We start from the raw sequence: 57,671 nt of genomic DNA, 5'->3' as shown, positions 1-57,671 counted from the left end.
CCGGATTTGTCGGAGGTTTCACTCGTTCGATACTGGGGTGCTTGTCCAGTTCGGTGAGCAAACGGGAGACGGAACCGACTTCTCCCTGATAGACGCATTCTTCAATCACATCTTGAGTCGTCAGCTCGTCCAGCAGTTGTGCCAGTGTTTCGCATTCGATGGCCACCGCCAGGTCTTCGTATTGTCGCGCTGCGCGATGCAGGGCCTCGGCCGCAACTTTTTCATCCCCGTCCCAGGCTCGGCAGAGACCGGCGGAGTGCCAGAATTCGGGGCGGGAGGAATTGTCATTCGCCAGCGTCGTGAATACGTCGGCCGCGGTGCTCCAGCAACCGACCGCCGCGTACTTCTGTGCCTTTCGCACTTCTTTCTGGACTTCGAGGTCAAGTCCCGGAATGTTGGGCAGTAAATGTGAGCCTCGCATGGGATAGCTGAGGCCGTTTTCGCCGTCCAGTTCCAGCAATTGAACGAACAGTTCCTGCCGACGTTCTTCCGGGGTCAGACGCAGAGCCAGAGCCAGGTGTTCGCGAGCGGCCATCATCTGGCCACGTTGTGCGTAATCGATGGCCATCGCGTTGGCCAGGTCGCTCACGAGTCCCGGGAATTTCTTGGCACTTTTCTGGAAAGCACGGTGCACAGCTCGCTTTCCGGCGCTCAAGCCTTCCATGCGAACCATTGCCGCAGCGAACAGAGCGATCGCCAGTTCGTTGTCTGGTTGAGCGTTCAGAAGCTGCTTCAGCACGTCACGTGCGCCAGCGGGATCGTTGAGGTCCAGAAGGACCATGGCCCGTGTCGTTCCGACCCACGGGTTGTTGGGCACCTTCTTTTCGAGTGCTTCCAGTTGTTGAAGTCCGACTCGCGGCTGGTTCCCTTCAATCAACCGGCCAATACGATCCATTTCTTCGGAGATGGCGCTACAGCAAAACTTAAATTTCTTCCCGCTTCCGCATGGACACGGTGCATAAATATCGACGGACATGATCAATGTCCCTTCCACAAATGAGCGATGGTATTTCCAAAAGTCGACGCCTGTCGGGGCGTAGAATCTTCCGAAACCGCGGGCGCGGTTAAATCGGCTGCAAAGCGAGCCGAATGGGTTACGAAATCAGGTCGACGTGCGCAAGAATCCGACACATCGAAGAAGGCGAGTCTACCAAATTTGTCCTGCTTTGACAGGGGACGAAAGACGTTTGAAGGTCTCTGTGCGCAAATTGGAAGTGGCTTTGGCTGCAAGATGAAACAGACGGTTCCTCGTTGCCCGTTCCACTCGATTTCCACTCGCGAATTCCCTTTAACGGAGCTGGGGGATCGTTGCGTCCGTCCAGTTGGCAGAATGCTGCAGAGCACGATCTGAGGTCGGTGTGGTCTCGGCAGATTCCTCGGACTCATCCACGTCCGATTCCTCTTCCTCGTCGTCCGAATCCCATCCACCGACGGGAGGCAGCATCTCGTCCGACTCGTCCACGGTTCGAACCAGCCTTGGCTGCGACTGACTGCCAACCCTGCGAGCCGTCTGGGATGCAGGGACCACCTTCACAATCTGTGACACTTCAAGCTGACGGTCGTCGGCTGTACTGAAATTCAAGTGCAGTACCAGACTGTTGTGCTTTGGCCGAGTCTGAAGCGGCAAGGTGAACTGGTACCCCGAACTTGTGAGACCTCGGGTCCAGTGTTCACGACATTCGTCAGCAGAAAAGTTCCAATACCCAATTTCCTGTTGGGAAGAGGGCGCCTGGGGATCAGAGAGTCGAAATTCGACATCGCCGGGAACTTTAAGAATGTCACCCTCGGCGTCGACAGGAACGAACTGAATGACAACGGCGTCGTCACCCGGTTGATCGTCCTTATTCAACCCGCCACTTGCCAGCGAATGAATATGGACTCGATCTATTCTGGCAGCGAGTGAGGTCAGGGGCTTCGTATCCCCGTCCTTAGGAGTGAGCTCGGCCTGGAGCCGCTCCGATTCCAACAGAGCTCGCTTTAACTCCGCCCGCGTACGGGCGATTTCGTTCTCCGATTCCGCCAACTGAATTGCCTGCTCGCGGATGCGAGCCTGCAGCAGGTCAGTGTCCACTTTGCCCGCACAGCCGCAAGAGGCCAGGCAAGCGAATATCAATGCCAGCATTCCGCGTTTCATTTCGCCATCCATGGCAAATCGGTCTGACGGCGAGCCACACGGCCCGCACGCGAGCGAGAAGCTATCGGCAATCGCAAAATCTGACAACGGCAGGTTTTGCCTGTCGAACGGCAATCACGACAATTCCATGAAGTCCTGGTCGATAGTTCGTCACCAATCAGGAAACGCTTAAGAGAATTCCTGATGTATCGGAGCGACAGAACATTCTTTTAATAGTCATTACCGGTCGTTACCGGGTCGTTGAGGCGCCTGTCGTAGCAGATGGGCATCGTCGGTCGGGAGATTTTGTGTGGAGCAGGCCGCATCAAGAAGTTCGTCACCGCGAGCATGCGACAGAGATGCACTCGATCGAAGCTGAGTCGATTCGACCAGAGCGGCTATTGAGAAAAACGACGGTTCAGCGTTCTGAGCATGGCCTGCTCAAGATCTTCGTCACGCCCTTTGTTGATCCATCCAGAGGGGGTTGCCTGTCCCACGACCGGATTCAGGTCACGCTGCAGTGCACTGTTGTCGAGAAAAGTCGCACCCCCGGCGAAATTGGCTGCCTTTGATACGTCTTCCAGTTCCTTGACCGCCTCAATGCCGACCAGATACCCACCAGGCGCGGGGGTAAAACGGACAAAGGCTTTACGGCGAATCGACTGCAGGCTGCTTTCCCATCGGTTTTCTGCCCCGACAGTGTCCGGATGCCACGGTTCCAGCATGCTGGCACCAGTCTTGTAACGGGTCTCGATGACGCCCCCCAGCTTATTTTCCCGTTCAATTTCGAAAAGATAGTCGTGGACGACATCCACCGTCCGTTCCCACGCCTCTTCCGGATTGTTCGCCCGCACAAAAACGGGGTTCGCGATTGGCGGACCTTTTGCGTCAAGCGACACACAACCGCAAAGGGCAGTGGTCGCCAAAGCAATCAATCCGACAGGAATCAGTCGCTTTAACATTCGAACACGGTTACTGGGTTGATGATTTGGCATCGTGAGGGGGCTGCGCGAGGAATGTGGCAGGAAATCCATTTTTGCTCAAGACCGGTTTCAACTGGCATTGACTCGAGGAAACCCTCAACAATTGATAATCCATGTTCCGGGACGCGGTATTACGACAAACTGACGAGCCTGGGGGGAGTGCGAGGTTTTTGAATCAAAGTTTCTCTGCCAAAAGTTTCCCGGTTATCGCATCGTATTTTCCCCACGTGTGACAAATCACATGCGAATTCTCGAAATGTCTTCGCTGAGGGGATCGCATCCGCGGAGACTCCCTGTTTGGGGAAGAGTTCCGAATTGTTCCCATCCTGATTCTTACGGAGGCTGTTCCGATTACGAACAATCTGTGCCAACCCACACGGACTCGTCAGGGGCGAGTTCGTGGGCAAATTGCCGTTACTTGTTAAACTATATCGGCACACGAAACTCTCATTTTAAAGCTACTCGATCACTATGCGCCAATTTCGACTTGCTGTTGGGACACGCTGTTTTGCTGAACCGCTTCTTGAATCGATCAAGACGGCGGCCGAGTTGAATGTGAAAGGGGTGCAGTTCGATCTCCGCTACGAGCTGCGAGCATCCGAAATTACGTCAACCGGACGCCGTGATCTGCTGCATCAGATCAGCGAATACGGTCTTATCGTGTCCGGGGCCGTCTTTCCCCTGAATTATCCCCTGTTTGAACAGGACAAGCTCGACGTTCGAATTGCAGCAATCCGCGATGCAATGAAATTTGCTTATTCATTGAATTCGACTGTGCTCTGTTTGCGTGTCGGGCGAATTCCGGAAGAGGCGGAATCGAAAGATCGACAACTTCTGGTTGAAGTGCTGAGTGATCTGGCCCGCCATTCAACTCATATTGGCACCACCCTTGCCATCACACCGACGAACGATTCGGCAGAGACCCTGCTGAAGTTGGTGCAAGAGATCAAGACGGGATTGATCGGCATCGATTTCGACCCCGCTCACTTTGCCATGACTCGTCGTCCGGTTGCAGAATCGCTGCGCATTCTGCACGAACACGTCGTTCATGTGCAGCTGCGGGACGGAGATTCCGGAATGCGCGGGGGTGAAGAACGGGCTGTCGGGCGGGGGAACGTTGACTGGATTGAAGTCTTTGCGTTGCTGAGTGAAATGGACTATCGAGGTTGGTTGACCGCCATCCGAACCGAGGGGGACGATCGCGCCTCTGACATCCGTCGCGGCCTGGGGCTTATCCGACAGAGTCTGCTGGGTGGCTAAGACTGGTTCCGATTGAGAAAATGACCTCATCGCCTTTGCGTTGAAAGTAACTATGTCGAAGCTTTACATCATGACGGTGGTTGCTGCAAATCGGACTGGCATCCTTGCAGCCCTGGCGAACGCACTTGATGAGCTGGGCGGCAACTTGCGTGACGTCAGTCAGGCGGTCATCCAGAAATTCTTTGCCATGATCATGGCGGCTGAGTTTGCCGACGACCAGGACCCCGAGGTGATTGTTGAGCACATACGTGCGGTCTGTCGGGCGTTCGGTGCTGATGTGACTCTGCGCGATCCTGAAAAGGACATGGGCTTCGACGGAGCTACCGAGCCAACGCCAAAGGAACGCTACGTTTTAACCCTTGCCGGGCCTGATCGGCCAGGTGTCCTGCGGTTTCTGGCACATCGGCTCGCCCTGGATGGAATTGATCTGGTCGATCTGCAGGGGCGGCTGGAATGTCGTGACAAAGAATCACAAGCCAAAATGTTCCTGGCAGCGATGGAACTGTCGGTACCTCCAGGTGTTGACGCGCTGCAATTATGTGAAGAGCTCCGCAATGAATTTCAGGCGGATGGTATCACTGTTTCATTACAGCATCGTCGAGTGATCGCCGCACTGGCGCATCCAGAACCAGTTGGCTTCAACACGGTCGTTTCCAACGCGGTCGTCCCGTGACGTTCGCCCACGATGTTCGGATGGGAAACGTTTCCCGAATTCGTCACCAACTCAATCCTCTCCGCAGAGTTCCACTATGGATCAATTAACAGGGTTCTTTTCAGCCCTGCAACAGTTGCGACAGTTGCCGCTGGATGTGCGCACGGTCACACTGGGTATCAATATCTCGGATTGCGCGGATCGCAATTTCCATAAGCTGTGCGAAGGGATCTATCATCGGATCATTTCAAAAGCAGGGCGGCTGAATGCCGTCTGCTCGGAAGTCGCCGCGCTGACCGGGGTTCCGGTCCTGCAGCGTCGATTGTGTGTCACCCCGATCGACCGGGTTGCGCAGGGATTTAATGCGTCGGACTTCGTCAACATCGCCAAGACACTGGATGGCGCCGCGGCCAACGTTCACGCTGATCGAATCGGGGGATATGCCGCGGATGTCCAGCACGGGATGACGCAGAGTGCCCGGCAGTTGATTACAAGCCTGCCGGAAGCACTGACCCACACCGAGCGTTTGCGTGCAGCCGTTCATGTCGGCTCGACCGAGAATGGCGTGAACATGGACGCGATCTCGCTGGTGGCCGAGACTCTGCTGCAAGCCGCAGAGGCGACGCGGGATCGTAATGGTGACGCAGCCGCAAAACTTGCGGTGCTCGCGAACGACTCGACGGGGCACCCTCATCTGACAGGAGCCTGCCTCGGCGACGGCTGGGGTGACCTGGTCGTCCATGTCGGAGTCGGGGCCGCGGCGATCATCCGTCATGCTTTGGAGCAGCGGCTGCTTGAGAATCCGAATTCCCGGCTGGATGAGTTTGCTTCGGTCATTCAGACGGCCGTGTTTCAGGCGACCCGAACGGCGGAACTCGTTGGCCGTGAGATTGCCAGCCGGCTGGGGGCGGATTTCGGCAGTATCGACGTCACATTAGCGCCCACTCACCGTCCCGGAGACAGCGTTGTCGATTTACTGCCTCTGCTGGGAATCAAACGCGTCGGTGCTCCTGGGACGGCCACAGCCCTTTCGATGATTCTCAGCGCCATGCGTGCAGGTTCGGCTTTCGCTTCCTGTTCTGCAGGGTCTTATTCCAGAATCATGCTGTCTGTCCTGGAAGACGAATCGCTGGCTGCCGCAACTCAGTCAGGAACGCTGACTTTCGACCAGTTGTGCATGGCCGCCAATTCCGGCGCCAACGGCCTGGACCTGATTTGTCTTCCGGGAGATACCGACGTTGCCACACTGGCGGCGATTATCTCGGATCAGGTCTCCTTTGCTGTGCTTAACAGGCGTCCTGCAGCGGTACGGCTAATCGTCGTTCCTGGGAAGGAAGCCGGTGAACTGGTTTCCTACAATCGAATGAAGGGAAGCACCGTGATTCTGCCGGTTCGAGGAGCGGGGCTGTCCCATCGATTCATCGAACATGGTGGGCGGTTGCCCCCGATCCGCTGACGCTTCAAAACTTTGCTTTCTATCCCGCTGAGGGATTGGGAAACGCGTCGGCGTCACTACAATCCCATGACGATCAGTTCCGCCGGCGGGTTGGCTGCGACGAGAATTCATTGCCGTTGCCAACCCTGTTGCCTTCCAGCACGATCCGGCGTTTCGAACACGCCATGACCCATTACTGAAATTGAGACTGCAATATGCCTTTCCGTGACATGCTCGAGACTTTCCCCAATCCCTACCCGACGCGGGACTACTCCATCGAGACGATCTGTCCCGAATTCACCTCGCTGTGTCCCAAGACCGGACAACCAGACTTCGGCGTGCTGACTTTAACGTACGTACCGGACCAGCTCTGTTACGAACTGAAGTCGCTAAAGCTCTATCTCCAGCAGTTTCGCAATCACGGGGCGTTCTATGAAGCGGTGACAAACGAGATTCTGGACGATCTGGTCGCCGTGACAAAACCTCGATCCATGACGCTGGTGGGGGCTTATACTCCCCGCGGCGGAATTCGCACCAACGTCACGGTGACCTACAAGGCTCCCGGGAACAAATAACCCGATTCAGTTGCTTGCCGGCGAACTCGCAATTACCGTAACGGCCGTTACTGGAACCTGGTCCTGTTTCCATCAGACTCGAGAGGCTTCTATGAATCGCCGAAATACATGGTTTCGCGTCGTTTGCTTGACCGGTGTTGCTCTTACGGCCTTTGCGCTGGGGGGATTTGCCAATCAGAAGGGGCAGCGAGATTCGAACTTCGCCAGCCAGACGATTGATCTGGGGATGGTGGTCAGTGACCTCGATAAGTCGCTGAAGTTCTACAAGGATGTTCTCGGTTTCACTGAAGTCCCTGGCTTCAAGGTTCCCGGCGCGTTTGGACTCGATACTGGCCTGTCGAATAACATTGATCTGGACGTCCATGTGCTGGTGCTGGGCGAGGGGGAAACAGCGACGAAATTGAAGCTGATGCAGTTCAAGTCGACGCCAGGGGCCCGCGTGGACAACACGTTTATTCACTCGTCGTACGGTTTCCGCTACCTGACAATCCCCGTCAAGAATCTTAATCTGGCTGTGGAGAATGCCGCCAAGGGTGGCGGCAAGCCGATTGCAAAATGCCCGGTACCCCTTCCTCAAGGCTTCCCCGCAGGTTTGGCGCTGGCCAACTATCGTGATCCCGACGGGAATCTGGTCGAACTGGTCGGTCCCTGGTCTAAGAAGTAATCCGGCCTGACGCAAATGCCCGCTCTGGTGTGAGCATCGAGCCGTCGACGATCCGAACATCGTTCAAATCGTTGTGCTGGTCTGGTCTTCGGGAAAATTACTTCAACCGCAAGTCAGATAGGATGCCTGCTGCTCAGTCATGGGTAGCAGGCATTTTTCATGACGGCGATCAGTTCCCTTTCCAATTCCAGTTCATCAGGAACGATAACGCGCCGGCACTTATTGAAGCCGTCTGTTGAATGTGCAAACATCTCATTGCGCCGGAGTTTTGTCGTTCCTGCGGGCAGCGAAAGCCACCACATGTTGCTTCACCTGGTCAGGTCCGTCGTCACTACGGGCTCGACTGGTTCGACCGCTGCATCAGTTCGGCACAATGCGCTGATTACAGTCAGAATCATTCGCGCCGAGTGATGCACGAGAGCCCTCTGAACTTCGCTGCCGGTTCTCCGTTTCAGTTAGCAACAGGAACCGGAAAGGCCCGCAGCCGCTCGCTGACGATTGTCGGATTGGGACGCAACGACCCGATCACACTGGCGAGCGCCCCCTTCACGTCCGGGTTTTCCGTGTTCTTCCAACCTGCGTGGACATTGATAACTTCATCTTTGGTGAGCATCAGGCCGAACTGCTGGATGTGGTAGGCCAGTTGGTTCGCCGCCGTCTGCCGCACGCCGTCAATCATCTGTGGGTTGACGGCAATGTCTGCAAGGCGTCGCTGCGCAGAGGGGGTTCTGACTCCAGCCAGCCCGATCAGAGCATTGGTGGCGATCGCAGGATTTTCGGTCGCGAGGACCAACTCGTTTTCCACTTGTGACAAATCGAAAATTTTCGAGAGGCTGCCGCTGCCGATCGTTGCCAGCCAGTAGGCCGCGGTACTCATCTGCAGGTCACGCTCTTGTGGCGTCAGCGGATCTGACTTGACGGACTTGATGAACGGGAAGAACTGATCCAGGAAGTCAGACACGGTAGCGGATTCGGCGATGTAGGTTGCAGGTGCCGAGCGAGTGACCAACCGGGTCAGGTCATCCGTCAGGTCGCCGGGCCCGTAAAGGACGATCGGCAACTGAGACGTCCTGGCATCCGCGCGAAAGTTTGACAACGTCTGGGTTAAGTCCCATCGCTGAACATTGACATGGATCAAGACAACTTCGACACCGGTAAGAGTGGAAGCCAATTCAAAGCCCTGACGTCCGGATGCGGCCATATCAGCGGCATATCCACCGCTCGACATGTAGCCCATCACCGCACTGGCACGGTGAACGTCCGAATCGATGACAATGGCTCGAGGTTGATTCACATCCGTCAGAGCCCGGGCGAGGATCCCGACAATTCGATTGGAGCCCGAAAAGCCATGTTTCGGATCGAGCTTCAGGATGGTCGTAGCAGCTGTGAACTGCACCCGTGGATCGGGAGAGTTCAATGCAGCCAGTACGGGCGACTTCGTCCCGTTTCGCGATATCAGTTGCTCTCTCGTCCCCAGTTGTCCCAGGATCTCGAGTGCAGGCACCGCCGTGGATGGACGTTTTGCGTCGAGCGCCTCGGCAAGCACCTGTGCCATCGTCTCTTCACCCGCTGTCAGGCCCAGATACATGGCCGTGCCGGGAGTACTCACTCGTGGTGTATCCCAGCCCTGACGCAAAACTTCGAGCCCCAGGAGTGCGGCAAGATACTGGCGCTGTGGTTCGGGTTGTTCGGGTGACAATGCCAGAGATTGACGTGCGAATCGGGTCGCCACGTAGAGTGATGCCAATTGTGGTGAAATCGCCTTATCGACCACCGTCCCGACAGCGTCACTCCACGTCCACAGATGGACATTGCCGTCATCATCGACGGGAAGAGCCTGAGGAGTGCGGTAATAGAGTCGTGCCAGACGCCGCAGTTCGTTGGCTGCCGTCACCGACGAAAACTGCAGTCCCAATTTCGGGTATGACTTCAGCAACTTCGACAGTGCATTCTTCGCGGAAGTCTGCACGCCTGCGGGTTGCTGTTCATCAAATGCGGGAAACCAGAGATAGGGGATGGCTTCGGGCGATTTGAGATATCCTAATGCGTCGATAATGGCAGCCCGGACTCGTTCGTCCGGGGTATCCATGGCCCCAGTCAAGGCAGGGACGACCTGTGGTCCCATCCGCACCAGTGCCAGCAGCAGCGTGTCCTGCTGATCGACCATCTCCTGAAGCGACATCTGCCGCAAAATCTCGGGAACAACTTGGATTCCCGCATTTCGGAGTTCCGCTGTGGCGAGTGCACGTTCGGTTTCATTAACCGATAATCGCTTGATGAGGGTATCAACAAACGCCGGGTCAGCCGCCTGAAGTCGCGCAGCGGCGTTGAGACGATCGAGCAAGTTCTGTGAGTTCGGCTGCAACTCTTTAAAAAGGGAAAGCTTCACGAAATCACTCGTACCGTACTTGTCACGCAGTTGGATCAGCGTTTCGTTATCGGGTTCAGTGGCTTCAAATTGCTCAAGATAGAGTCGAGCAAGATCAAGCCGGGCCAGATCGGCCGTGAGAACTGCTGCGGCGAACATCTCTTCCGGAGTCGTCGGTTCTTTTAACAGCGGCGAACGTTCGATGGCTGGCTTTGGGGGCGAAGGCTGGGCCCAAAGAGTTGACGCACCGGATAGTACAAAGACCATCCAGGCGACGAGAATTGGTAACATAATCCGAATTCGGGCCATTTGGCAGACTCCGCTTGGGCACTTCGTTTCCGGGCCCAATCCGTTGGGCGTCATTCGCAGTGCTCTCTCTCAAAAGAGACCCTGATCTCATTTACCGAACGTGATCGATTGAGGATGGCCTCGCGATGACGAATCGGATGTATCACGAAACAGAGTAGTCTCGCAATCGAATCGACATCCCGGCAACCACTGCATCGGGAATAAGCGGTACGACTGCTTCCAAATAGCGAGTCGGTGTCTCGTTGTAACCAACACTCCAACTGGAGGAACTTTGACGGTTACATCGTTCTTGACGTGTATACTGATTTTGTCAGTTTAGAGTTCAGTGTACGGTGATCTCTGCCGAACCTGATGTCGATCAAGGGGACGGCACCGCGAAAGATGGTTTCAACGTTTGAGCGTGCACCGGGTGGGGAATCCGGGATGAACAGAGGGACGCGGCACGGCGGTTCAGGAGCATCGGAGAGGCACAGTATGGCGCCGTTTGTCAGCACTTTGGAGAGGACCACATATAACCGTCACATCACATCCTTCACATCGCGTATCTGGAACCGATTGCGGTGCCTGATATGATCGAGGCCGCTATCCGAACAATCGAACAGCATTTTGCAGGTGAGCGTTTCATGTCACACCGCGACTACTGGAATTTCTACTCGGCCGGGCGCATCGTTTTTGGATCAGGAATTGTTCGCCGGCTGGCTCAGTTCCTCGAACCCTGGAAGCCAAAACGAATACTGCTTGTTTCGGATGCCATTCTCGCGAAGTTTCAAATTGTCGATCAGGTCAAAGCTCCCCTGGAAGCAGCCGGGATCTCCGTGACGATCTTCGATGGGGGGGAACCTGAGCCCTCATTCAAGACTGCGGATGCGGCGATTGAAGTGGCGCGCGGGGCCAAACCCGATGTGATCGTGGGTGTCGGTGGAGGAAGCAATCTGGATCTCGCCAAAATCGTCGCGACCGTGCTCACGCACGGCGGAAGCTACCGCGACTATTTTGGTTTTGGAAAAGTCCCCGGCCCGATCATTCCGCTGGTCTGCATTCCGACGACAGCAGGGACGGGGAGTGAAGTTTCCCACGCCGCAGTACTGACCGATACTGAGGATCAGACCAAGATCAGTTCGCTCAGCCACTATCTCCGTCCGGTCTTGGCAGTCGTCGATCCAAAGCTGACGTTAACTTGTCCTCCCCGTGCTTCAGCCGATAGCGGTATCGATGCCCTGACGCATGCGATCGAAGCTTACACGGCAGTCCACTATCATGAACTGGATGTCCCGGCAGACGAACCCTTTCCCTACGACGGAAAACAGCCCATTGGTGATTGCCTGGCGGAACGGGCGATTGAACTGGTCGGAAAGCATCTGGTTACCGCCGTCAACGAACCACAAAATCTGGCAGCGCGAGAAGGTATGGCTCTCGCGGCGACATTGGCGGGGCTCGCCTTCTCGAATAACGCTGTGGCTCTCGTCCATGCACTGGAATATCCGATTGGCGGAGCTCTGCATTGTTCTCATGGCGCGGGAAATGGTCTGCTGCTCCCTTACGTGATGCGGTTCAACCTCCCCTCCCGCTTACCTGAATTTGCGCGGATTGCGGAACTCCTGGGGGCGGATACCAAGGGGCTTTCGACGGAAGCGGCAGCGGAACTGGCAATCACTCAAGTGGAAGCGCTGCGAAGTCCCATTGGTATTCCACCCCGGATTCGCGACTTGGGCGGGACGCGCGATCAACTTCCTGTTTTTGCCCGGAAATCGTTTGGAATCAAGCGACTCATGCTGCTGAATGGACGCTGCCCAACAGAACAGGACCTGCTCGAGATTCTTGAGGCCGCTTACTGAGAAACTACGCACGGATTGCCGATCGAACTGCCTCGCCCCGCATTCGCAACATTTCCTTCACGGCGACAGGGTCCGAACCCTCGGCAAAGACAGTGCAAATCGGCCAACCTGCATCGATCGTTAATGGAACTTGGGGGATATCTGTCACGATGGGGATCTGCCACGGGTCAATTGACCGAAAGGAGTGGCGAAGATCCGGGGCGGATATCGACTCTACAGCGTACAAAATCTGTTTCGCGACGATCCTTCGTTGATGGTTTTCGTTCGTACCGTGGTCTCGACCTGACTCAACCCGACCTGATACAGCTTGACACGACACAGGCTGCGGTGACAGCAGCGAACGCCCCGACGCAAGTTCAAGCACTTCCACCGATGCTGTGTAACGTGGGTTGATCTCTAACAGCCAGGCCTGCTGAGGATCCTCGATGAAGTCAAAGCCGACCAGGCCATTCAGACCTGAGGTCTGACTGACAATCGTCGTGACAATTTCGGTGATCGACCGCACGATGTGATCGGGAAGATCGGTCACGGGGCCGGTCGAGCCGCAGTAGGAAAATGGAGTCGGGGCGGGCAGGGGATTCGCCCAGCGAAGTGCGCGAGTCGCTCCCAGCCAGGCGGGCGGTTTCCCCTCATCACAACGAAACAAGACAGACAGTTCGCTGCCGGAAACTCGACGCTGGAAGTAGTGAGGCTCCACGAACGGGCTACGTTCCGCCACCTCGTCCCATACCCGAATTTGACGCCCACCCGCGCTCGAAAGTGGCTTTTGCAGCCAGCAGCCATCGGGAGGAGGTGGCGCCGATTGGCTGGCCACGTCCAGACAGGGAAGTCCCGCTGCACGCAAAACTGAGGAAATCCAGGACGGATTTCGGACATGAGCCAACGTTTCCGGGTGAGTTCCGATCAGAGGGCCGAGATTCCGGTTTTCTTCGAGGAGGCGCGCGAGAATTTGCGGCTCGTTTTCGAGAGCTCCGCAGTACATCCAGCCGTCGGCACGAATGTGGGCCAGGTCGTCTGGCAGGCTTTCCGGGTAGCGACGGACGGGAATTGTTTGGGCCGTCTGCTGCAGGTCCCAGTCGACAAAAAAGTCGGCACAGATCGGTCGCCAACCAGCTCGTCTTACCGAATCGGCGGCCGCTCGAGTGCTGCCACCGATGATCAGGATCTGACGAGATGACATGGTTGAATGGCTTTCTTGGGACAGGAAAGAAAAGAGTCGCACGCGTGTCGTTGATCCTGCCCGAGCACGATCAGGTTACCCGTGCAAGGTGCCGTTTCGCGGTTGAAGCGGGCAAGGGAGTGACTCCGTCGGGATGGCTTGGGCCGAGCACGATCAAGTCGCCAAGTAGCTGGAAAATCATGGTATGGATGTGGTATCACAACGGCCAATTCTCCGGCATCGTGCCGCAGGATTCCGGTCTTGGGATCGGCTCGCCTCTGCGACTGCGAGGTTCTGAGTCGTCGACCAGAAATTACTTTGAATGAGGATTACAGCATGTCGTTCTATGTTGGTGAAGCCCTGTCCGGTGACGGTAATGAAATTGCTCACATCGATCTGCTGATCGGCGACAAGTCGGGGCCCGTCGGCGTTGCCTTCGCCAACGCTCTGGCCAATCAGAGCTCAGGTCACAGCAATCTGCTGGCCGTGTTGGAACCAAACCTGGCTGTCAAGCCAGCCACCGTCATGATCACAAAGGTCACGATCAAGGGTGCAAAACAAGCCGTCCAGATGTTCGGCCCTGCTCAGTACGCTGTCGCGAAGGCCGTTGCCGACTCCGTCGCTGAAGGCGTGATCCCCAAGGATCAGGCTGAAAAGCTCTGTATCGTTTGTGGCGTCTTCATTCACTGGGAAGCTGCCGACGACAAGAAGATCTTCCAGTACAACTACGATGCAACCAAGCTCTCGATCGCTCGTGCCATGAAGAGCGAGCCAAGCGCTGACGAAATGGTCGCCAAGAAAGAAACCGCAAAGCATCCATTCTCGGGTGTGTGAGTTTAAACGCTGGCGATTCTGCTAAGTGATGCGCAGGCCCGTGGAATCTCGTTCCACGGGCTTGTCTTTCTTTCGAGCCTGACGGACGTCCGAGGTTGTTGCTTATTTCCGGGGTAGGGTATGGCCATGAAAAAGATCCTGATTCAACTCGATACTGATTCCTTGCCCAGCAGTTTCGACAGAGTTGTCGCCGTCGATGCGGGGGTGGATGAACTCTTCAGCTATGGTGGTGTGACGCCGGACAATGTCGAGACCCTTGTCCACGGAGCCATTTTCACGCGTAAGCCGTCCGATCTGGTCAATACAGCCATCTTCGTCGGAGGAAGCAATGTGGCTGCCGGTGAGGCGCTCCTCAAAGCCGTCACGAAGTCTTTGTTCGGTCCATTCAAGGTCTCGGTCATGATGGACTCGAACGGTTCCAATACGACGGCCGCGGCAACCGTTCTTGCTGCGTCCCGACATCTGGACTTGTCCAAAACGACCGCTGTCGTGCTGGGAGGAACCGGGCCTGTCGGTTCCCGGGTTGCTCAGTTGCTGCTGCAGCAGGGAGCCACCGTGCGACTCGCCTCCCGATCTCTGGAGCGCTCAACCGCCACCTGCGCAGGGCTGAAAGAGATCGCTGACGTGAGTAAGCTGAGTCCGCACGAATCTCAGTCCGACGCCGGACTCGCTGCTGCCTGTGAGGGTGTCGATTTGGTTGTCGCTGCGGGAGCGGCCAAAACGCGTCTGATCAACGCCGAACAACTCAGCAAAATCTCAACCCTGAAAGTGGCGATCGACTTGAACGCGGTCGCCCCCGCCGGAATCGAAGGGATTGAGGTCATGGACAAGGCCCGCGAAGCCGGACAAACAATTCTTTATGGCGCGGTCGGGGTCGGGGGAACAAAAATGAAAATCCACTATGCTGCCGTCCGGAAACTGTTCACATCAAACACCTTAGTGCTTGATACGGCTGCAATCTACGACTTGGGAGCGTCTCTTTCCTGAGGCCTTTTGCCTCCGCAATGATCAATTCATCACCCTCGCAAGTTGCCAGCTCGACGTAACTTGACTCCGTTCCTGCCTGAATTCCGGATGAGCGAAAAACGACTTGTTGACGGACTCATGTTTGGCCGAGAGAATAAATATGTTGCGAAATTCCGTGTCTCGGATTCGCAGCGTGATCGGCGAACGTTGCCGAAAGGGATTCCCGCATGCGTCCACTCATCCTTTTTTCTGTGCTGTTTCTGGGGACTCTGATTAGCCCTCTCCCATTGCACGCGCAGTTCGGCGGCGGTGGTAGCGGAGGGGGTGGTTTCGGAGGAGGCCGGGGTGGTGGCGCGGGGGGGGGAGGATTTGGCGGTGGCGGTGCTGGCGGCGGCCTCGGCGGAGGGGGACTTGGTGCTTCGGGCATGAGTGCCGGTGGCATGGGCGGCGGGGGACTCGGTGGTGCTGGCGGACTTGGCGGAGGTCCGGGGGGCGGTGCCGGCGGGGGCTTCGGCGGTGCGGGGGCGTTCGGCCAGGGGAATATGAACAACGGCATGAATGCCATGGGCCAGCAGGGACAAGGGTTCCTGGGGGTCAATACTAACCCGAACAACTTTCTGGGACGCAACGTTCAGGGGCAGGGCCAGAACGGAATGATGAATCAGAATATGGGTGGCAATCGTCGCGGTGGTGGCAACCGCGGTAACCCGAATGGCGGGATGTTCAATAATCAGCAGCAGCAGGGAGGTATGGGCGTTGGCTTCGGCGGCGCACAGAGGCAGGCTCCGCCGATCCGGCCACGTCAGAAAGTCGCCTTCGAGCATACCCCCGCTCACTTGCCCACTGTTTCGACAAAGCTTGAAACAAAGCTCAACAAAATGACATCGTTGAAATCCAGCAATGTCAAACTGAGTGTCAGCCCCGAAGGGGAAGTGGTCCTCCGCGGTCAAGTTGCTTCCGCCGAACGGGCGAAGGTGGCGGAAATCATTGCTCGTCAGGAACCCGGCGTCCGGAAAGTTCGTAACGAGCTGACTTATCCGGATACGACGCAGACTCCCTGATTGCAGTTTCTGAAGTGCCTGAGATCCTCAAGGACTTTCTTACAGACATTGCCCGGCCAGATTTAATTGCCATTCAATTGTTACGGACGGCCGTTGCCGGTCCAGGAAACAATGATGCCGTCTCGAGTCAGATCGACTGGTTCGGATGATACGTCGCCACTTCAGGGTACCGCCACGCTCATGCGTTCTGCAGGATCTCTGTCACGACGCGTCCACTGACATCAGTCAAGCGGAAATCACGGCCGTTGTACCGATACGTTAACCGCTCATGGTGAAGACCTAACTGGTGAAGAATCGTCGCGTGCAGGTCGTTGATACTGACCCGGTCGATGAGTGCTTTGTAGCCGATCTCATCCGTTTCACCGAACAGGGTTCCCCCTTTAACGCCTCCCCCGGCGAACCAGGTGGTAAAGGCGTGCGGATTGTGGTCTCGACCGGTTCCACCCTTCTGTACGAGCGGCAGGCGACCAAATTCACCCCCCCAGACGACCAGGGTTTCGTCGAGCATTCCACGCTCGGCCAAGTCCGTCAGCAATGCTGCGATCGGCTGATCTGTTTCCGCGGCAAAGCCGGTATGGTTGCCTGCGATATTCGCGTGACCGTCCCAACTCCGTTCGTTCTCCATTCCGCCGGAGTAAATCTGCACAAAGCGAACGCCCCGTTCGACGAGCCGTCGAGCCGTCAAACACTGCTTCGAGAAGTGAGCGCACTTGGGGTTGTCGAGTCCGTACAGCTTCTGTGTCGCTTCTGATTCACTCGCAAGATCCAGTGCTTCGGGGGCGGCCATCTGCATGCGGTAAGCCAGCTCGAAGGATTCAATCCGCGCCGCCAGTTCTGACTCGGCCGCATGTCGATCCAGGTGAGTCCGGTTCAGCGTGGCCAGAAGATCGAGTTGCGATCTCTGCTGCTGGTCAGACATCCCCTGTGCCCGTTTCAGATTTTCGATCGGATCGCCTTGAGGTTTGAGTGCAGTTCCCTGAAAGACGCTGGGTAAGAAGCCGGCACCCCAGTTTTGAGCATGTCCTTTGGGAATTCCCCGTCCCAGTGTGTCGTACATGACGACGAAAGCGGGCAAGTTCTGGCTTTCACTCCCCAGACCGTATGTGACCCAGGAACCGACGCAGGGAAAGCCCTGCCGGGACATCCCGGTATTGATACGAAACAGAGCAGGGGAGTGGTTATTGGAATCAGTCCAGCAGGAGTAGACGAAGGCCATCTTGTCGACGTGGCGAGCCATCTGCGGAAAGATTTCGCTGACCCAGGCACCACATTCTCCATGCTGTCCAAACTTGAAGGGGGATTTCATCAGGGGGCCCCCCTGACCAGCGAAGAAACCCGTGGTCTGATCGAATCCGACAAGCTCAGTGCCGTCCCGCTTCTGCAGTTCTGGTTTGTAGTCCCAGGTGTCGACCTGGGACGGTCCCCCATTCATGAAGAGCCAGATAACCGATTTCGCCTTGCCAGGGAAATGGCCGGGACAGGAGGCGAGCGGATTCACTCCCGAAGACGTCGCAGCATGTCCCAACCCCCCTTCCTGGGCCAGCAGACTTGCCAGCGCGAGGGAACCGAATCCATTCCCAGCCTTCGCGAGGAATTGTCGACGTGTCGAACCCCACGGCAGCGGAGCAGTTGGAATGTGTGTCGACATGGGATCTCTCGCGAGCTTTTTGAGGAGATTCAACTGGCGTGACTACACGATTCTATACCGAATCAAAACGTCCGACGTCCAATCTGCGAATGTCAGTGATACGTGCCGAAGAACGTGGATGCCGACTCGCGAGAGCATTTCAGGAGAAGCCGATCTGGATGTTGATGCAAAGGAGAACAGGGAGCAGCGCGGCACTGCTCCCTGTTCTGAATGTGATTCGCAGAAGGCGAACTGATCGCGGCGATCGTCGTCTCGATGTCCTTCCTCACGACTTTTCATTGATGACGGGGGGCTCTGCGGGCTTCGGAGCGTGCGGTGCCGCGTGGGGCGTGAAATAGGCGACGGTCACAATGCAAACCGCCATTCCCATGATCCCCAGCCAGAGACGTGGGTCGGCCTGGGTCTTGGTTGTCAGCACCGCGACGATGGCGCTGACGGACACAGCCGTCCCGAACACGATGGGCATCACGACTTGAGGCATCGCGGTTCCTCCAGTGAACATGGCCAGCGTCAGCGTCAAAGCTCCCCATGCTCCCAGCGTACCCGCGGCAAATCCCCAGATCGTCCCTTGCCGGGTGAACGTAAAGGCGTCTCCTTTGGCAAACATGCCGACCAGCCCACCGATGATTCCCCAGAGCAGGTATGCCACGCCGATCATGACGTACGGTTTGAAGGGGCTCTTCTCGAATGCACGCGCCTGACCAAGCACGGGGCCATACGTTCCCCAGAACAAGCCAGTCAAAAGCGCGAATACAACAGGCAGAAGACTTTTCATTTCACGGGTCTCGAATTCGTCAAATTGTCCGGACGGTTGGTTGCAAATGCAGGGCAATCTTAACGGAGAACCACGGATTCTGCACGTCCCGTAGAGGCGACTCATCGACCTTCACGCGATTCAACCTGGTCATGTTAAGTGGGGTTGAGACGCTGCTTTACCCGCACCGCTACGGCTGCGGGGCTGGCACGTAAACGCAGAATGCCCCCCAACCGGGGGGCACTTGAATGAATCACATTGTTGACGGTGAACCGCGAGGCCCGGTCAGTCACCGTCTTCTCATCGGGTCGAGCGGCCTGCCACTGGAAATCGGGAGCCGCGCTGATCGGGGGCGAACCTGAGCGAGATTCTGACGGGCTCCGCTTTAATCAGCTCTTCAAGTCCAGCTTGAGCGGCGAGGGGGCAGATGTCCCCACGCTCACTTTGAAGCCTGATGTTGTCGGTGAGTTGTACTTTTTCGGGATCAGGGACTTTGCCTGACCCATCTTCATCGTCTGCGCCATCGCATCTTCCGGCTTCAGATCCGCCGAGACGTTACGTTTCTCGACTTTGGTGACGGCGACACCATACTCACCAGTCATCGCGCCGGGGATCTGATTTCTCGGGTCGAAGTACGTCTTAACAGTAAAACGGCCTTCTGCATCGGTCACGCCTCCTGCAGATCGTAACTTCGGGTCGCTCGGGACCAGGACCACATCGGCTCCTTCCAGCGGCTTGTCATTCAACGTCACGACTCCGGTGACAGCATATGTTTTAGGAAGCTTGCTTCCTCCACAGCCGATGACCAGCAAGGCCATCAAGAGTACCAACAAAGAAAAAATGCGCACGACGGTCCTTTCTTTTCAGAAGGATTTAACCAAAACCAGGTCGACTGCAGGCGAGGTGAGCGAGCGCTTCTCCAGGCCTCCGACTGCATCATAAGGGGAGTGTTAAATTTTCCTCTGCCGTACGAAGCGTTAGCGACATTGAGTTGAAAGCGTTTCTGATCAGGTCCTGGCCACTCTGAATTGATGATTCCAGGATGGACGATGCTGCCAGATTTGCCCCGGTGAAATGTACCGCACGCACCAGCAGGACATACCGCTGGTGATTAGAAATCGCCGATCACGCCCCCATCTGCCTTGTCTCCGAGGCGGGCGTAGGTCAGCCGATCGATATTCTGTCCGATAAAGCGAACGGAGCCGTCGCCCAACAGAAACTGGGCGCCACCGACATGCTTTGACTTGAATCCGAATGTCGCATTCCAGTTGTTGCCATTGTTCGAAAAACAGGGGTTCGACTCGTAGCCCGGTTGTCCCGGGCAGGTGGGAAAGTTGATCGGGGCTGTTGTGGCGTACCACAGTGATTCAGGCCAGGCCCATCCCCACGGAGAGTACAAATTACATTCCATGAGAATTTCACCCATGAGAATCGTATTCGAGGTTCCATCGGAGAGCTGACTGAACTTCGCTCCGTACGGCGAAAAGTATCCCCGTCCGAACGGTCCGGAGATTTGCCCGCCGTTCCCATAATCGGAACGAACATTTCCGCGATTGAATGGATCTTCTCCGTCACCGTCGTTGTCGAGTCCCATTCCCGCCGGATAGGTTCCGGCCCATGTCGCCAGATTACAGCCTGCATTCGACTGAATCTGTTGGGCCCCGATACTCGGAGCATAACTGCAGCGGGCAGCGCCTGTGCTCGGATCTTTATCGCCCCCTCCCGTATCGCTTGGGCAGATATAGCTGGTAATGAGGTGGTCACAGACTCGCTTGCCGTTTACAGGTTCAAGAGTCAGGTTGGCCGATAAGAAATTAATTCCATTATATAGCGGTGCCTGATCGATGTAGGGAAGAATGCCGATTAGAACACAGAGATTGTTTCCCCGATATCCATCAGTATAGCCCGCATCATACTTATTGATCGGGAGCATATTGAATGTGTCGTGATAGTTGTGCATAGCGAGACCCAGTTGCTTTAGATTGTTCTTGCACTGGGTTCGTCGAGCCGCCTCTCGCGCCTGCTGCACCGCGGGAAGAAGCAGGGCGATCAGCACTGCAATAATCGCAATCACGACTAAGAGTTCAATAAGGGTAAACGCTTTGCGTAAGGATCGGAAAGACATACGCAGTCACCTCCAGAAAAAAAGGAAAACGGAGAGCATGACAGACGTTGGCCGTGTGAAGAGAATTATCCGGCATCAGGTACTTGATGCAATTCGGATGAGTGGGAGTAACGGCGGCCAAAACTCAAAAACCGTGATGGTGCAGATGAACAGTATTGCATTCCCCCGAATGGGGACTCTCACACGAAGATTAATAGAATCTTAAATAGCAAAAACCGGGTAGCAGCTTGCAAGAATCGATGGGCAGGTCAACGGGCACGTGGCGTCATGACGGCGTATAACGGTGGATGGTTTCATCTACGCCTGGAAATATGACGGGGCTTGCTTCTTTGGACACGTCAGTGAGACGAAGAATCAAATGTCCGTCAGACCTGCGGCGGGGGCGGACAGTCGCCAGGAGGATCTGTTACGCGGGCAGACCTCTGCCATAAGCGGTTACCTGTCCTGCCTCCAATAAGTTGAATCCGATGCATGTTGGCGAGCCGATCTCGGGCCGGCCCGTCGGAACCAAGATCGTCGAGGCCCGTGTTGGGTGGCAGATCGAGTAGCGGAAGCATCGCGCAATAGGGGCTCTGCCACACCGAGCGACTGCTCAGATCACGACGGTGAAACAAGAGTCAGCGATCTCACCCTTTTGAGGACGCATGCAGGGTGAGATCAGATTGGCGGTTGCCGATCCATAGGCTGAAGAGGCGAGCCGAATCTCGTAAACCTCAAGAAATCGGTCGATTTTACTCTGTTTCTTTGTTTCGAGAGGGCCACATCTTTTTCGCTCTGCATGAGAAGGGCAACCTTGTTCGGCTGAGGGGGGAGAACTAGAATTGTCGATCTTGGTCTGGCGAAGGTTTGTGGCGGGTCATCTCTTTGAAAATGGACTCGCTGTCCGTTAGGACACGCTTCAGCCAGGCAATTCAGGCAAACATCTCAGGAGAAGTATTGTGACGGTGAAGGTCGCGATTAATGGATTCGGCCGTATCGGACGTTTGGTCTTCCGGGCGATGGTTGAACAAGGCCTTGTCGGCAAAGATCTACAGGTCGTCGCCGTGGGTGATCTAGTCCCCGCTGATAACCTTGCCTACTTGTTGAAGTACGACACGACGCAAGGCCGTTTTGCTGGTGAAGTCAGCTCGAAGAAGTCGAGCCCTGACAAAGCGGAAGACGACATTCTGGTTGTCAACGGACACGACATTCACGTGGTCAGTGCCAAGTCCCCTGCAGAATTGCCCTGGAAGCAGTTCGGCGTTGATATCGTGATCGAATCGACCGGCCTGTTCACCGAAGCAGAAAAGGCCAAAGGCCACATCACCGCTGGCGCCAAGAAGGTCATCATTTCGGCTCCTGCCAAGGGTGAGGACCTAACTGTTGTGATGGGCGTCAATTGCGACAAGTACGACGCGAAATCGCATCACATCATTTCCAACGCGTCCTGTACGACGAACTGTCTTGCACCCGTTGTTCACGTTCTGCTGAAGGAAGGTTTTGGCATCGAGGAAGGTCTGATGACCACCGTCCATGCCTACACCGCCACGCAGAAGACGGTCGACGGTCCCAGCAAGAAGGACTGGAAGGGTGGCCGTGCCGCCGCTCAGAACATCATCCCCAGCACCACCGGCGCTGCCAAGGCCGTGGCATTGGTTTGCCCCGAAGTCAAAGGCAAGCTGACCGGTATGGCGCTTCGCGTCCCCGTGCCAACGGTTTCGGTTGTTGACTTGACTGTAAAAACCGTTAAGGAAACAAGTTACGCAGAAATCTCTGCCGCCATGAAGAAGGCCAGCGAGACCTATCTGAAGGGTGTGCTCGAATACACCGAAGACGAAGTGGTCAGCAGCGACTTCATTCACAGCAAGTCGTCATCGGTCTTCGACAAAGGTAGCGGTATCGAGCTCAACAACCGCTTCTTCAAGCTGGTCAGCTGGTACGACAACGAGTGGGGTTACAGCAACCGCGTTGGCGATCTGGTGAAGCTGGTCATCTCGAAGGGTCTTTAGTCGATTGAGTCGGTCGCGATCTGGACAGCCCGTTCGCGGTCGGATTCAAGAAACTTGAGAAACAGTGTGCGCGTGCCGCACTTCAAGTCCGAAAGGTCCATCGAATACGGTTCCGGCACTGAATGAATATGGCATCCCGAATGGCTCAGAGCCATTCGGGATGTTTTCTTTCCCGTCTTCATGATTCACTCCCGTTTTGCCTTCTTTATCAGCGGAGAACTCGCTGATCGTGATGAGAATGCCTCCGCATGTGCGTCCGAGGCAGAGGATTTTTCATTGCAAACCCCGCACTTTCGTTTGGAGTTTGGGGCCTCTCTCGCCGTCTTGCTGATTTCCGAGCCCTGTGTGAGTCTGTAGGTCCGGTGGCCCGAATGGGGTGGTCCGCCGGGAGACGTTCACCACAGACCTCCGCTGCTGTTGGTCTTTGTCGATACTTTCCAACGCGTGGAGCATGCGATGGGGAGGGCGGGGAATGGGTATCAGGTGTCTCTCTTATCCGTGCGAACTCTGAGTGATTCGACGTACGGAGGCGATTCCGCCAGCGAGAGGAAAGGCGGAAAGCTCTCCTGCCAGAGCGGCGACGACATTCGTCTTGCGGCAAAACTCGCCGATGAAGTAAAACCCCGGCGCAAACGGGGCAAGATTTTCCGGCCTTACTGTTTACACATGCAGTCACCTCTCTGACCTGGACGATTCGAACAGCGTCTTAAACTCATCCGCCGACGGAACCTTTCTGACGAATGGACTATCACCTTAAACCACTGGGTAAAAACTGTGCTGCGACGGGTAAACCGCTCGTCCCCGGCTCGGTGTGCCACTCGGTATTGGTTGAACGTGAGAATGGACTCGTTCGTCTGGACTTTTCCGACGAGGGGTGGACTGGTCCACCAGCGGGGCACTTTGGCTGCTGGACCGTCGAAGTCCCCGCGGCAATCGATCCCAAACTGACCAGGATCGACCCCGAAGTCGCGATGCGGTACTTCGAGCAACTGAGTGAAGAGGCAAGTCCGGTTCACGAGCGAACCCGTTATGGGCTGGCGCTCGTGCTGCTGCAGCAGCGGAAACTGAGGTTGGAGAATGTTCGTTATGAAGACGACCGCGAGTTCCTGGAACTGAGTGGTGTTCATGGCGAAGGGACGTTTGAGGTCTTCAACTACCATCTTGGTGATGCGGAATCGCAGCAGCTGATTTCAGAACTGAAAACCCAACTTTCAGCGGAGTGGCAGGGATGACCCGATTTACAACCCTGTCACTACCCCTCCGCAGTCCGCAAAACGTCGGCTCGGGTGTGGCGATTGCATGCGCCGTGAGACGACATTCAGAACAAGCAGGTCGCCCACGAGCACTTGCTCTCCGACTGATGTCGCTGTCTTTGCTGTTGTTCGTCGCTGGTTCGCTTTCGGGCTGCGTCTCAGGCCGTGGAATTATCTGGAAGCGGGCGCGTGACCCGATGGCCGGGGCACCTTGTCTGAAGAACGTCAGCAACCCTTCCATCGAAGAAGTGGTCGCACACCTGAATCAGAACACGGATCGCATCCATAGTTGGCAGGCGAAGAAGGTGAAAATCCGTGTCGACAAGTATTCGTTCAATGGAATGCTGGCCGTCGAAAAAGACCGGAAATTCCGCCTTCAGGTGATGTCGATGCGAGGAAAGGAGGTCGATCTTGGTTCCAACAGCGATCGCTTCTGGGTCTGGGCTCGCGAGATGGATCCAGGATTTGTGACCTGTCGGCACGAAAACATGGACGCCGCTCGCCATCAGATTGGTATTCCTTTCGAACCTGACTGGTTGCTGCAAACGTTGGGCGTTGCGCCGCTGCCGACGACCGGAGTCACTATTGAAACTGACCCGGAATACGAGCAAGCCCGGCTGATCGAGCAGATCGTCACTGCCCACGGGCTGCCACTGCGACGTGTGGTGCTGGTCGATCTCAAGAAGGGGATCGTGATCGAGCATAGTCTCTACAGCAATGACGCCACGCGCCTCGCCCAGGCCAAACTCGATGATCATCGACTCGACCCCGCCTCTGGGGCCGTACTCGCCCACCAGATTCGGTTGGACTGGCCGCAGACGAAGATGACTTTGACGATGGATCTGGGAGAAGTACAAATTAATCCCACCTCCATTCCGGTGGATTGCTGGGACTTACCCGAGTTCCCGCATACTCAGGTGGTGCACCTGGATGCCAAAATGCAGCGTCCATCCATCGCGGGGGAGCAGAGCAGTCCGTCTACAGATCGCCTTGTCCCCGTAGAAACGTTCCGTTCTCATGAGTCACATAATTTTCTTCGCGGAGACGATTACCTGAACGAAGAAGATGTCGAAGTGGTCGACGATGACGTGACTGACGATTCCTTTCAGACGATGGAAGCCGATTCAGAAGAAGAAGAAAAAGAGGAGCGGTTCCGAGAATTTCGTGATATCGCGCGGGAATCGGACGCGTCGCCCTATTGACCCCGTCTATGCCGGATAACCGCGGCGGGCACTTCTTCAGACGATTTAGAGGCTCAGACGGTACCACTTCACCAATCGAAACCTGCTTGATTTTGACTGCACGCCTGAACAAAAACATCGCCCACAGGAGCGGTTTCAGGTCCCTCATCCTGTGGACGATGCACGTCAGAGAGGCGGCAGCATCGATCAAGCGTCTTCATTCGTCGCAGGTCTAACGCAAAACGGGACGAGCTGCCCGGTTATCGCGGAAATAAACCTCGGCGGGAAAATCGTACGGTGTACCTGTCAGCTCATTCCACCCGTCGAGTTGTGCCGGCTCGAGGACCGACCGCAGACCCTCGTTGAACTCGGCACGGCCCTGATTGTATCGCTTGAGCACCTGGTCAGGATTGGTTGAGTAGTCGCGACGCCACGTCGTCATACGGCTATCCCAGTCTTGCTCCAGCTTCCGCAAACGTTCCAGTTGGGTATCGTTCAGCCGGATACGGGATCGGACATCCTCATCATTGAACGCGCTGATTCCGCGATGCTGCCAGTAGAGCTGATTGTATCTTCGCCGCAGGGCAGGGTCTGAGATGGCCGTCGATGTAGATTGATGAACTCGTCGATTAAAGTCCGCCCGAAGCTCGTCTCGAATCTTTGCGCGTTCAATGTCTGTGGCAGCAGGATCGATCTTACTCATTCCCTGCTGGTATCGTTCGAGTGCCTTCTGGTAGTTGGCTTCCAGCTTCTCGTATCGGCGGTCGTCGAGGTCCAGTTCACGGCGGATTGCAGGATCGCTGAACCAGGGTTGATCGGGGACCGACCAGTCCGTGCTGGGTTCGACCACAGTACGCGTATTGAGCGGCTGATCCGTTGGCTCGACCTGTCCAGTACAGATCTGTGCCAACTTCAATGACCATAATCCAACCATTAATCCGTATCGGAGTACTCGTAAGCTCATGGCATCCTCGCATCTGCTAGTAATCGGGAACTTAAGATGTGCCATACTAAGAATGATGGCACCTGATTAGTGGGGCGAGGTGCAAAGAATGTGCCCCCTAACATAGCTGAAGGTTGTCGCTCAGGATCTCCGGGAAGTGATCGGGAGCATTGAGTGACGTGGGGGCTCGCCATTGAGGAGATGCGAGGCTTGCACTCGGCGGCGTGGCCTGTTGGATCTGTAAGCCCGAGGAACTCCCGCAAAACGGGGCATGGAATATGCGACACGCTTTGCCTGACGACGCATGGTTTCGCTCAATCGACGCGTGCGGATACGGCGAGGGAGCGAGTCCAGTCAGACCGAATTACATTTGAAGTGTTGATCAAACCACGGGATGCAAGCCGAATGGTGCGCCGTTCCGGCCGCTACAAGAGGGGGTGCAATCCCGTTTTGCGGTCGAGTACGGAGAAGTGATTATTTGCTGAGTGATCTCTGAGTCTGTGTTATTCTTCCCTGCTGTTGTCCAATCGAGGATTGGATGGATTCGGCACCGAGATCGCAATGGAGGGCGGTCGAATGGGAGGGATTTCCTTGGACGGTCGGGATGGTGAGTTTATTAAATCCGTTTCGGAGATGCTCTTCCGATTCAGTGGCGAGGTGTTTCCGAAGCTGGGGGAGTGGGAACGTCGTCTGAAAGGAGACCCGCTGAGTCTGGAAGCCCTTGAGTTGGAAGTCCAGCGGGAGTTCGCGCGGGGTGCGGGGATGGTCGTGGCGGGCTTGGCATCAGTCGTGATGCAGACACCGGAATTTGCCGCTGCCGCCGAGCAGACGCGACAAGACTATTCGATTCCGCTATCCAAGGGGCGTGATCGAAAGATGTCGGTTCGGCTTCTGGGGGGCGTGGTCATGTGGATCACGTCGCTTTACTGTGAAGCGAGTCGTCGTCGCGGGAATGGTCTGCAGAAGGAAGAATCAGTCTCGGGCCTACAGATTGAACAGGTGCAATTCGGGCTGGGAAAGAAAGTCTCTCCCGGGCTGGAGAGTACGGTCTCTCGGCAGTCGGCTCTGTGTCCCTCGTTTGAACTGGCTTGTGAGGAACTGGAGCGTCAGGGACTGTCGCTCAATCTCAAAACGGTGCGGCGGATTTCTCAGCAGTGCGGTGAGAAACTGCTGAAGCTACGAACGGCAGAATTGGCCTCCTGGCGTGCTGGAACTTTGGCATCGACAAACGAACTGTCGGGGAAGCGTGTGTCGATCCAGATCGACGGCGGCCGGACGAAACTCCGTGGAAAACTGCGAGCGGCAACGCCTCATGCAGAACAACTCAACGAAGACGGTTTGATTATCAGTGATGCGCCGGGACGCTCTAAGCGCCTCGCAAAACGGACGTTCGATGGCGAATGGCGCGAACCCAAGTTGATGACGATCTTCATTCATGATGAGCAGGGGCGCCTGGAGAAGAAGTCACGCATGACAATGGATGGGACGTTTGCGGGACCTGACGCTATGGCGGAACTGGTTGCCATGCACTTGCATCGCCTGGGAGCAGCCAAGGCACTGAGCCTGACCTTTGTCAGTGATGGAGCGGTCTGGATCTGGGACCGCGTCGATCAAATCGTGGCTCAAGCGCGGATTCCGAAGGAGGTCGTGATTCATCAGGTTCTGGATACCTGCCATGCCGTGCATCATATCTCACGAGCGTTAGCCACGCTCGGCGTGACCACGGAACAGCGGATGCCCCTGTATCGGGATCTTCGCACGCGACTACGTAACGGAGAATGGGAATACGTCGTCCAGGAACTACGAGTGTTTGCTGAAGACGAACCCACCAACGCGGAACTTCAAACCGAATTGAACTACCTCCAGCGACACGGGGATGCGGGACGATTGAACTATGCCGAATTTCGTCGCTGCGGTCTCCCCCTGGGAAGCGGTGCCATTGAAAGCAGTATCCGCCGAGTCATCAACCTGCGGCTGAAAGGAAACGGCGTCTTCTGGCGAGAACATCACGCGGAAGAAATGTTGCAACTGCGCGCCTTGGTGATCAGTCGCCGTTGGGATGAACAGGTCAAACGAATGCGAGCTTGGACCAAGAAACATCACCTCGCCACCTGGCAATGGACACCCCAACTGATGTCCTGCAAAGTTGAACCCCAAACCGCGAGTCCACAAAACACCCTGTAATCAAGAGTTTCACCGAACGCAAAACGGGGTTGCACCCACAAGAGGAGCAAGAATTATGAGCGCACCGAACGATGAGCGAATCATTACAGCAATCGAAGCGGGATCCCTTGAGGTGCACGCACTTCCGAAACTGGTACCCGATACCTCTGCCGAAACGGAGGTATTTCAAATCGTTCTCACCCTCTCCGGTGATGAGATTGCTCGATTGGGAGTCTGGAAGACATCCTCGGGCGGTGTGTTTGGTGACGGGGCTCCGCGCGTCAACGTGATGAACAAAACGATTCATGTCCTCGCAGGAGATCGAATGCAGGGGAGTTTTGATATCGAGTGTGAACTCCCAACGCAGGCGGAAGAAATCGCCGAAGCTCTGCAGGAACAGCTGACGAACGCCTACGACGAAGTCGAAGTAGAGATCGTAAATTCGTAGGTATGGTGCACTTCCCAATCAATCGTCCCTCACAATGGCATAGCCTTTCGACTCTCATTTGATGTTCTTTGCAATCCAATCTTCCTGGCCCGTTTCATTCGGCGAAGTTGGTCGCTACGGCTTGGCTCCCGCTTCGAACCGCGGAGCGGGAATTACCCATGGATCACTCTTGGGGTCCCAAGGTCGAGACCAGTAGTCCGAGAACGTCAGTGAAAACATGATCAGCAGCCAGAAGAACGCGATCGTGATCACCAATTTCACGAGCGGCGTCTCTTGCTTAATGTGCATAAACACTGCACCAATCAAGACGGCTTTGAGCGAGGCGATGGCCAGTGTGATGGCGATGTTCCATGGTCCTGCATCGTACCGAGCGGCGAGCACGGTTGCCGCCAGCAGGACCAGCAGCATTCCATAGACGCGGAAGTACGTCCCCACCACGGTCCGCGTGTGCGATATCATGGGTGAGCTCCGATCAGGTAGAGCAGCGGAAACAAGAAGACCCAGATCACGTCGACGAAGTGCCAGTACAGGCCGATCATTCGAACGGGCGTCGCGAATTCTCCCAGCAGTCCGCCTCGCATCGCTTTGACGAGCAGTACCAGCATCAATCCGAGCCCGATCACCATGTGCAGCAGGTGGACGCCTGTCATCACGTAGTACAAATCGTAGAACAATTCGGCCCCTGGGCGCGTCGAGTCGACGTCCCAGCGGAAGGGAAGCCCCATTAATGGCATCAGCCCATGCTGATATTTTCCGTGGTATTCCCAACCTTTGATCGCAACGAAGAGGGTTCCCAATCCGATCGTCGCTGCAAGTAATTGCGTCAGCTTGCGCTGGTCACGGGATTGCGCGGCATGCACCGAAATCGCGACCGTCAGACTGCTGGTCAGCAGAACTGCCGTATTGACTGTGCCCCAGACGACGTCCAGATGGTGACTGGCAGCGGCGAAGGCCGCTTCATCGTTCAGCCGATAGAGAAAATAGGTCAGAAAAAGACCCGCGAAGAACATCAGCTCCGTCGCCAGAAACAACCACATTCCAAGGTCCGCGGCGGCTCGTTGCTGCTCAAGATCATCGAACTGATGCGCCAGAGGAGATTCGACATGGGTGTGGCTGTCAATAGTCATCGCAATCCTTCCTCAACCTGTTGATTGTCGATTGCGGGATAGTCGTAGGCCTCATGTCTGACGACTGGCGTCCGTGCAAAGTTTTCTGTAGGCGGCGGGGACGGGGTTTGCCATTCGAGTCCGGCCGCTCTCCAGGGGTTGGCAGAAGCAACTTTGCCATAAAAGAGCGACCAGATCAGGTACGTGAGGGGAAACAGGTATCCTACCCCTAGGATCGAGGCCCCCGCCGACGACATCACATTCAGCACCTGAAACTCAGGTGGATAGATGTGGTACCGCCGAGGCATTCCCAGATAGCCCAGAATGTATTGAGGGAAGAAAGTGAGGTTGAAACCGACAAAGATCAGGATCGCCGAGAGTCTTGCCCACCCCTCCGGGTAAAGGCGGCCCGTCATTTTCGGCCACCAGAAGTGAATGGCCCCGAGGTACCCCATGACCGCGCCGCCGACCATGATGTAATGGAAGTGGGCCACAATGAAGTAGGTGTCGTGCACATGCACATCGACCGCCAGCGCCGCGACGAACAGTCCGGTCAGGCCTCCCATCGTGAAGAGGCCTACAAAACCCAAGGCGTAGAGCATGGGAGTGTCAAAACTGATGGAACCTTTATGCAGCGTTGCCGTCCAGTTGAACACCTTCACTGCGGAAGGGATCGCCACCAGATAACTGAGCATTGAAAAGACCAGCCCGGCGTAGATCGACTGTCCGCTGACAAACAAGTGGTGTCCCCAGACGAGGAAGCTGAAGGCCGCGATGGCGAAACTTGAAAAGCCAATAAACTCGTATCCGAAAGGTCTTTTGCGACAAAAGCAGGGAATGATTTCGCTGACGACCCCCATGCTGGGCAGAATCATGATGTAGACGGCCGGATGCGAATAGAACCAGAACAGATGCTGAAAGAGGATCGGGTCACCACCCAACCGGGGATCAAAGATGCCCAGTCCCAGCAGTCGTTCCAGTCCTACCAGAACCAGAGTGATCGCCAGTACCGGGGTGCCCAGCACCATGATGATGCTGGTGGCGTAGATGGACCAGATGAAGAGGGGCAGGCGAAACCAGACCTGTCCCGGAGCACGCATCTTGTGGATGGTGACGATGAAGTTCAGGCCCGTCAGAATCGATGAAAATCCGGTGATGAAGATCCCCACGGCGGTCGCCATGACGTAGGTATTGCTGTAGGTACTGCTGTAAGGAGCATAGAACGTCCAGCCGGTATCCACGCCCCCCGCCAGCAGGGCATACAGCGTGAATACTCCTCCCACCATGTAGACGTACCAACTCAGCAGGTTCAGGCGAGGAAACGCCAGATCGCGCGCCCCGAGCATCAGGGGGACGAGAAAGTTTCCCATGACCGCCGGAATCGACGGGACCAGGAAAAAGAAGATCATGATGACACCGTGCGCGGTGAACAGCTTGTTGTAGGTCTCGGACCGAACCAGGTCCGCCTGCGGGGTCATCAGGTCCAGGCGGACCAGTGTCGCGGCAATCCCGCCAAGCACGAAGAAGGCCGTGATCGACACCAGATAGAGCAGGGCGATCCGCTTGTGGTCCGTCGTGAAAAGCCATGAGCGGACGGTGTACCCGGAGTTCAGATAGTGCCGTTTCGGCAACGAAACTGACTCGGGAGAAACGGATGTCGGACGATCGAGTGCGGCTGTCATGGTTTTGCCAGCGATCTGATGTAAGTGATCAAATAGATAAGTTGCTCTTCGCTAATCTGCCCCTCATAACTGGGCATCAACGGTTCGAATCCGGCAACAACTTTAGCGGCCGGCCTGAGGATCGACTCGCGCAAATAGGTTTCGTCCGCGGGCACGCTGCTGCCATCAACAAGTTTGACGTCGCGTCCGAAAAGGCCTTCCAGAGGGGGGCAGCGGCCGGTCGCCCCCTCCGGACGATGACATGTCACACATCGAAATTCCTCATAGAGCCGTTTACCGGCCGCGAGGGGTGATTCCTGCATGTTCGAATTGGCAAGCCATCGTTCGTACTCGGCCGGCTCCATCACGATGACGCGTCCGATCATGCGCGAGTGATTCGTGCCACAGTATTCTGCACAGAACAAGTGAAACGTCCCCGTGCGTGTCGCCTCAAACCAGCAGTTGGCGTATCGGCCTGGCACGACATCCCGTTTCGTACGAAAGGCGGGGACAAAAAAACTGTGAATGACGTCTTCGGAGATCAACGTCAGTTTGACCGGGTATCCCAGCGGAACGTGCAGGTCGTTGATCTCGCGCTGTCCGCTCGGATGCTGGAACTTCCACATCCACTGCTTTCCGACGCCGCGAATCTCTATGGCATCATCCGGGGGACGGTATTCGGAATAATACAAAGATGCTCCCCAGGCAAAGATGGCCATGGAGATAAGCAGCGGAACCACCATCCAGAGAATCTCGAGCCATAACGAATGGTCTTCCCCCTTCGATCGATCAACCTGCTGGTTTCCCCGTCGATATTTGATGGAGAAGTAGACGATCAAAACGGCGATCAGGACCGTGAAGAAGGTCGATACGCTCAACAGGAAGTAGTAGAGCAGGTCCACGCTCGGCGCGAGTGTCGAGGCTTGCTCTGGCATTAATCGGAATCCGTCGTCGATCATTGCTGCTCCCGTAGGTGAGGATCGAGTTCGGGAGTCTTGAGCGGCAAGGCCAGGTCGGAATCTCCCTGGACCAACCGGGAACGAGCACACTCACGTCGATACATGCGGTACAAATAAGTCCCAAGAACGAGTGCGGTGAGAATACCGGCCCAGCGCAGCAGGCCCGCGATGGCCAGACCATACTTTCCCGTCAGTGGATCGTAGTGGTAACACAGGAGCAGAAACTGTTCGACCGGTGACCCGATCGCTCCATTCGAGCTTTCAACCAGTCCCAGCCGAAGGTCGTGGGGAGAGTATTCAATTCCGTAAAAGTAGCGCGAAACCCGTCCGTCCGGCGTGACGATCATCACCCCGCTGGCGTGGGCGAACTGGTCCGTCTCTTCGACGTAGCGGTAGTGAAACCCGACGGTATCGGTGAGTCGATCGATCAGCGCCTGGTCGGCTGTCAGAAAATGGATTCCTGCTTCTGCCTCTGACTGGCGTGTCATTCGGACGTACTGGCGTTTCTTCTCGGCTGCCAGTTCGCTTCCTTCCCGCGGATCAAAGCTGACCGCGATAAAATCATAATCCACGCCGATCTTCAGCGGGATCGCGTGGCTCACCTTGAAAAAGCCATTCAGCACCTGGGTGCACAGCATGGGACAGCGGTATTGCACCAGTGCGAGGACGACAGGTTTCTCGCGGAAGAATGCGTCGAGTTGGACTTTCGATCCATGTTCGTCGACGACGATTCCGTCCAGTGGCAATTGGGCGTTCAATCGCTGTTCAATTCCCACATCGCGCAGTAACTCGGTGGAGGGACTTCGACCGGCAGGCGAATTGTAGGGGCCTCCCGTTGCGAATCTTTGAGCCAGTGCGGATGAGCACAGGATCAGATCACAAAGCGCGATGCCCAGAACCCACACAGCGCAGGTGCCGAATGTCTTGCTCCAAACAGGGTTTTGCGGGTGTTTCATGGCCGGGGTTCCTCCTTGGCGGTCGGGCGAGCGGGCCCTTCAGGTTCGGGCAAACCCTGTGTGGCAAGAAGCTTGATCGCTGCCTCCACCGGAACGTGAACCACCCCCTTTTCCCGGTCGATCCATCCGTAACTCGTCAGATGTTTCAGCTCAGCATTTTTCAAGTCCCTTAGTTCGACGGAGGGTTGGGGCTGGAGCTGCGGTCCGGAATACGTGACATCCGGGGTGAGTGCGCTGACTTCCTGTCGGTTGCGCTGAATTCGGGATTCCATGGTGGAATACATCCAGCCCAGTAACGGCATGACCAGCGCGACCATGGCGACAAGTCCCGCGCCGAAGCGGCCAATCAGGCTGGGGCGAACGTCAGACGTCTCGTGGCCCGGATCGGGATGGGAGTCTACGTGAGAGTCGTGGGCGGGTTGCGTCATGGAGACTCTCCTTCCAGTAACGGGTCATAGATTGGCCGCGAAGTCCGCTCGACGAGTCGCCAGGAAAAGAGAGTCAGCCAGATCCCTCCGAGCGCCATCCAGGTGACGACGGAAGTCCAGTCAACCCGGAGACCGCGATAACCAGCCTCGTCCTGCTGAAACCCGGGCGCCACGGTCCAGTAGAGATCCACGTACCGCATCAACAGCAGCAGGCCGGCTATCCCGCGCAGGTACTTTCTGTCCCGTTTGATTGTGCGAGACAGCAGCAAGAAAAAAGGGACGACGAAATGCAGCAGGACCAGGGAGATCGCCAGGTGCTGCCATCCGCCACTCAGTCGATGGACGTACCAGAAATTTTCTTCGGGCAGGTTCCCCGACCAGATGACGAGGTACTGAAAGAACGAGCAATACGCCCAGAACATCGTCGAGGCGAGCAACAAATTGCCCAGATCATTCAGACGCGACGTTGTGACGAGCCGGGACCAGGGATAGTACGACTGAAGCGACGTGATGACCAGAACCGCGAAGGCGAGTGCCGCGACTCCCTGACCAGCCACCTGAATGAGAGCGTACATCGTCGAATACCAAAGAGGTTCCAATGACATCGACCAGTCAACGCATGCCAGTGTGAAGGTAAACCCGAAGGCAATGAACCCCACGCCGCTGGCGGTTTGCAGCCACCGTGCCCGTTCGGAGTCGGGATCGCGCTCTTCATTGGGTGACCAGCGATTCAGGAACAGGGTGATGGCGATCCAGACCGCGAAATAAATCAGTGCTCGAATCTGGAATCCGGTGACGGTCAGATAGGCGGACTTTCGCATCAGGACCTCGTGATGATGCACATAGTCCGGATTTGTCCAGGGATAGATTCCAGTCACATCCAGCCAGATGGGGACGAAGAAGATCAGGAACAACGGAACGGTGTCGTATCCTGCCTCCAGACTGCGACGTATGGTTCGACCCCAGCCACCCCCCGATAAACCGTGGATCATGGCGATGGAGAGTGACCCAAGTGCCAAACCCAGCCAATAGAGGAAGGCTGTCAGGTATGACGGATAAAAGTGTTCTCGGTCGTAGAAGTACGCGAGTATGGATCCGAGCAGGCCCAGCCCACCCATCATCAGTCCCCAGGTTCTGAGACGATGGACAACCGGCATGAACTCACGTGGAGCCTTCATTCCTGTGGCTCCTCCTGAGGGACCTGGATTTGGTTGCTCAGTTCTGTGGCTGAGAGTTCCTTCCGGACTTGTTCCGGAAGGTCTTCAACCTGTGAATGCTGACTCCTTTGAAGTGCCCGCAAATACGCGACGATCGCCCATCGGTCTGCGGCGTCGATCCGACTTGCGTAACTCGACATGGCACCGAATCCGTGTGTGATCACATCGAAGAAGTGGCCGTTCGGAACTTCACGGAGTCGGTCAGTGTGGAAAGAAGGTGGTTTGCGGAACCCCCGTCGCACGATGATCCCATCCCCTTCGCCTGATTGACCGTGGCAGACCGAGCAAAAGATTTCGAAGCGGTCTTTGCCCCGGATCATCAACTGAAGTCGAAGCTCTGCGGGTTCGATCGAGTCAAACGGGCTGCCAAACCTGGCCGGATTCCGATCGTACAGTGCCTGAAACGCCGCTTCAGGAATTCGGACGGCGAGTCCGTCTCCCTGCTTTCCGGTGTAAAAGGGCTGATCCTCGCGTAGATTCCCCCGGGCAATTGTCCCTTCGACAGGCGGGCGCGCAGACAAGCCATCCCTGAAAAAATGACTCTGTTCCAGCGGTTCGTAGCGCGGCTGGTCATACATATCGAGACGGTCACAGCCCAGCGTCGCCCCTAGCACCAGTCCCCAGATCAACAGATGGGTTCGCCGATCCGGAAGCCTAAGCGGATTGGCCGAGAAAATCCTGCAGCCGTGCACCAGCGTCGATCGTCTGATCTTCATGGCTGCACCTCATGCACGCGGGATGTTAACTGCTCCAGAAATCGACGTGTTTCATCGAGTCGGAATAGAGGGTCCTTTGCCTGGATACAGAGGAAGAAGCGATCACGCGAGGCGAGGCTGAACTCGGGGACCTCAAACAGAGGGTGGTTGGGATGAGGCAAACCATTCAGCGCCAGCATCCCGAAGAACGTCGCGAAGGCCGCACCCAGCACGGTCATTTCGAATGTAATCGGAATAAATGCGGGCCAGCTGTGCAGCGGACGCCCTCCGACGTCGAGCGGGTAACTGATCACGGACGAGTAGTACAGCATGTAGTACGCTGCACTCCCGCCGATCAGTCCCCCCAGCAGCACCAGGAACGGCAAACGCGTTGGCTTTTGTCCGAGTGCTTCGGAAAGCCCCTCGACGGGAAACGGGGTATAACCGTTCATTGACCGATAGCCGGTGTCGTACGCCTTCTGCGCTGCGTGGATGATCTCTTCAGGATGATCGAATTCCGCCAGCAAGCCGTAGATTTTTTCTGGTTGCGAGGGGATCGCCATGGTTACGTCTCCTCGCTTGATTCGTGGACCAGTGTTCTCAATTCAAAAATGGAGATGACGGGCAGCAGGCGAACGAAGAGGAACAGGAGTGTAAAGAATAGTCCAATGGAGCCGATGAAGTGGGTGTAATCCCAGACGGTCGGGTAGTACATCCGCCAGGCCGAGGGAAGAAAGTCACGATGCAGGCTGACGACCACGATAATGAAGCGTTCCAGCCACATTCCCACATTGACCAGCAGGGATACCACAAACAGCACGGGGATGCTGCGTCGCAGTTTGCGGGACCAGAACAACTGCGGGGCCAGAACGTTGCAGGCGATCAAACCCCAGTAACTCCAACCATAGGGGCCGAGCAGGCGATTGATTGCGAGATACCGTTCGAATTCGTTTCCACTGTAGTATTCAAAGAAGATCTCGGCCGCATACCCATAGAACATCATGCAGCCGGTCGCGAGAATCACCTTTGCCATGTTTTCCAGATGACGGAGCGTGACGAAGTCCTGAAGCGAGTAAATTGATCGCAGGGGAATCATCAGCGTCATCACCATTGCGAAGCCCGAGAAGATCGCCCCGGCGACGAAGAACGGTGAGGAGAAGGTGGTGTGCCACCCCGGCACGATCGCCGCCGCGAAGTCCATCCCTACGATACTGTGGACCGAGACCACCAGCGGCGTCGCCAAGGCCGCCATGAGCAGATAGGCCACTTCATATCGCTGCCAGTGCTTGGCCGAACCGCGCCAGCCGAGAGCCATGATCCCGTAGACAATCTGACCGAACCGATTGTGGGTTCGATCCCGCAGGGTCGCGAGGTCGGGAATCAGGCCCATGTACCAGAAGAGCAGCGATACGGTGAAGTAGGTCATTACAGCGAAGACGTCCCACACCAGCGGGCTGCGGAAGTTTGGCCACAGATCCATCGTGTTCGGATAGGGGAGCATCCAGTAGAAGACCCACGGTCGCCCCATGTGAAGTAGAGGAAACAGACCTGCACACGACACCGCGAACAACGTCATTGCCTCAGCAAATCGATTGATGCTCGTTCGCCATTCCTGGTGCAGCAGGAGGAGGACGGCCGAAATCAGAGTTCCAGCATGGCCGATCCCGATCCACCAGACGAAGTTCACGATCGGGAAGGCCCAGCCGACGGGAATGTTCGTTCCCCAGATCCCGATTCCCCGGGCAAGCAAGTATGCCGTGGCGTAGAGCAAGGCCATCATCAAGGTGAATGAGAGAGCGAAGCCGAGAACCCAGCCACGCGATGTCTTCCGGGTCAAGACGATGGAACTGATCTGGTCAGTGACGGATGCATACGTATGGCCCGGCTCGAGGACGGGAGTTTCGTCGACGGGGGCTGGCACTTCTGCCATGGAAGCAGAAGCGTCGAGCCCCGGGTGGGTGCGGTGACGGCCACGTTTGCGACGACTCATTTTTCCTCCTGTTGTGTTGAGGAACGGCCGTCCCAAGGCGGAGTGTCTTCAGTAGCCAGCCCCGCCAGACGCGGATGCGGGTTACGTAGCCGAGCCAGATGCGTGGTGCGAGGACGCGTGTTGAGTTCCGCCAGCAGTGAGTAATTCAGTGGGGATTTTTTGAGCTGCGTCACAGCACTGGCGGGATCGTTCAGATCGCCAAATGTAATGGCTTGCGCGGGACATGCCTGCTGGCAGGCTGTCACAATTTCACCATCGATCACGTCCCGGCTCTGCTTACGGGCTTCGATCCTCGCGTGACTGATCCGTTGAGTGCAGTACGTGCACTTTTCCATGACTCCGCGACTGCGAACCGTGACGTCAGGATTTCGCATGAGCTTCAGAGACGGTGCGTGTGTCGCGTCGTAATGAATCTCGGCATCGTAGTCGAGGAAATTAAATCTGCGAACTTTGTAGGGGCAGTTGTTCGAGCAGTAGCGAGTCCCCACGCAACGGTTATAGATCATCTGGTTGAGTCCGTCGTGACTATGCACGGTCGCGGCGACGGGACAGACGAGTTCGCAGGGGGCTTTCTCGCAGTGGACGCACATCATGGGCTGAAAATAGGTTTCAGGGTCCGCGATCTGCCCACGGTAGTAACGGTCGATCCGCAGCCAGTGCATCTCCCGACCCATTCGCACCTGTTTCTTGCCGACAATCGGGATGTTGTTTTCCGCCTGACAGGCGACGACGCAAGCATTGCAGCCGACGCAGGCTGTCTGATCAATCACCATCCCCCAGGCGTTGGGTGATTCGGGAGACTCGGGGTACAGAGAGGGGAGTTCATGAGGATGACGCATCTCAGGTGAGATGAAATCGGGGTTCTCTGCGTACCCGGGAAGCGTTTGAATCTGGACCAGATCCCGTCCTTCCATGCTGTGATGCGACTGGGTGATGGATAAGTCGTACAGTCGCCCCGTCTTCTTCAGTTGTCCCCCGGTTGTAAACCAGTCGCTCGTCGCTGGCCGAATCGGGTAAGCGTTGAAGCCCGCGCCGTTTCCAATGCGTCCCGACCGGGTCCTTCCATAGCCGAGAGAGAGAGACAGTGAATCGTCCGGTTGGCCGGGAACGATCAGCACGGGAACACGAATCGATTTCTCCCCGATTGTCAGATCGACGAGTTCGGCGTTCTCAACCCCCAATCGACGGGCCGTTCGTGGGCTGATCAAGGCGGCATTGTCCCACGTCAATTTCGTGATCGGCTTGGGAAGTTCCTGCAGCCAGCCGTTATTTGCAAAACTCCCGTCCCAGATTGTGGGGTCGGGTACAAATGTGACTTCAAGACCCACGGTTGCTGCGTCACGGGCGGTTGTGGTTGCGCGGGTGGGAGTGACCTTGTCCACGAACTTCCATTCGGGACGGATATCCTCTGCGCTCGAAGACGCGATTACACCGTCGTGGACCGCACGGCGCCATCGATCTTCAAAATCGTCACGACCCCATTGCCGCTTCCAGTAGTTACGGACAATTTCGTAAGCGGTCAGTTCGGCTCGACCCGCCAGCACTGCGATCAACTGGTGCTCATCGCTTGTCTCGTAAAGGGGAGCGATAAGCGGTTGCTGGATCGAACACGTTCCGTCACAGGCACAGGCGTCGCTCCATGCTTCGAGGGTATGCGATCGTGGAATGTGCCAGTGAGACTCGTATGACGTTTCGTCGTACTCGGGAGCGAGGTGCACGCGGAAAGGAACTTTGCGGTAGGCTTCCGCGAAGTTCAGTTCCCCGGGAGTGTTATAAACTGGATTACCACCGATCACGATGAGCATTTTTACGTTGCCCTGACTTATTTTCGTCACGAGCTCACGCAGAGAATCGATTTGGTCACCCGTCTCACCTCCGAGAGCGGGGATATAGCGGACCGTCTTGCCGACATTGCCGAGCTGGCGATTGATTGCATGGGCGAGCGCATGAACTGCAGCGGGTTGGCCGTCGCCGGGAATTACCAGGCTGGCACCCGGTTCCTCCTGCAGGTCAGAGAGGAGTGCTTCCAGCCACTTGGCAGGGACTGCAGGGGGGAGAACTTCGACAGGTGTCGCAACTTCGATCCCCAGCTGCTGGGCCAGGATGCGAGCCACCGTTTCGATTTCAAAAGCGCGCAGGGCCAGTCGATGATCGGCCTGGGCTCCCGTGAGACTCGGCGTCGATTCGACGGTGTAGAGTCGGTTCATCGTTACCGCATGGGGATCGGCCGCGCCCGCACGGCGCCGATCGATGAAGTCGCGTGTATAACGCAGACTTCCGGGCATGCTGGTCAGGAAGTCGGCGTCGAGCGAAAGTATGGTTTTCGCCCGGTCAAACTGATAAACGACATCGACCGGTTGACGGAACGCGGCGATGGCACCCGCACGAACATTTCCTCGGCTGACCGGAGAGTACTGAATCCACGTCAGTTCAGGCAGATCCTCGCGCAGCGATCTCAACTGGTCCAGCAGTGTGGGCGAAGTCGTTGCTTCCGTAAGGATCACAAGTCCTTTGCCCCCAGCGGGACGGAGACTATTCAGTTCTAAAGTCAGTTTCGAGAGAAATTCGCTCCACGTACTGATCCGGCCCGCCTTCATTAAGGTCTGGGAACGATCCGGGTCATAAAGTGAGAGGATTGACGCCTGGGCAAAGACGTCGGTTCCCCCCAGACTGGCAGGATGATCGGGGTTGCCTTCGATTTTGGTAGGGCGGCCCAAATGACTTTCGACCAGGAGACCCGTTGCATACCCGCCCCGCGTCATACAGGTCGCAAAGTACTGAGGTTTGCCGGGAATCATGTCCTCGGGCTGCCGGACGTAGGGGACAATTTTTTCTGCCGGTTGTCTGACGCAGCCACTCAACCCGACACCCGCCAGTCCGAGCGAGGCGGCCGCCAGCCGGAGGAAATCTCGCCGACTCGACTCATCCGTCCATTCGCTCGCCTGACGAGGAAATTCGCGATGCAGGTAATCAAAGAACTCGGGAGACTCTGCCAGTTCTTCAAGGCCTCGCCAGAGGGGAGGAGGGTCTGTGGTTTCCAGACGATTGAGCAGGTCATCCAGGTCAAGAGAGCGAACGTTGTTCTGCGGATCGGAATCCGCAGGAGCACTCTGCGAGCGAACATGACCTGAGTCTTTCATCGGTGACATGTCCCACAATCGAGAAGTTGGTGAGCGTCGATTTTGAAGCTGTGCATCAACTGAGTGACCTCGTCCGGTGAGGTCTCGGCCACGCTCCCGAATTGATAGATTTTTGACGGGTCGCGAATGAATTTCTCGGGCTGCCGGTGGCAATCGAGGCACCAGCCCATCTGCAAAGTGTGTGCCCTGCGCATGAGAGGCATGCGGTCTACGCGGCCATGGCAGCTTTCACATCCGATACCTTTGGCGACATGAATACTATGATTGAAGTAAACAAAGTCAGGCACGTCGTGCACACGGGTCCATTCAATTGGTTGACCCGTACGGAAGCTTTCGCGCACGGGTGCGAGCATGGGACTGTCTTTCCAGATCTGGGAGTGACAGCTCATACAGACCTCGGTGGCCGGCACGCCTGCAGATGCAGACGTTTCGACGGTGGTGTGACAGTACCGGCAGTCAATACCGAGTCCGCTGACGTGATGATCGTGGCTGAAGGGAATCGGCTGGTCTCGCACGACATCCGCTTCGGTGACATAAGCCGATCGGTTGAACTGATCCCAAGCGAAGGCAATCGCCACGCAGAGCAACAATCCTCCGAAGATTGTCACCTTGGAAAAGGTGTTCATGCTGCGATGGAAGATCTGAGGCATTGCTCTCGCTTCCGTATCCGTGTCGTCGATCTCGACTCACACCGTGCAGTTCACTCAATCACCGTAACGAAGTGAAATTCAGAATGCGAATAGATTTTTTCGCGAAAACGTCCTGCAGCTTATATTCCGTTTCCGGCTTAAAGTGGTCCGAGAGCCCTCGGCGATCGGATGCCGTGCGACCTGGCCCGACTTAGTAGGAGTAGGCCGAGATGGCAATACGAGGACAGTAGAAGCTCCGCCTCAAAACAAAAACTCCTCGCACCCAACTGCAGGGGCGAGGAGTTTTCTAATCAATCAGTCAGGCAATCTGACGGCACGGCAGCACAGATGAGTACACGTTAGATAAGCACGTGTTAGAAGCTATCTGCGATCGCCTGGTCGATTCCCCCTTCGTAGTTATCGAACCGCATTGATTCGCGACGCCACTGGAGATTCACGACGCCGGTCGGACCGGATCGGTGTTTGGCGACCACGATTTCTGCGAGGCCGGGACGATCTTCAGGGTTATACGCATCGGGGCGATGAAGGAACATCACGATATCGGCGTCCTGTTCGATGGCACCGCTCTCTCGCAAGTCGGCCAGACGAGGACGTTTGTCTTCTCGCAATTCGACACCACGGTTGAGCTGGGACAGTGCGATGACCGGCAGACTGTTCTCCTTGGCGATCCCCTTCAGACGACGGGTGATCTGGGCAATCTGCTGTTCGCGGTTGGTCCGCTTGTCTTCGGGTTCGATCAACTGCAAATAATCGATGATGACGAGTCCCAGATTATTGCGGCGCTTCAGGCGTCGGCAGATCGCACTGATCTGCGCTACCGTACGGCCGGGGGCGTCGTCGATGAACAGCGGCAGGCGGCTCAGTTCTGACGAAGCCTCAAGCAGCGCGTGACGCTCTGCCGGTTCGAGTTGCCCTTTTCGCAAACGGTGACCGTCGAGTTTGGCTCGAATACAGAGAAAACGTTCTGCCAGTTCCAGTTTGGACTGTTCAAGACTGAAGATCAGTGCTGCGGTTTCACCGGCCCCCGCCACCCACTCGGCGATGTTACAGACGAACGCCGTCTTACCCATGGATGGACGAGCTGCGATGATGACCAGTTCTGCCGCCTGGAAACCGTTGGTCTGGCGATCGAGATCTGCGAAGCCGGTCGACAGTCCGCTGATGCTGCCATCTTTTCCCAGTCGGGAATTAATGCGGTCCAGCGTCTCGTGCATGATGTCGTCCATGCCGATTTTAGACGCCGTTTCCTGCTGTTCGAAGATTCCGAAGATACCCTGCTCAGCCCGTTTCAGCACATCGGCGGTCTCGTCGCTCCCCTCATAGCATTCACGCAGCACTTCGGTACAGACGTTGGTCAGGCTTCGCTGGATCCATTTGTCGCGGACGATCTCTGCGTAGTATTTCACGTGCGCCGCGTGCGGAACGGTTTCGAGAATTTCGAGCAGATACGGGGCACCACCGATGTCAGCGAGCTTGTTTCGTTCGGCAAGTTCATCGGCCAACGTGATGACGTCGATGGCTCGTGCATCTTCGCGCATCTTGCTGATGGTGGCATAGAGCAACTGGTGAATGTCGCTGTAAAAGTGTTCTGCACGCAATACGTCTGCCACTTCGTCCATGGCAGAGTTTTCGAGCAAGAGGCACCCCAGCAAGCTTCGTTCTGCCGAAAGATTCTGAGGGGGTAATCTGGCTGCAAACGAGGAGTTATCCGACATAAGAAAGTTTCTTCCTGGTGAAATCGCGTCTGATCTATCTGCGGGCGCAAACCCCGCGTCGCAGCGGGTGCGGGGAAAGACCCGAGGGAATCCGGGGCCTCATCGGTGGGTCGCACGAGTCTTGAGTTTCGACGTGCTCGAGAACCACACCCCGCCCCGGTGACAGAATTCCGAATTGGCCATCACGGAATATAGATCATTTCATTCAGGTTGAAGAGCGAATGAGCAACGTCCTTCCAGATTTCCTGGCTCGTGAGAATTTTTTCCGGGGAAACCTGGTAAAGCTGCGCGAGATCAGCCACCGTTTCTTCAAAGCGGCTCAATTCTGCTGCATCCGGTCGTCGCCCCAGTGCGGTCTGAAACATCATCTCAAGGCGTGACGAGATCGTGTCTTCGCCGTTCGCCAGTAGACGGTTCGCCCAGAATTCGGACTGTTGTATCACGAAAGGATCGTTCAGCAGCGCCAGAGCCTGAGCTGGGACATTGGTGATATCTCGTCGTCCCTGAGTGACCTTTCCCCCCGGAAAGTTGAAGGTCTCGAGGAACTTGGGTCCCTCCATCAAATTGTTCTTGATGTAAAGACTGCGGCGCCCGAGACCGTCGAGCGGGCCGGGGAACAGTCGCCGATCTGCATATTCCTTCGCGCGAAATGGCTGCACACTGGGGCCGTAGAGAGTTCTGTCGAGCCGTCCCGACGCGTTCAGGAACGCGTCTCGAACCGATTCGGCCGGCATTCTGCGAGCGGGGTAATGCTGCAGTAATCGATTCTGTGGATCCACTTCGCGCGCTATTGCCGACGGGTGGTTCGACTGCTGGAAGGTCTGGGACAGTACCAGCGACCGAATCAGTTTTTTCACAGACCAGCCCTGTTCCACGAACTGGACTGCAAGCTCATCGAGCAACTCAGGATGTGAGGGAGGTTCGCCGACGTGCCCAAAGTCATCAACTGTTCTGACAATTCCGGTACCGAACAGATGGTGCCAGACACGATTGACCATCACTCGGGCTGTCAGCGGATTGGTGGCGCTCGCAATTTGTTCCGCCAGTTCCAGCCGACCGCTTCCCGCCGATCTGAATGCCTTCGGTGCAGGTCTTGTTTCAGAACCTGATGTGCTCGTCGACTCGCCGCCCAACGAACGATCCATCGCAAGGACTTCCAGATACCGACGGGGAACGGTCTCGCCCGGACGATGACTGTCACCACGAATGAAAACCGGTTGGTCGATGCCGGGGCCACCGTCTGCAATGCCCACTGCAACTCGGGGGACGGCGAGACTTGCTTCGACCTGTCGATACTCCTGGACGGCAGATTCGATACCAGGCGACAGCGCGCCGTTATTACTGATCAGCTCACGATTGAGCAGAACTTCCAGCCAGCGTACGTCATCTTCCGAGGCGGTGTCGCTGGTCCAGGCCGCTATGGCGGATTGCATTCGAGCCGCATAGCGATCTGCGAGCTGGGACAGAGAGAAAGTGACGTCCGACGGAGCGGTTTCGATAGCACTGGAGCTTTCGGAAGCGGGAGTCTCATCACTCTGGAAGAGTGACTGCAAATGGGTCAGGCCGGGCTTGGGCGTTTCGGGGCTGTCGTGCAGCACCACTTGAGTTACGCCGAAATAGGAGCGGGGGTTTTCCGCCGCCTGCTCCCAGGGGAGCCTGTAATTGGCATTGTCGCCTCCGAGTGCCGAAAGCTGGTCAGGAAACTTGGGGTTATCAAACATTGTCATAAGTTCCGCGTACGTTCGCAGAACTTCGCGATCTTCTGGAGGCGAGAACGTGACCCACTGAAACTGGGGCGACGTGAGCGCTCGATAGTTGGCGTAATTCAACTGGCAGTGGTTTGAGACCAGACGGACGGCGCTGCTGCGTTCGCCCAGTACCTGAAAGCTGATGAATTTCTTGCCGGAGGGGACGACCGGGGATCGAAGCGTCCCGTTGAGTTTGGACGAAAGTGAATGCGTATAGCGACCTGCTGGCAGGATCGATCGGATGACCGACTCGCCGTCAAGCTGCACTACGAATTCGCCATCCTGTGAGACGGGGCCATTCATGGACTGACCACCAAAGCTCCACTCCCCGGCCTCATCATTAGAAAATACGCCGAAGGGGCTGAACTGCTGCTGGTTGAATTCCGAGCGGGCGCGTTGTTCCTGTTCTATTTCCCGACCCAGCGCTTGCCATGTCTCGGTGATCCTTCTCGCGATCTCATCAGGTGTGGTTGCCACCGAAAGTTGCTCTGGAGAGGCGGGCATCGTCGGAGCGGCGGTTCGGCGCCAGACCTCGAACGGTTCCTCCAGAGGAAGTTTTTCCGCCGAGAGCACGGCGACCCACTTGGCGAGGCGTTCCGGAGACAGGCCATTACCGAGTTCGGCGGCATCAGGCTGGTTGGAACGGGTCGCCTGTGCGGCCAACAGGTACCGGGCAAAGTGGCTCGCTTCCTGTTGCCAGAGAGCCCCGAGTTCCTGTCGGAGCAAGGATTTCAATTCAATCAACCGCTGCTTCTGCTTCGCATTCACCTGGGGCGAATCGATGGAATGGCTGACATTTCTCGAACTGCGAAGAACGGCGAGCAACGCGTAGTAATCATTCGTCGAAATGGCATCCAGTTTGTGATGATGGCAGCGGGCACACGCGACCGTAGTCGCTTGAAATGCCTTGGTCAAAGTGTCGATCTGGTTGTCAGCCAGGTCATAGCCAATCGAACGAAGTGTGATGCAGTCATCGTGATTGACTTCACCAAAGCGAAAGAAACCGGTTGCAATCACCGACTCGTTGAATTGCTCGGTCTGGTTCCAGCGCGGTTCGGTCAGCAGGTCTCCCGCGATATGCTCGCGGATGAACTGGTCATAAGGAACATCGTCATTGAATGCCCGAATCAGATAATCGCGGTACCGCCAGGCATGGTGAACTTCATAATTCCATTCGTTGCCGTGTGTCTCTGAAAATCGAACCACATCCATCCAATGCCGCGCCCAGTGCTCACCAAAATGGGGTGATTGCAACAGGGAATCTACGAGAGCTTCAACCGCTTCCGCGGGCAGAGGATTCGTTAATGGCGAGTGGCGACATGCGGCGACGAACTGGTCAATTTGCTCAACCGTGGGATGCAGGCCGGTCAGCACCAGACTCAGGCGACGGATGAACGTTCTGGGATCGGCAGGAGCGGCGGATTCAAGTCCCTGTTCGGCGAGCTTCTGACGGACGAATCGATCGGCGACGGAAGCCGCGTCATCGATATTTGGCAGCGGCGGAACAGTATGGCGAGCGACGGGACGGAGACTCCACCAGTCGCTTCGCTCCCTCATGACCTCATCCCATGAAGCCGTTTCCGCTCGCGCGGCGGGGCGATCCCGTGGATCATAGGCACCCTGTTTCACCCATTCTTCAAAGTCTGCAATCACTGCCGCAGGGAGCTTCCCTTTGGGAGGCATCCTGACTGATTCGTCGGTGTAGCGAATGGCCTTAATCAGCAGGCTTTCATCCGGATCTCCTGCTTTAATCGCAGGCCCAGATTCGCCCCCTTGATGAACTCCTTCACGACTATCAAGAAGAAACTCTCCCGCGACAATTTTTGAGTCAGCGGAGTGGCATTCGTAGCAGTAGGTAACGAGGGCCGGGCGGATTTTGTTTTCAAAGAAATCGCGCCGGGCGTCTTCAGCGGACACAACAGGGGTGATCAACAGTGCAAGGATCGCCGTGACGATCACATGAGTAAATCGCATGGATGCTATCCCCGCCTCGATGTGACACGTGGCTTCCGTTCACCGATTGAAGTGCGCTTACTGATCCGGGATTGCTCAGGCCTGAATTTCCTGGATGACCCGACCTGCGACGTCCGTTAACCGGAAATCGCGTCCGGCATACCGATAGGTCAGCCGTTCGTGATTCAGTCCCAACTGGTGCAGGATCGTCGCGTGGAGATCATGGATGTGGACCCGGTTGTGGACGGCCTGGAAACCGAAGTCGTCCGTTTCTCCGTAGGTCATGCCCCCCTTGATGCCTCCGCCCGCCATCCACATCGTGAAACCATAATGGTTATGGTCCCGGCCGTCGCCGTTTTCGGTTGTCGGTGTTCGTCCGAATTCACCGCCCCAGATGACCAGAGTTTCCTCCAGCATCCCTCGCCGCTTCAAATCCTGGAGCAGTGCTGCGATGGGCTGGTCGATGTCCTTACACAGGTTCTTCACCTGATTATTGTGGTCGTTGTGAGTATCCCAGGGCTGACCATCTCCGTAGTAGACCTGAGTAAAGCGTACCCCCCGTTCGGCAAGCCGGCGGGCCAGCAGGCATCCGTTGGCGAAGTGGGTTGACCCATACTCTTCCCGGATGTGCTGCGGTTCGCGATTCAGGTCGAATGCCTCGGTGGCGGCGAACTGCATCCGGAATGCGGTTTCCATGGCGGTGATCCGCGAATCGAGTTGCTGATCGCCACCCCGTTCTTCCAGGTGCTGCCTGTTGAGCGACCGCATCAATTCAAGCTGCCGCTGCTGCTCGTCAACGGGGAGATGCTTGTTACGCAGGTACGGGATCAGCTTTTGAGGATCGAGGTTCGAATGGTTGATGTACGTTCCCTGGTATTCCCCGGGAAGGAACGCACTGGTCCACAAAATGGAGAAACGGACCGGGCGACCCGGGCAGAGGACGACGTAGCCTGGAAGGCTTTCGTTCTCGACGCCCAACCCGTACGAGAACCATGAACCCATACTGGGTCGGGTGGGAACGATCGTGCCGTTGTTCATCAGCAGCAGCGCGGGCCCATGATTCGGATTGTCGGTATAGACCGATTTCAGCACACAGACATCGTCGATACACTTGGCGAAATTGGGGAGTAACTCGCTGACCTGAAGACCGCTCTCGCCGTGAGCTTTGAACTGATACGGCGAAGCCATGATGCCGGCGGTTTTTCGCTCGGTCCTGAACGAGTCGAGTTCGGATGGGCGTTGACCTTGAAACTTTGCGGCCATGGGCTTGGGGTCAAGCAAGTCAGGCCCGAACGGTCCCCCGTTCATGAAGAGCTGAATGACCCGCTTTGCCTTGGGAACCGTGTGTGGCGCCAGCTCTTTGGCAGATGCCTGGCCCAGCAGACTTGCCAGCCCGATCGCACCGAAGCCCCCGCCAAGTCTTTGCACCATCTGCCGACGATTTACGGGCGCGGCAAATGCGGATTCAATCGACATCAAACTTCTCCAGAGCCTGGGAGGGAGTGAGCTGTAGCAGGTCATCTATCATGACATGCCCGCCAAGATGTCTCAAGCCGGACCGCCTGACTGACCAACCGTTCGAACCGGCTGTGTGTCAGCAGGTGTAGGACTGGTTTGGCTGGCAGATACTCAACCCGTCGATTCCCAGTTGCTGGAGTTCGCCTACGACTTCGTCGTAAAAACCAGGCTTGATGTGGACTGCGATCACCGGAAGTGCGCGTCCCGCCTTCGCGTATTCGATGGCGAACGAAGCAGGAGTCAGGTGCTTTGCCTTGTCGGCCAGCCAGCTCATGGAATTGGGGAAGGCAGCTTCGAGGAAGATCAACTTGATGCGAGGATGGCTCTTCACGCATTCCCAGATGGCCATTGTGGGACCTGTGTCACTCACGAATGCCACGGCGCTCTTGCCGTCGTCAACAATGAAGCCGAATGTGGGAATCACGTGGTCCAGCGCGATCGGGGTCACGGTCAGACCGTGAATTTCCACGGGAGACCTGTCTTCCAGGGGCACAAATCGAATGAAGGGAGATCCATCGCAGGCCAACCGGATCAAATCCGGCCAGACGATGTCGTTGAAGAAATGGGCCTTCAGGTTGTCGATGACATGCTGGGACGCGTAGACCGTCGGACAGTCTCGATCCGGCTGGTAAACGTTGTCGATGAGAATCGGCAACGATGCCACGTGGTCCAGATGGATGTGTGACAGCACGATGGAGTTGATGGCTCGTTGACGTTCGATGCCCGCAAACCCGATGCTCCCCGCATCAATCACCAGATGCTGGTTGACGACGTACGAAGCTGCAAATTGATGGGCCGTGCCTTCGACTGACGACGATAAAACAGTAACGTCCACAGTGTCCCTTACATCCGGTTTGAGCGGCACTGATGGCAGCCGGGGGAATGCGCTGGCACTATATCTGCGATGACGTAAGGCGACAAGCAATCCGGATTTGCTGAGACAACGGAGCGGACGGATGTTCGATCGGCGCTGCTCAGGCCCGGGTGGAGACACACCTGGACCAGCCCGGCCGCACTGAACGGATCTCCCAGAGAAAACACAAGCCTGATAATACACAGGGGTTCCTCAGACAGGCTCGGCGATCGCCTGAGGAACCCCGTTCTGATGGGACGCACACTCTTCGAGTCAGGCCTTGACAAGACCCTCGAGTCTGTGGTTCGACGCTTCTGTTGATCGGGAGCTGGTGGTCGACGGCAGGGCCTGATAATGACGATTGATCAGGTCGTTCTGGAGCCACAGGAGTTTGGCAAACGCTCGGACAGTTTTTGTCTCGACATCTCGTTCCAGCCCCAGACCCAGAATTGTGCTCGTCATGGCGTCTGCCACAAAGCCCATGAGCGCGTTCATTTGAACAAGCGGGACATCCAGCTCTGGAGAACCCGCTTTCGGCGTATGCATCTTCCCGACCATATCCAGATAGGCCACCATCTTGCCGTCATAGGGGCGGGTGACCAGTGCTGCGAGATACCGTCCGAGGTGTTCCTTGCGAAAACGAATCATCTCGTGATCGAGCGAGACATCGGCAATCGACTGGGGGACGGCCCCTTCGTAACCCGTTTGCCGAGGAACAAAATGTCGCCACGTCGCATCGTAACCGTACAGTTTCTCGTAAACGGCGTTGACCAGTCCTGGAACAAGCGGTGCCAGCAGGGGAGCGGAGGCATGAATCGCCGCGATTTCGGCCTCGCCAAAATCCATGAATTCGGCCAGGTACTGAAATCGGTACGCCAAATCCGATTCAAGTCGTGCTTCGTCAATATGCTTCATGGTCATTTTCCTGGAACTTAATCACCGAGCGCAAAGTGGATGAAAGAGTCCACTTTCGACAGGATGCTATGGTGGCCGGAAGTGGATGTCAATGTCCACTTTTGTTTTTCCTCACGTGCCGCTCTTGGAAGAGGCTTCGCATGGGTCAGAATGCTTTATAAGAAAACAGGTTAAGACATGGGTGAAATGGCGGGAGATGTTTCTTCACTGTGGACAAACTTGCGAAGTTTCACCTCGAAATTGCGACGCGAACGGGTTTTTGCGGCACCAAGGAAGATTTCTTTGAGCGGGCACTTGTTCGATCACTCGCTCAATTGTATTTTACCTGTGGGTTAAATAACCGAGTGGTGTAGTTCATCATGTCTCAGGATTCATTAAGCGCCGTTTTTGCGGCTTTGGCTGACCCGACCCGGCGAGCGATCTTGTCTCGACTGCGAGAAGGAGAGGCGTCCGTCGGGGAGCTGTCGCAACCCTTCGACATGAGTCCCCCCGCGATCACCAAGCATTTGAAAGTGCTGGAGCGAACGGGACTCATCAAACGTGGTCGCGATGCTCAATGGCGTCCGTGTCGTCTTTCGGCTGAGCCTCTTAAGGAAGTGCTGCAGTGGGTTGAGCAGTACCGGGAATTCTGGGACGGAGGGCTCGATCGTCTCGACGAGCACCTGAAACAGTTAAACGCGAACGCGAGCAGGAAACAGAAAGGGACTGACCGTGCAGAAAAAAAATGATTTAGCCGTGCCCCAGGTGTTGATCGGGCGTGAGTTCTCTGCGCCGCGCGAGCTGGTCTTTGAGGCGTGGACATCGGAATCGCAGCTTTGTCACTGGTTCGCACCGAGCGGATGTCAGATCCGTTATCGCAAGTTCGATTTCCGTGAGGGCGGGGAGTATCACTCCTGCATTCTGACTCCTGACGGGAAGGAGTGCTGGTGCCGGGGGGAATATCGCAAGATTCAGCAGCCCGAGTTAATCGAGTTCACGATGGCTGTCTCGAATGCTGCCATGCAGCCGGTCGAACCGCAGGATGTCGGGATGGACCCGCAGTGGCCTCGTGAAACGATCGTCACCGTCTTCCTGGAAGAAATCCCGACAGGGACGCGACTGACCCTGCGACAAACTGTTGATGAAGCTCTTGCCAAACGAACAGGGGCGCACCCGAGCTGGCTCAGTATGTTTGATCGACTTGCAGAACGACTGAACTAGCCTGATCAAGCAACGCCGTTTCCTCTGTCCTTGATCCAATTCAATTCTTTCGAAGCTGGACGAGGAGTCGCCGTTAAAAGAACGCGTGAGGCCCTGGCCGTTGTTCGGCGAGTAACAGCAACGTCGCTGCCTCTGCCGGTCAGGTGTGACCGAAAATCGCATGATTGACGGACCGATTTCGTTCGACCACAATTTGCAAACGCCGTTATCGGGAGAAGGACCGATCCACTTCGATTAATTGCATGGCGGTGTTTGAGGACTCTTATGTACGCTTCGCACACCGAATTTCTGGAATCCGCCAATATGAGTTGGGCTCGTTCGACGATGCCGCTGTTTGCTCTGCTCGCACTGTGTTGCGGGTGCGGATATTCCGAGTACGAAGCGCGGCTCAATGAGTCCAGAAAATATTACGCTTACCTGGATAAGATCGAGCAATCTCTGGCCCCCAAGTGGACCGTGGCGGGAAATTTGATTGAACTGCGGGTTCCCCTTCAGTTCACCCTGATTCCTCCCGCCGCACCGATTCAAAAAGAGGATGGGACGATCGAACAGCCGACGATCGATCCTCGTCAGCCCGACTATCTGAATCTGACTTTTCCCGAACTGTTCGGGGCGTGGGAGTCGACTTTTCAGGTGGGAAAAGGGAATGGCGTCACCGAGAATCATAAGGGGTACATCTACGCGCTGAGCAACTACTGGGAACTGGCGGGTGAACACGCGACCGATGCGGGTGAATTCGTGAATGCGCTCAAAACGTATCTCAGTGATCGACTCCAGATTCCCGTCACGGACGAAGCCCCTCAGTTGCATCCAAAAGTCTCCCCCTCGTATCAGGCTCAGGCGGCTTTTGATGTTTGCAGTTTCAAGGGGAAAGAGATTGACGGGACGAACTACACTTTTGAGGTGTATTCAAAGAAGCTGGGAAGCGTGATTGGCGTGCTGGTTGTCGTTCTGCCCGAAGGGATCGAGAACGCTCAGAAGGTCAACGAACGCATTCCGCTCATGCTGGAATCGTTTAACTTTACTTCTGTTCCCCCGAAGGCAGGTGCTGACAAGAATGCTCCTGCACAGGGAAACCCTGCCGTTGTTCCGAACGCGGGTTTCTGAGCAGTCTGATTGGCTCGCCCCGGCAGAGTCGGTGACAGCCTGATCGGGTGGTGGATGAGTTTGCCCCCAAGCACCATTTGCCTGAAGCAACCTCTCGTGTCGTTGGCGAACGCGCCATCCACATCGTTGGGACGCGTTATCGCCACCGGGGCTCAGCGAACTTTCACGACCGCAGAAGAATTGCGGTTGACGTGAACTCCGTGCAATCCAGCTTGAATGCGGTGCGGGCTGTCATTGCGGTACGAATGTTTGGATCGAAGGGTTCTGGCAGCTGCGGCGGCAGTGGGCTCGTGACGTCCCAAACGCGCGAAGTAGATGCGAAACACTATTTTTTATGGGATTCGGCAGAAATTGCCGAAGCGAAATTCTTGAGTCAATTCTTTGGAAATCGATCATTTTTTCGAAAAATGATCTTTCCCAGAATTTCACTCTTCGCGTATATCACGCCACGCACCGACGGACGACATCCGAGCTGAACGGCTCTCCCACCGTACCCAGCAATGTCCAACGGTCACATCTCACCTCTCCAAATCCCGTCTTCTCGAAAATTGGTTCAAAGGAACACTTTATGTTCAGCAAGATCGCGCATGTCATAGCAGGTTTGATGTTGACCGTCTCATCGGTCGGATGTTGCTGCCTTGGCGGGTATGGCTACGGGGCCGGGTATGGCATGAACCGGTGTGCTCCGTGCAACAATGGTTGCTCACCATCTGGCGGCTACCTTCCCCAGACTGGCAGCCTTTACCAGAGTGACTTCAGTCAGGCTGCGTTTGCCCCGGGTTACACGCAGGCCGCCTTTGTTCCTACTCAGACCGCCACGGTGATTCCAGGAGCGGTTCAGGGGGCAGCAATTTATAACAGTGCCGCGCTGGTGCCAGTGAACGGCTTGCCGACCTACTGATCGACTTCAGCGACTGTTGTGCCTTGTGCGAGTCTGGAGATGAGAAGTTTTCAGTGTTCAATGATTCGCTTCGGGTCGAGCTGACTCTCAGACCGTCGGAGCGTCTCACTGAACACTGAAAACTGACGGGAACTACTTCACCTCAAGTAGTTCGACCAGGAAATGCAGGGTTGATTTGGGAGGAATTCCCGGTCGACCACGTTCTCCATAGGCAAGGTTGTAGGGGATTTCGAGTTCGATCATTCCCCCTTTGCCAACGAGTTGCATTCCCTCTGTCCAGCCTTTGATGACGCCGTTCAAGGGGAATTCAATCGGAGTTCCTCTTTCGTATGAGCTGTCGAAGGTCTGTCCATCATCGAACCAGCCCCGATAGTGAACTTTGACCGTGTCTTCAGCGGTCGGCATGGTTCCCGACGACTTACGGCGGATTCGATATTTCAGTCCGTTTGGTGTGGTCGTGAATTTTTCTGGTGCGTCTTTGTCTACAGCCCCTGGCTCGATTGGTTTTGGCGCCGGTGTGACTTCGAGCAATTCGACGATGAAGTGCAGCGTTGATTTGCCGGGAATCGTCGGAGGGGCACCCCGTTCGCCGTAACCAAGTTCGTAGGGGATTTCGAGTTCGATCATCCCCCCCTCGCCAACGTGCTGCATCCCTTCAGTCCAGCCCTTGATCACGCCACTCAGCGGAAATTCGATGGAATCGCCGTCGGCACCGTAGGACTGATCAAATACTTTGCCGCCATCCAGCCACCCCTTGTAATGGACCTTTACGGTGTCCCGGGCAGTCGGCTTGAGGCCATCGGACTTCCGCAGCACGCGATATTTCAGCCCGCTCTTGGTGGTGGTGAATTCCTTCGGGGCATCTTTATCAGCGGCCCCGGGTTCGAGCGGATTCTTCTGAGCGGCATGCATGGACGGACTTTCTGAGAAAAGAGCGAGTGCCAGGACCAGGCTCGCGGCCAGGACGTTTCGAAAGTTCATTGAGACCTCGCGAAGGAGAGGGACGAAGGTTTCGGTCTTTCATTCGGATGAACGACCGCTACTTTTTAACGTTCAGCAATTCGACAATGAAGTGCAGCGTCGAATTGGGTGGGATCGATGTTCCGAAGCCGGCATTTCCATACCCAAGCTCAGGCGGGATTTCGAGTTCAATCATTCCCCCTTCACCAATGAGCTGCAGTCCCTCGGTCCAGCCCGGGATCACGCCAGTCACGGCAAATTCAATGGCCTTGCCCGTCCGTCCGTACGACGAATCGAAGATCGTTCCGTCGTCGAGTGATCCTCGATAGTGAACGCGTACGGAATTACTGGCGGTCGGCTTTTGTCCATCGGACTTGCGCAGAATGCGGTATTTGAGTCCGCTTTCCGTCGTGGTGAATTCCGTGGGGGCATCGGGATCGGTTGGGCCGGGCTCAACTCGAATCGTATCGGGGGCCTGCGGGATTGGCGGAAACTCGGCAGGCGGGGCTTCGGGTTCGCAACCGGCGATAGAGATCATGATGAGCAGGGCAATGAGGCGTTTCATACGGGTGGATTCTCGTCAGAGGAACAAAGTTTCCCAAATTTACAATCAGATCGTCTCGCTGGCCGACCGGGCAGCCGAAACGTATCATCGGCGACAACTCGCCGATTTACCACTCTGTGAAGGGATTGATCATGGCTCCTTGGCCAATTGGTGTATTTACCTCTGTGGACGCCGGACTTGGCGTTCATCTTGATGTCGCAAAAGAACTTGGAATTCCGACCGTGCAGGTTCATTCCCCACACGCGGGGACCCGGAATCAGGCGGCTGCAGACAAGTTTTTGTCTCAGTGCAAGGAATCCGGAATCACTGTCACCTGTGTGTTCGGCGGATTTGAGGGCGAAAGCTACGCCGACATTCCGACGACGACCGCGACAGTCGGACTTGTTCCGGAAGCGACTCGCGCCGCTCGCGCAGCAGAAATGAAAGAAATTTCTGACTTCACCAAGCTGCTTGGCTGCGAAGCGGTCGGGATGCACATCGGTTTCGTCCCCACTGACCGCAACGGTGCCAACTACAAGGGGCTGATTGAAGTCACCCGCGACCTGCTGGATCACGTCGCGAAGAACGGTCAGCGACTGCACCTGGAAACGGGGCAGGAAACGGCCGAGCATCTGCTGGAGTTCATCCACGACGTCCAACGTTCCAATTTGTTCATCAACTTCGATCCCGCCAACATGATTCTGTACGGCAACGGGGATCCGATCGATGCATTGAAGAAGGTAGGACACCTCGTTCGCAGCGTGCACTGCAAAGATGCCAAGTGGGCCGCCGAAGGGGTGCGTGGCAAAGAATGGGGAACCGAAGTCGCTCTGGGTGAAGGAGATGTCGGTATGGAGCGATATCTCAGGACCCTCAAGGAAATTGGCTACACCGGGCCGCTGACGATTGAGCGTGAAATCGCTCATGACCGTGAGCGTCAGCGACGGGACATCGGAACCGCAGCGACGCTGCTGCAGAAACTGCGAGCCGAGATCCTGTGACGCCCAGGCCGCCATTGTGGAAACGCTGCCTGACGGCTCCTTTGATCCTGATTGCATCGCTGGTGATGTGGATCGAGGAGTCGTTATGGGAGTGGTTCAAATGGCTGACAGCTCAGATTGCCCTCCTCGCGTGGGTGCGAAAGATCGAATCCTGGATTCAGTCTCTTTCCCCCTACGCGACGATGGTCGTCTTCTTTGTGCCGCTGCTCATTCTGATTCCCTTCAAACTGGTGGCAGTCTACTGGATGACCAGCGGTCACTGGATTACCAGCATCGTCGTCATCATCACGGCGAAACTTGTCGGAACGGCGATCGAAGCGCGGATGTTCGTCGTCTGTAAGGCGAAACTGCTTACGATTCCCTGGTTCAGACGTCTGCACGATGGACTGGTCGCGATCCACCATCGTTTGCAGGAAGCGCTGCACTCCCTGGCCATCTACCAGGCCGTCCGTACTCTGCTCATCCACGTGAAAGCGCTCGCTAAGTCTGTTCTGCATCGCATGCGCGGTCGCTGGCGGATGTTGCGTGTCTGGTTTCAGAGAACCGTGAAACCCTGAACTCCCGCAGGTAACAGCCCAGCAGCACCGGGACCGTTCAGCGGCGCCTGCTGGACTGTGTTGAGACCTGGCGGAACAAGCGATTGGCTCGGTCAAATGAGCCCGACTGCTACTTTACGAGATAGATCTTTCCCCGAAGTTGAATCAGTAATTGCTGACCCTGTGCCTGCTGACTCAGGATTTGATTCTCTGTCGGGGTGTTGGCCTCGACCAGTTTGAAGTAGGCTTCGCTGAATCGTTCGATCGTTTCAATTTTTTCGCGGTCCTTTTCCATGTCCACCTCGGCCGTCTCGGGGGTGACCAGGATCTGGTCCAGTTGCCCGGGCCGTTTGCGAGCGTAGACTGATCGGTTACCGATCTGACGGACGGAATCCGTTGCGACGATTGAATCGGATTCAATATCCACGTAGGAATTCAGAGAATACCCCGTGGTTCCCCCGGCGCTCGCGCCAAGAGCGCTTGGTCGGGCAACCGGTCCGGGAATGCCCCCCGCCCCTGAGGGGTGTGTTGCGACTTCGGCATTACTGGCTTTCTGGTAGAGCCCTTTCGCGAATCGCTGTGAAACGCCCCCCATTCCCGATGCCTCATTCAGTTTGGTGAGGTTGTTGCGTGTCCGGTTCACTGCATCGGCACTTGCCAGTGAAGGCCGCACGGTTTCATCCGCCAGGAACGAGGTGTACGGGGTCAGAATTCCATGCCGGGTCGACAATTCCACCAGCTCTTTGACCAGTTCATCGTTTTTGCCTACCAGGTCCAGTTGATCGATGATTTCGCCAATCCGCCGCATCGCCCAGATCTTCTCAACGAAGGCGTACGACTCATCATTGCTCTTTTCGATCAGATCGGCCGGAAAATCAAAACGCTGTTCCTGTTTGCCGACTCGTCCGCTCACCACAACTTTTGCCGCGCCTGGCTTCTTATACCGACCAGCGATCACAAGTTGCTGTCCTTCGAACAGATCGAAGTTTGTCTTGGGATACAGACGATTGACGGGGGGGCCGTCCTCTGCTTTCAGCGTATCGAGTTCGAAACTGACTTTTACATCCGTCAAAACGGGTGAGCTGATGTTGCTGTAGACAGTGCTGACGTGCGTTTCAATTTCTTCATCGGGTCTGACGTATTCCGAAAGACCAAAGCCATCGCGTGAGATGCGGTCAAGTAAACGTGAGTTGACGTCATA

At 56.3% G+C, this 57,671-nt stretch carries 51 protein-coding genes (2 of these 51 only partly in view); 20 read left to right on the top strand and 31 right to left on the bottom strand.

All coding sequences use genetic code 11. The annotated features are described in order from the left end of the window. The 3 genes from ACGY09_RS03895 to ACGY09_RS03885 all read right to left on the bottom strand — a co-directional run. Positions 1-976, bottom strand: the 5' portion of a protein-coding gene (locus tag ACGY09_RS03895) for an SEC-C metal-binding domain-containing protein (RefSeq protein WP_397570531.1). The gene continues 1,166 nt to the left of window position 1, outside the view; only the first 976 of its 2,142 coding nucleotides appear in the window; the start codon lies at positions 974-976; its stop codon lies off the left edge, out of view. Between the two features lie 312 nt (positions 977-1,288). Continuing rightward, complete coding sequence (locus ACGY09_RS03890) at positions 1,289-2,134, bottom strand: hypothetical protein (protein WP_397570530.1); 846 nt, start codon at positions 2,132-2,134, stop codon at positions 1,289-1,291. Positions 2,135-2,511: 377 nt separating this feature from the next. Continuing rightward, positions 2,512-3,075, bottom strand: a complete 564-nt coding sequence (locus ACGY09_RS03885) for a hypothetical protein (protein ID WP_373651501.1) — start codon at positions 3,073-3,075, stop codon at positions 2,512-2,514. A 492-nt stretch (positions 3,076-3,567) separates the two neighbouring features. Here ACGY09_RS03885 and ACGY09_RS03880 point away from each other — a divergent pair, with 492 nt between their 5' ends. The 5 genes from ACGY09_RS03880 (at position 3,568) to ACGY09_RS03860 (ending at position 7,682) form a co-directional block, all read left to right on the top strand. Further along, a complete protein-coding gene (locus ACGY09_RS03880; RefSeq protein WP_397570529.1) occupies positions 3,568-4,356 on the top strand; it encodes a sugar phosphate isomerase/epimerase family protein in 789 nt (262 codons plus the stop codon). Positions 4,357-4,408: 52 nt separating this feature from the next. Next, positions 4,409-5,029 (top strand): glycine cleavage system protein R, encoded by a 621-nt coding sequence (locus tag ACGY09_RS03875; protein ID WP_373651503.1) that lies wholly within the window; start codon positions 4,409-4,411, stop codon positions 5,027-5,029. Between the two features lie 76 nt (positions 5,030-5,105). Further along, positions 5,106-6,464: a DUF711 family protein gene (locus ACGY09_RS03870; protein ID WP_373651504.1), complete on the top strand. Its 1,359-nt coding sequence runs from the start codon at positions 5,106-5,108 to the stop codon at positions 6,462-6,464. 194 nt (positions 6,465-6,658) lie between these two features. Next, positions 6,659-7,018: a preQ(1) synthase gene (gene queF, locus ACGY09_RS03865; protein ID WP_397570528.1), complete on the top strand. Its 360-nt coding sequence runs from the start codon at positions 6,659-6,661 to the stop codon at positions 7,016-7,018. Positions 7,019-7,109: 91 nt separating this feature from the next. Next, the gene (locus ACGY09_RS03860; protein ID WP_397570527.1) at positions 7,110-7,682 is read left to right on the top strand and encodes a VOC family protein; all 573 of its coding nucleotides are present in this window, start codon (positions 7,110-7,112) and stop codon (positions 7,680-7,682) included. Positions 7,683-7,819: 137 nt separating this feature from the next. Here the strand turns inward: ACGY09_RS03860 and ACGY09_RS03855 are convergent, their stop codons facing one another. Beyond that, complete coding sequence (locus ACGY09_RS03855; RefSeq protein ID WP_397570526.1) at positions 7,820-7,984, bottom strand: hypothetical protein; 165 nt, start codon at positions 7,982-7,984, stop codon at positions 7,820-7,822. A 149-nt stretch (positions 7,985-8,133) separates the two neighbouring features. Then, positions 8,134-10,359: a HEAT repeat domain-containing protein gene (locus ACGY09_RS03850; protein WP_397570525.1), complete on the bottom strand. Its 2,226-nt coding sequence runs from the start codon at positions 10,357-10,359 to the stop codon at positions 8,134-8,136. A 569-nt stretch (positions 10,360-10,928) separates the two neighbouring features. Here ACGY09_RS03850 and ACGY09_RS03845 point away from each other — a divergent pair. After that, complete coding sequence (locus ACGY09_RS03845) at positions 10,929-12,194, top strand: iron-containing alcohol dehydrogenase (protein ID WP_397571843.1); 1,266 nt, start codon at positions 10,929-10,931, stop codon at positions 12,192-12,194. Between the two features lie 4 nt (positions 12,195-12,198). Here the strand turns inward: ACGY09_RS03845 and ACGY09_RS03840 are convergent, their stop codons facing one another. After that, positions 12,199-13,374 carry an ATP-grasp domain-containing protein gene (locus ACGY09_RS03840; RefSeq protein ID WP_397570524.1) on the bottom strand — a complete coding sequence of 392 codons (1,176 nt, stop codon included), beginning with the start codon at positions 13,372-13,374 and terminating at the stop codon, positions 12,199-12,201. A 315-nt stretch (positions 13,375-13,689) separates the two neighbouring features. On the opposite strand from ACGY09_RS03840, the gene fae reads away from it, so the two are divergent. The 3 genes from fae to ACGY09_RS03825 all read left to right on the top strand — a co-directional run bounded on the left by fae (position 13,690) and on the right by ACGY09_RS03825 (position 16,214). Beyond that, positions 13,690-14,187 carry a formaldehyde-activating enzyme gene (gene fae, locus ACGY09_RS03835; protein WP_373651511.1) on the top strand — a complete coding sequence of 166 codons (498 nt, stop codon included), beginning with the start codon at positions 13,690-13,692 and terminating at the stop codon, positions 14,185-14,187. Positions 14,188-14,313: 126 nt separating this feature from the next. Next, the gene (locus ACGY09_RS03830; protein ID WP_397570523.1) at positions 14,314-15,174 is read left to right on the top strand and encodes an NAD(P)-dependent methylenetetrahydromethanopterin dehydrogenase; all 861 of its coding nucleotides are present in this window, start codon (positions 14,314-14,316) and stop codon (positions 15,172-15,174) included. A gap of 206 nt (positions 15,175-15,380) precedes the next feature. Then, the gene (locus ACGY09_RS03825) at positions 15,381-16,214 is read left to right on the top strand and encodes a BON domain-containing protein (protein ID WP_397570522.1); all 834 of its coding nucleotides are present in this window, start codon (positions 15,381-15,383) and stop codon (positions 16,212-16,214) included. A gap of 178 nt (positions 16,215-16,392) precedes the next feature. Here ACGY09_RS03825 and ACGY09_RS03820 read toward each other — a convergent pair whose 3' ends face one another. From ACGY09_RS03820 to ACGY09_RS03805, 4 genes are all read right to left on the bottom strand, one after another. Further along, complete coding sequence (locus ACGY09_RS03820) at positions 16,393-17,862, bottom strand: DUF1501 domain-containing protein (protein ID WP_373651515.1); 1,470 nt, start codon at positions 17,860-17,862, stop codon at positions 16,393-16,395. A gap of 265 nt (positions 17,863-18,127) precedes the next feature. After that, positions 18,128-18,637 (bottom strand): hypothetical protein, encoded by a 510-nt coding sequence (locus ACGY09_RS03815; RefSeq protein WP_373651516.1) that lies wholly within the window; start codon positions 18,635-18,637, stop codon positions 18,128-18,130. A gap of 368 nt (positions 18,638-19,005) precedes the next feature. Then, positions 19,006-19,464, bottom strand: coding sequence for a hypothetical protein (locus tag ACGY09_RS03810; RefSeq protein WP_397570521.1), 459 nt, complete (start codon positions 19,462-19,464; stop codon positions 19,006-19,008). 263 nt (positions 19,465-19,727) lie between these two features. Next, positions 19,728-20,741, bottom strand: a complete 1,014-nt coding sequence (locus ACGY09_RS03805) for a DUF1559 domain-containing protein (protein WP_397570520.1) — start codon at positions 20,739-20,741, stop codon at positions 19,728-19,730. Positions 20,742-21,679: 938 nt separating this feature from the next. Between ACGY09_RS03805 and gap the strand changes: the two genes are divergently transcribed. From gap to ACGY09_RS03790, 3 genes are all read left to right on the top strand, one after another. Further along, positions 21,680-22,729: a type I glyceraldehyde-3-phosphate dehydrogenase gene (gene gap, locus ACGY09_RS03800; RefSeq protein ID WP_397570519.1), complete on the top strand. Its 1,050-nt coding sequence runs from the start codon at positions 21,680-21,682 to the stop codon at positions 22,727-22,729. A gap of 740 nt (positions 22,730-23,469) precedes the next feature. After that, a complete protein-coding gene (locus ACGY09_RS03795) occupies positions 23,470-23,961 on the top strand; it encodes a hypothetical protein (RefSeq protein WP_373651520.1) in 492 nt (163 codons plus the stop codon). Next, the gene (locus ACGY09_RS03790) at positions 23,958-25,184 is read left to right on the top strand and encodes a hypothetical protein (protein WP_373651521.1); all 1,227 of its coding nucleotides are present in this window, start codon (positions 23,958-23,960) and stop codon (positions 25,182-25,184) included. Before ACGY09_RS03795 ends, ACGY09_RS03790 begins: the two co-directional genes overlap by 4 nt. Before the next feature lie 211 nt (positions 25,185-25,395). On the opposite strand, the gene ACGY09_RS03785 is transcribed toward ACGY09_RS03790, so the two are convergent. After that, a complete protein-coding gene (locus ACGY09_RS03785) occupies positions 25,396-26,127 on the bottom strand; it encodes a hypothetical protein (protein ID WP_373651522.1) in 732 nt (243 codons plus the stop codon). Between the two features lie 540 nt (positions 26,128-26,667). On the opposite strand from ACGY09_RS03785, the gene ACGY09_RS03780 reads away from it, so the two are divergent. After that, complete coding sequence (locus ACGY09_RS03780) at positions 26,668-28,290, top strand: hypothetical protein (protein ID WP_397569182.1); 1,623 nt, start codon at positions 26,668-26,670, stop codon at positions 28,288-28,290. 55 nt (positions 28,291-28,345) lie between these two features. Further along, positions 28,346-28,717, top strand: coding sequence for a hypothetical protein (locus tag ACGY09_RS03775; RefSeq protein WP_373651523.1), 372 nt, complete (start codon positions 28,346-28,348; stop codon positions 28,715-28,717). Between the two features lie 114 nt (positions 28,718-28,831). Here ACGY09_RS03775 and ACGY09_RS03770 read toward each other — a convergent pair whose 3' ends face one another. From ACGY09_RS03770 to ACGY09_RS03690, 17 genes are all read right to left on the bottom strand, one after another. Beyond that, a complete protein-coding gene (locus tag ACGY09_RS03770) occupies positions 28,832-29,176 on the bottom strand; it encodes a cytochrome C oxidase subunit IV family protein (protein WP_373651524.1) in 345 nt (114 codons plus the stop codon). Then, positions 29,173-29,844, bottom strand: coding sequence for a cytochrome c oxidase subunit 3 family protein (locus ACGY09_RS03765; RefSeq protein WP_397570518.1), 672 nt, complete (start codon positions 29,842-29,844; stop codon positions 29,173-29,175). The genes ACGY09_RS03770 and ACGY09_RS03765 overlap by 4 nt, the downstream gene beginning before the upstream one ends. Then, on the bottom strand, positions 29,841-31,505 hold the full coding sequence (gene ctaD / locus ACGY09_RS03760) for a cytochrome c oxidase subunit I (protein ID WP_373651526.1): 1,665 nt from the start codon (positions 31,503-31,505) through the stop codon (positions 29,841-29,843). The genes ACGY09_RS03765 and ctaD overlap by 4 nt, the downstream gene beginning before the upstream one ends. Next, complete coding sequence (gene coxB / locus ACGY09_RS03755; protein WP_397570517.1) at positions 31,502-32,419, bottom strand: cytochrome c oxidase subunit II; 918 nt, start codon at positions 32,417-32,419, stop codon at positions 31,502-31,504. The genes ctaD and coxB overlap by 4 nt, the downstream gene beginning before the upstream one ends. 20 nt (positions 32,420-32,439) lie before the next feature. Continuing rightward, positions 32,440-33,399: an SCO family protein gene (locus ACGY09_RS03750; protein WP_397570516.1), complete on the bottom strand. Its 960-nt coding sequence runs from the start codon at positions 33,397-33,399 to the stop codon at positions 32,440-32,442. Beyond that, positions 33,396-33,827 carry a hypothetical protein gene (locus tag ACGY09_RS03745; protein ID WP_373651529.1) on the bottom strand — a complete coding sequence of 144 codons (432 nt, stop codon included), beginning with the start codon at positions 33,825-33,827 and terminating at the stop codon, positions 33,396-33,398. The genes ACGY09_RS03750 and ACGY09_RS03745 overlap by 4 nt, the downstream gene beginning before the upstream one ends. Continuing rightward, positions 33,824-35,005, bottom strand: a complete 1,182-nt coding sequence (locus tag ACGY09_RS03740; RefSeq protein WP_397570515.1) for a hypothetical protein — start codon at positions 35,003-35,005, stop codon at positions 33,824-33,826. The genes ACGY09_RS03745 and ACGY09_RS03740 overlap by 4 nt, the downstream gene beginning before the upstream one ends. Next, on the bottom strand, positions 35,002-35,760 hold the full coding sequence (locus tag ACGY09_RS03735) for a c-type cytochrome (RefSeq protein ID WP_397570514.1): 759 nt from the start codon (positions 35,758-35,760) through the stop codon (positions 35,002-35,004). The genes ACGY09_RS03740 and ACGY09_RS03735 overlap by 4 nt, the downstream gene beginning before the upstream one ends. Beyond that, entirely contained in the window at positions 35,757-36,302 is a 546-nt protein-coding gene (locus ACGY09_RS03730; protein ID WP_373651532.1) for a DUF3341 domain-containing protein, read from the bottom strand. Before ACGY09_RS03730 ends, ACGY09_RS03735 begins: the two co-directional genes overlap by 4 nt. A 2-nt stretch (positions 36,303-36,304) precedes the next feature. Continuing rightward, complete coding sequence (gene nrfD / locus ACGY09_RS03725) at positions 36,305-37,669, bottom strand: NrfD/PsrC family molybdoenzyme membrane anchor subunit (RefSeq protein WP_397571842.1); 1,365 nt, start codon at positions 37,667-37,669, stop codon at positions 36,305-36,307. 56 nt (positions 37,670-37,725) lie between these two features. After that, positions 37,726-40,869 (bottom strand): TAT-variant-translocated molybdopterin oxidoreductase, encoded by a 3,144-nt coding sequence (locus tag ACGY09_RS03720; RefSeq protein WP_397570513.1) that lies wholly within the window; start codon positions 40,867-40,869, stop codon positions 37,726-37,728. Then, the gene (locus ACGY09_RS03715; RefSeq protein WP_397570512.1) at positions 40,866-41,519 is read right to left on the bottom strand and encodes a cytochrome c3 family protein; all 654 of its coding nucleotides are present in this window, start codon (positions 41,517-41,519) and stop codon (positions 40,866-40,868) included. Before ACGY09_RS03715 ends, ACGY09_RS03720 begins: the two co-directional genes overlap by 4 nt. A gap of 353 nt (positions 41,520-41,872) precedes the next feature. Continuing rightward, positions 41,873-43,234, bottom strand: coding sequence for a replicative DNA helicase (gene dnaB, locus ACGY09_RS03710; RefSeq protein ID WP_373651535.1), 1,362 nt, complete (start codon positions 43,232-43,234; stop codon positions 41,873-41,875). Between the two features lie 182 nt (positions 43,235-43,416). Then, a complete protein-coding gene (locus tag ACGY09_RS03705; protein WP_397570511.1) occupies positions 43,417-46,956 on the bottom strand; it encodes a PSD1 and planctomycete cytochrome C domain-containing protein in 3,540 nt (1,179 codons plus the stop codon). A 75-nt stretch (positions 46,957-47,031) separates the two neighbouring features. Beyond that, on the bottom strand, positions 47,032-48,411 hold the full coding sequence (locus tag ACGY09_RS03700) for a DUF1501 domain-containing protein (RefSeq protein WP_397570510.1): 1,380 nt from the start codon (positions 48,409-48,411) through the stop codon (positions 47,032-47,034). Between the two features lie 118 nt (positions 48,412-48,529). Then, positions 48,530-49,288: an MBL fold metallo-hydrolase gene (locus tag ACGY09_RS03695; RefSeq protein WP_397570509.1), complete on the bottom strand. Its 759-nt coding sequence runs from the start codon at positions 49,286-49,288 to the stop codon at positions 48,530-48,532. Positions 49,289-49,579: 291 nt separating this feature from the next. Beyond that, positions 49,580-50,221, bottom strand: a complete 642-nt coding sequence (locus ACGY09_RS03690; protein WP_373651539.1) for a protoglobin family protein — start codon at positions 50,219-50,221, stop codon at positions 49,580-49,582. A gap of 359 nt (positions 50,222-50,580) precedes the next feature. Here ACGY09_RS03690 and ACGY09_RS03685 point away from each other — a divergent pair, with 359 nt between their 5' ends. From ACGY09_RS03685 to ACGY09_RS03670, 4 genes are all read left to right on the top strand, one after another. After that, entirely contained in the window at positions 50,581-50,949 is a 369-nt protein-coding gene (locus ACGY09_RS03685) for an ArsR/SmtB family transcription factor (RefSeq protein WP_373651540.1), read from the top strand. Next, on the top strand, positions 50,933-51,421 hold the full coding sequence (locus ACGY09_RS03680) for an SRPBCC domain-containing protein (RefSeq protein WP_397570508.1): 489 nt from the start codon (positions 50,933-50,935) through the stop codon (positions 51,419-51,421). Before ACGY09_RS03685 ends, ACGY09_RS03680 begins: the two co-directional genes overlap by 17 nt. A gap of 264 nt (positions 51,422-51,685) precedes the next feature. Then, entirely contained in the window at positions 51,686-52,528 is an 843-nt protein-coding gene (locus ACGY09_RS03675; RefSeq protein WP_373651542.1) for a hypothetical protein, read from the top strand. 568 nt (positions 52,529-53,096) lie between these two features. After that, complete coding sequence (locus ACGY09_RS03670) at positions 53,097-53,429, top strand: hypothetical protein (RefSeq protein ID WP_373651544.1); 333 nt, start codon at positions 53,097-53,099, stop codon at positions 53,427-53,429. A 132-nt stretch (positions 53,430-53,561) separates the two neighbouring features. Here the strand turns inward: ACGY09_RS03670 and ACGY09_RS03665 are convergent, their stop codons facing one another. Both ACGY09_RS03665 and ACGY09_RS03660 read right to left on the bottom strand, forming a co-directional pair. Continuing rightward, a complete protein-coding gene (locus ACGY09_RS03665) occupies positions 53,562-54,410 on the bottom strand; it encodes an FKBP-type peptidyl-prolyl cis-trans isomerase (protein WP_397570507.1) in 849 nt (282 codons plus the stop codon). Positions 54,411-54,468: 58 nt separating this feature from the next. After that, a complete protein-coding gene (locus ACGY09_RS03660; protein ID WP_373651546.1) occupies positions 54,469-54,954 on the bottom strand; it encodes an FKBP-type peptidyl-prolyl cis-trans isomerase in 486 nt (161 codons plus the stop codon). Between the two features lie 131 nt (positions 54,955-55,085). Between ACGY09_RS03660 and ACGY09_RS03655 the strand changes: the two genes are divergently transcribed. Together ACGY09_RS03655 and ACGY09_RS03650 are read left to right on the top strand one after the other, a co-directional pair. Continuing rightward, on the top strand, positions 55,086-55,934 hold the full coding sequence (locus ACGY09_RS03655; RefSeq protein ID WP_397570506.1) for a sugar phosphate isomerase/epimerase family protein: 849 nt from the start codon (positions 55,086-55,088) through the stop codon (positions 55,932-55,934). Next, positions 55,931-56,491, top strand: coding sequence for a hypothetical protein (locus ACGY09_RS03650; RefSeq protein ID WP_397570505.1), 561 nt, complete (start codon positions 55,931-55,933; stop codon positions 56,489-56,491). Before ACGY09_RS03655 ends, ACGY09_RS03650 begins: the two co-directional genes overlap by 4 nt. 109 nt (positions 56,492-56,600) lie before the next feature. Here ACGY09_RS03650 and ACGY09_RS03645 read toward each other — a convergent pair whose 3' ends face one another. Next, positions 56,601-57,671, bottom strand: partial view of a VIT domain-containing protein gene (locus ACGY09_RS03645; protein ID WP_397570504.1) — the 3' end only. 1,281 nt of this gene lie beyond the right edge of the window; the window shows 1,071 of its 2,352 coding nt (coding positions 1,282-2,352); the start codon falls outside the window, past its right edge; the stop codon is at positions 56,601-56,603.

The organism is Schlesneria sphaerica, from assembly GCF_044336245.1.
Lineage (GTDB): Bacteria > Planctomycetota > Planctomycetia > Planctomycetales > Planctomycetaceae > Schlesneria > Schlesneria sphaerica.
This window is presented reverse-complemented; position numbering and strand designations above follow the sequence as displayed.

What these genes read in the sequence shown, in the direction of transcription:
- ACGY09_RS03745 (WP_373651529.1), bottom strand. Translation starts at nt 33,827, where the DNA reads ATGACGCAACCCGCCCACGACTCTCACGTAGACTCCCATCCCGATCCG.
- ACGY09_RS03870 (WP_373651504.1), top strand. Translation starts at nt 5,106, where the DNA reads ATGGATCAATTAACAGGGTTCTTTTCAGCCCTGCAACAGTTGCGACAG.
- ACGY09_RS03850 (WP_397570525.1), bottom strand. Translation starts at nt 10,359, where the DNA reads ATGGCCCGAATTCGGATTATGTTACCAATTCTCGTCGCCTGGATGGTC.
- ACGY09_RS03830 (WP_397570523.1), top strand. Translation starts at nt 14,314, where the DNA reads ATGAAAAAGATCCTGATTCAACTCGATACTGATTCCTTGCCCAGCAGT.
- ACGY09_RS03820 (WP_373651515.1), bottom strand. Translation starts at nt 17,862, where the DNA reads ATGTCGACACACATTCCAACTGCTCCGCTGCCGTGGGGTTCGACACGT.
- ACGY09_RS03840 (WP_397570524.1), bottom strand. Translation starts at nt 13,374, where the DNA reads ATGTCATCTCGTCAGATCCTGATCATCGGTGGCAGCACTCGAGCGGCC.
- fae (WP_373651511.1), top strand. Translation starts at nt 13,690, where the DNA reads ATGTCGTTCTATGTTGGTGAAGCCCTGTCCGGTGACGGTAATGAAATT.
- ACGY09_RS03805 (WP_397570520.1), bottom strand. Translation starts at nt 20,741, where the DNA reads ATGTCTTTCCGATCCTTACGCAAAGCGTTTACCCTTATTGAACTCTTA.
- ACGY09_RS03845 (WP_397571843.1), top strand. Translation starts at nt 10,929, where the DNA reads ATGATCGAGGCCGCTATCCGAACAATCGAACAGCATTTTGCAGGTGAG.
- ACGY09_RS03780 (WP_397569182.1), top strand. Translation starts at nt 26,668, where the DNA reads ATGGAGGGCGGTCGAATGGGAGGGATTTCCTTGGACGGTCGGGATGGT.
- ACGY09_RS03655 (WP_397570506.1), top strand. Translation starts at nt 55,086, where the DNA reads ATGGCTCCTTGGCCAATTGGTGTATTTACCTCTGTGGACGCCGGACTT.
- queF (WP_397570528.1), top strand. Translation starts at nt 6,659, where the DNA reads ATGCCTTTCCGTGACATGCTCGAGACTTTCCCCAATCCCTACCCGACG.
- ACGY09_RS03730 (WP_373651532.1), bottom strand. Translation starts at nt 36,302, where the DNA reads ATGGCGATCCCCTCGCAACCAGAAAAAATCTACGGCTTGCTGGCGGAA.
- ACGY09_RS03890 (WP_397570530.1), bottom strand. Translation starts at nt 2,134, where the DNA reads ATGAAACGCGGAATGCTGGCATTGATATTCGCTTGCCTGGCCTCTTGC.
- ACGY09_RS03795 (WP_373651520.1), top strand. Translation starts at nt 23,470, where the DNA reads ATGGACTATCACCTTAAACCACTGGGTAAAAACTGTGCTGCGACGGGT.
- ACGY09_RS03825 (WP_397570522.1), top strand. Translation starts at nt 15,381, where the DNA reads ATGCGTCCACTCATCCTTTTTTCTGTGCTGTTTCTGGGGACTCTGATT.
- ACGY09_RS03855 (WP_397570526.1), bottom strand. Translation starts at nt 7,984, where the DNA reads ATGTGGTGGCTTTCGCTGCCCGCAGGAACGACAAAACTCCGGCGCAAT.
- ctaD (WP_373651526.1), bottom strand. Translation starts at nt 31,505, where the DNA reads ATGACAGCCGCACTCGATCGTCCGACATCCGTTTCTCCCGAGTCAGTT.
- ACGY09_RS03740 (WP_397570515.1), bottom strand. Translation starts at nt 35,005, where the DNA reads ATGAAGGCTCCACGTGAGTTCATGCCGGTTGTCCATCGTCTCAGAACC.
- ACGY09_RS03675 (WP_373651542.1), top strand. Translation starts at nt 51,686, where the DNA reads ATGTACGCTTCGCACACCGAATTTCTGGAATCCGCCAATATGAGTTGG.
- dnaB (WP_373651535.1), bottom strand. Translation starts at nt 43,234, where the DNA reads ATGTCGGATAACTCCTCGTTTGCAGCCAGATTACCCCCTCAGAATCTT.
- ACGY09_RS03790 (WP_373651521.1), top strand. Translation starts at nt 23,958, where the DNA reads ATGACCCGATTTACAACCCTGTCACTACCCCTCCGCAGTCCGCAAAAC.
- ACGY09_RS03670 (WP_373651544.1), top strand. Translation starts at nt 53,097, where the DNA reads ATGTTCAGCAAGATCGCGCATGTCATAGCAGGTTTGATGTTGACCGTC.
- ACGY09_RS03665 (WP_397570507.1), bottom strand. Translation starts at nt 54,410, where the DNA reads ATGAACTTTCGAAACGTCCTGGCCGCGAGCCTGGTCCTGGCACTCGCT.
- ACGY09_RS03705 (WP_397570511.1), bottom strand. Translation starts at nt 46,956, where the DNA reads ATGCGATTTACTCATGTGATCGTCACGGCGATCCTTGCACTGTTGATC.
- coxB (WP_397570517.1), bottom strand. Translation starts at nt 32,419, where the DNA reads ATGCCAGAGCAAGCCTCGACACTCGCGCCGAGCGTGGACCTGCTCTAC.
- ACGY09_RS03765 (WP_397570518.1), bottom strand. Translation starts at nt 29,844, where the DNA reads ATGACTATTGACAGCCACACCCATGTCGAATCTCCTCTGGCGCATCAG.
- ACGY09_RS03690 (WP_373651539.1), bottom strand. Translation starts at nt 50,221, where the DNA reads ATGAAGCATATTGACGAAGCACGACTTGAATCGGATTTGGCGTACCGA.
- ACGY09_RS03660 (WP_373651546.1), bottom strand. Translation starts at nt 54,954, where the DNA reads ATGAAACGCCTCATTGCCCTGCTCATCATGATCTCTATCGCCGGTTGC.
- ACGY09_RS03775 (WP_373651523.1), top strand. Translation starts at nt 28,346, where the DNA reads ATGAGCGCACCGAACGATGAGCGAATCATTACAGCAATCGAAGCGGGA.
- ACGY09_RS03815 (WP_373651516.1), bottom strand. Translation starts at nt 18,637, where the DNA reads ATGAAAAGTCTTCTGCCTGTTGTATTCGCGCTTTTGACTGGCTTGTTC.
- ACGY09_RS03700 (WP_397570510.1), bottom strand. Translation starts at nt 48,411, where the DNA reads ATGTCGATTGAATCCGCATTTGCCGCGCCCGTAAATCGTCGGCAGATG.
- ACGY09_RS03715 (WP_397570512.1), bottom strand. Translation starts at nt 41,519, where the DNA reads ATGCCTCAGATCTTCCATCGCAGCATGAACACCTTTTCCAAGGTGACA.
- ACGY09_RS03885 (WP_373651501.1), bottom strand. Translation starts at nt 3,075, where the DNA reads ATGTTAAAGCGACTGATTCCTGTCGGATTGATTGCTTTGGCGACCACT.
- ACGY09_RS03880 (WP_397570529.1), top strand. Translation starts at nt 3,568, where the DNA reads ATGCGCCAATTTCGACTTGCTGTTGGGACACGCTGTTTTGCTGAACCG.
- ACGY09_RS03770 (WP_373651524.1), bottom strand. Translation starts at nt 29,176, where the DNA reads ATGATATCGCACACGCGGACCGTGGTGGGGACGTACTTCCGCGTCTAT.
- ACGY09_RS03720 (WP_397570513.1), bottom strand. Translation starts at nt 40,869, where the DNA reads ATGAAAGACTCAGGTCATGTTCGCTCGCAGAGTGCTCCTGCGGATTCC.
- ACGY09_RS03785 (WP_373651522.1), bottom strand. Translation starts at nt 26,127, where the DNA reads ATGAGCTTACGAGTACTCCGATACGGATTAATGGTTGGATTATGGTCA.
- nrfD (WP_397571842.1), bottom strand. Translation starts at nt 37,669, where the DNA reads ATGGCAGAAGTGCCAGCCCCCGTCGACGAAACTCCCGTCCTCGAGCCG.
- ACGY09_RS03875 (WP_373651503.1), top strand. Translation starts at nt 4,409, where the DNA reads ATGTCGAAGCTTTACATCATGACGGTGGTTGCTGCAAATCGGACTGGC.
- ACGY09_RS03750 (WP_397570516.1), bottom strand. Translation starts at nt 33,399, where the DNA reads ATGAAACACCCGCAAAACCCTGTTTGGAGCAAGACATTCGGCACCTGC.
- ACGY09_RS03860 (WP_397570527.1), top strand. Translation starts at nt 7,110, where the DNA reads ATGAATCGCCGAAATACATGGTTTCGCGTCGTTTGCTTGACCGGTGTT.
- ACGY09_RS03735 (WP_397570514.1), bottom strand. Translation starts at nt 35,760, where the DNA reads ATGAAGATCAGACGATCGACGCTGGTGCACGGCTGCAGGATTTTCTCG.
- ACGY09_RS03685 (WP_373651540.1), top strand. Translation starts at nt 50,581, where the DNA reads ATGTCTCAGGATTCATTAAGCGCCGTTTTTGCGGCTTTGGCTGACCCG.